Annotated in this window: 61 protein-coding genes, 1 tRNA gene and 1 pseudogene (2 of these 63 cut by a window edge); 37 read left to right on the top strand and 26 right to left on the bottom strand. The window is 65.4% G+C overall.

Going from position 1 to position 53742, the window contains the following annotated elements:
• The 5 genes from QA600_RS02620 to QA600_RS02600 form a co-directional block, all read left to right on the top strand.
• Nucleotides 1-59: the 3' portion of an AzlC family ABC transporter permease gene (locus tag QA600_RS02620; RefSeq protein WP_278290399.1), read on the top strand. It extends 748 nt beyond the left edge of the window; 59 of the gene's 807 nt are visible here — the last part of the coding sequence; the start codon falls outside the window, past its left edge; its stop codon occupies nucleotides 57-59.
• Nucleotides 56-394, top strand: a complete 339-nt coding sequence (locus QA600_RS02615; protein WP_278290398.1) for an AzlD domain-containing protein — start codon at nucleotides 56-58, stop codon at nucleotides 392-394. The genes QA600_RS02620 and QA600_RS02615 overlap by 4 nt, the downstream gene beginning before the upstream one ends.
• Before the next feature lie 59 nt (nucleotides 395-453).
• A complete protein-coding gene (locus QA600_RS02610) occupies nucleotides 454-1335 on the top strand; it encodes a 3-hydroxyacyl-CoA dehydrogenase family protein (RefSeq protein WP_278290397.1) in 882 nt (293 codons plus the stop codon).
• The gene (locus QA600_RS02605) at nucleotides 1332-2177 is read left to right on the top strand and encodes an enoyl-CoA hydratase-related protein (protein ID WP_278290396.1); all 846 of its coding nucleotides are present in this window, start codon (nucleotides 1332-1334) and stop codon (nucleotides 2175-2177) included. The genes QA600_RS02610 and QA600_RS02605 overlap by 4 nt, the downstream gene beginning before the upstream one ends.
• 138 nt (nucleotides 2178-2315) lie before the next feature.
• Nucleotides 2316-2774: a MaoC/PaaZ C-terminal domain-containing protein gene (locus QA600_RS02600; RefSeq protein ID WP_005553996.1), complete on the top strand. Its 459-nt coding sequence runs from the start codon at nucleotides 2316-2318 to the stop codon at nucleotides 2772-2774.
• Nucleotides 2775-2855: 81 nt separating this feature from the next.
• On the opposite strand, the gene QA600_RS02595 is transcribed toward QA600_RS02600, so the two are convergent.
• Nucleotides 2856-3725: an amidohydrolase family protein gene (locus tag QA600_RS02595; RefSeq protein ID WP_278290395.1), complete on the bottom strand. Its 870-nt coding sequence runs from the start codon at nucleotides 3723-3725 to the stop codon at nucleotides 2856-2858.
• 605 nt (nucleotides 3726-4330) lie between these two features.
• On the opposite strand from QA600_RS02595, the gene QA600_RS02590 reads away from it, so the two are divergent.
• The 6 genes from QA600_RS02590 (at nucleotide 4331) to QA600_RS02565 (ending at nucleotide 11452) form a co-directional block, all read left to right on the top strand.
• Nucleotides 4331-5095: an aldo/keto reductase gene (locus QA600_RS02590; protein ID WP_278290394.1), complete on the top strand. Its 765-nt coding sequence runs from the start codon at nucleotides 4331-4333 to the stop codon at nucleotides 5093-5095.
• Nucleotides 5096-5547: 452 nt separating this feature from the next.
• The gene (locus tag QA600_RS02585; RefSeq protein WP_345782004.1) at nucleotides 5548-5877 is read left to right on the top strand and encodes a hypothetical protein; all 330 of its coding nucleotides are present in this window, start codon (nucleotides 5548-5550) and stop codon (nucleotides 5875-5877) included.
• A 589-nt stretch (nucleotides 5878-6466) separates the two neighbouring features.
• On the top strand, nucleotides 6467-7702 hold the full coding sequence (gene lysA, locus QA600_RS02580; RefSeq protein ID WP_278290392.1) for a diaminopimelate decarboxylase: 1236 nt from the start codon (nucleotides 6467-6469) through the stop codon (nucleotides 7700-7702).
• An 89-nt stretch (nucleotides 7703-7791) separates the two neighbouring features.
• Entirely contained in the window at nucleotides 7792-8199 is a 408-nt protein-coding gene (locus QA600_RS02575; protein ID WP_278290391.1) for an SPW repeat protein, read from the top strand.
• 126 nt (nucleotides 8200-8325) lie between these two features.
• Nucleotides 8326-9402, top strand: coding sequence for a M20 family metallopeptidase (locus QA600_RS02570; protein WP_278290390.1), 1077 nt, complete (start codon nucleotides 8326-8328; stop codon nucleotides 9400-9402).
• Between the two features lie 145 nt (nucleotides 9403-9547).
• The gene (locus QA600_RS02565) at nucleotides 9548-11452 is read left to right on the top strand and encodes a PAS domain S-box protein (protein WP_278290389.1); all 1905 of its coding nucleotides are present in this window, start codon (nucleotides 9548-9550) and stop codon (nucleotides 11450-11452) included.
• A 301-nt stretch (nucleotides 11453-11753) separates the two neighbouring features.
• Here the strand turns inward: QA600_RS02565 and purB are convergent, their stop codons facing one another.
• A complete protein-coding gene (purB, locus tag QA600_RS02560; RefSeq protein ID WP_278290388.1) occupies nucleotides 11754-13139 on the bottom strand; it encodes an adenylosuccinate lyase in 1386 nt (461 codons plus the stop codon).
• 168 nt (nucleotides 13140-13307) lie between these two features.
• Between purB and purH the strand changes: the two genes are divergently transcribed.
• Complete coding sequence (purH, locus tag QA600_RS02555) at nucleotides 13308-14939, top strand: bifunctional phosphoribosylaminoimidazolecarboxamide formyltransferase/IMP cyclohydrolase (RefSeq protein ID WP_278290387.1); 1632 nt, start codon at nucleotides 13308-13310, stop codon at nucleotides 14937-14939.
• A gap of 379 nt (nucleotides 14940-15318) precedes the next feature.
• On the opposite strand, the gene QA600_RS02550 is transcribed toward purH, so the two are convergent.
• From QA600_RS02550 to carA, 3 genes are all read right to left on the bottom strand, one after another.
• Nucleotides 15319-16179, bottom strand: coding sequence for a universal stress protein (locus QA600_RS02550; RefSeq protein ID WP_278290386.1), 861 nt, complete (start codon nucleotides 16177-16179; stop codon nucleotides 15319-15321).
• Nucleotides 16180-16269: 90 nt separating this feature from the next.
• Nucleotides 16270-16806: a hypothetical protein gene (locus QA600_RS02545; protein WP_278290385.1), complete on the bottom strand. Its 537-nt coding sequence runs from the start codon at nucleotides 16804-16806 to the stop codon at nucleotides 16270-16272.
• Between the two features lie 88 nt (nucleotides 16807-16894).
• Nucleotides 16895-17971 carry a glutamine-hydrolyzing carbamoyl-phosphate synthase small subunit gene (gene carA / locus QA600_RS02540; protein ID WP_278290384.1) on the bottom strand — a complete coding sequence of 359 codons (1077 nt, stop codon included), beginning with the start codon at nucleotides 17969-17971 and terminating at the stop codon, nucleotides 16895-16897.
• A gap of 102 nt (nucleotides 17972-18073) precedes the next feature.
• Here carA and QA600_RS02535 point away from each other — a divergent pair, with 102 nt between their 5' ends.
• Nucleotides 18074-18487: an Lrp/AsnC family transcriptional regulator gene (locus QA600_RS02535; protein ID WP_278290383.1), complete on the top strand. Its 414-nt coding sequence runs from the start codon at nucleotides 18074-18076 to the stop codon at nucleotides 18485-18487.
• 17 nt (nucleotides 18488-18504) lie between these two features.
• On the opposite strand, the gene QA600_RS02530 is transcribed toward QA600_RS02535, so the two are convergent.
• Nucleotides 18505-19215 carry a CehA/McbA family metallohydrolase gene (locus QA600_RS02530; RefSeq protein ID WP_278290382.1) on the bottom strand — a complete coding sequence of 237 codons (711 nt, stop codon included), beginning with the start codon at nucleotides 19213-19215 and terminating at the stop codon, nucleotides 18505-18507.
• Between the two features lie 52 nt (nucleotides 19216-19267).
• On the opposite strand from QA600_RS02530, the gene QA600_RS02525 reads away from it, so the two are divergent.
• Together QA600_RS02525 and QA600_RS02520 are read left to right on the top strand one after the other, a co-directional pair.
• Nucleotides 19268-20269, top strand: a complete 1002-nt coding sequence (locus tag QA600_RS02525) for a diacylglycerol kinase family protein (protein ID WP_278290381.1) — start codon at nucleotides 19268-19270, stop codon at nucleotides 20267-20269.
• Between the two features lie 61 nt (nucleotides 20270-20330).
• A complete protein-coding gene (locus tag QA600_RS02520; RefSeq protein WP_278290380.1) occupies nucleotides 20331-20897 on the top strand; it encodes an NUDIX domain-containing protein in 567 nt (188 codons plus the stop codon).
• A 139-nt stretch (nucleotides 20898-21036) separates the two neighbouring features.
• Here the strand turns inward: QA600_RS02520 and QA600_RS02515 are convergent, their stop codons facing one another.
• The 3 genes from QA600_RS02515 to QA600_RS02505 all read right to left on the bottom strand — a co-directional run bounded on the left by QA600_RS02515 (nucleotide 21037) and on the right by QA600_RS02505 (nucleotide 23199).
• Nucleotides 21037-21561: a CAP domain-containing protein gene (locus tag QA600_RS02515; protein ID WP_278290379.1), complete on the bottom strand. Its 525-nt coding sequence runs from the start codon at nucleotides 21559-21561 to the stop codon at nucleotides 21037-21039.
• 207 nt (nucleotides 21562-21768) lie between these two features.
• Nucleotides 21769-22089 carry a hypothetical protein gene (locus QA600_RS02510; protein ID WP_278290378.1) on the bottom strand — a complete coding sequence of 107 codons (321 nt, stop codon included), beginning with the start codon at nucleotides 22087-22089 and terminating at the stop codon, nucleotides 21769-21771.
• Between the two features lie 69 nt (nucleotides 22090-22158).
• A complete protein-coding gene (locus tag QA600_RS02505; protein WP_278290377.1) occupies nucleotides 22159-23199 on the bottom strand; it encodes a zinc-binding dehydrogenase in 1041 nt (346 codons plus the stop codon).
• 93 nt (nucleotides 23200-23292) lie between these two features.
• Here QA600_RS02505 and QA600_RS02500 point away from each other — a divergent pair, with 93 nt between their 5' ends.
• Both QA600_RS02500 and QA600_RS02495 read left to right on the top strand, forming a co-directional pair.
• A complete protein-coding gene (locus tag QA600_RS02500) occupies nucleotides 23293-23847 on the top strand; it encodes a molybdopterin-binding protein (RefSeq protein WP_278290376.1) in 555 nt (184 codons plus the stop codon).
• Nucleotides 23844-24545, top strand: coding sequence for a 5-formyltetrahydrofolate cyclo-ligase (locus QA600_RS02495; RefSeq protein WP_278290375.1), 702 nt, complete (start codon nucleotides 23844-23846; stop codon nucleotides 24543-24545). The genes QA600_RS02500 and QA600_RS02495 overlap by 4 nt, the downstream gene beginning before the upstream one ends.
• A gap of 376 nt (nucleotides 24546-24921) precedes the next feature.
• Here QA600_RS02495 and QA600_RS02490 read toward each other — a convergent pair whose 3' ends face one another.
• The 4 genes from QA600_RS02490 to QA600_RS02475 all read right to left on the bottom strand — a co-directional run bounded on the left by QA600_RS02490 (nucleotide 24922) and on the right by QA600_RS02475 (nucleotide 28274).
• On the bottom strand, nucleotides 24922-25248 hold the full coding sequence (locus QA600_RS02490) for a CTP synthetase (RefSeq protein WP_278290374.1): 327 nt from the start codon (nucleotides 25246-25248) through the stop codon (nucleotides 24922-24924).
• Nucleotides 25245-26162 carry a glutamine-hydrolyzing GMP synthase gene (guaA, locus tag QA600_RS02485; RefSeq protein WP_278290373.1) on the bottom strand — a complete coding sequence of 306 codons (918 nt, stop codon included), beginning with the start codon at nucleotides 26160-26162 and terminating at the stop codon, nucleotides 25245-25247. The genes QA600_RS02490 and guaA overlap by 4 nt, the downstream gene beginning before the upstream one ends.
• A complete protein-coding gene (locus QA600_RS02480) occupies nucleotides 26162-27826 on the bottom strand; it encodes a CTP synthase (protein WP_278290372.1) in 1665 nt (554 codons plus the stop codon). The genes guaA and QA600_RS02480 overlap by 1 nt, the downstream gene beginning before the upstream one ends.
• An 88-nt stretch (nucleotides 27827-27914) precedes the next feature.
• Entirely contained in the window at nucleotides 27915-28274 is a 360-nt protein-coding gene (locus QA600_RS02475; RefSeq protein ID WP_278290371.1) for a hypothetical protein, read from the bottom strand.
• 156 nt (nucleotides 28275-28430) lie between these two features.
• Here QA600_RS02475 and QA600_RS02470 point away from each other — a divergent pair, with 156 nt between their 5' ends.
• From QA600_RS02470 to QA600_RS02450, 5 genes are all read left to right on the top strand, one after another.
• Nucleotides 28431-28820 carry a cyclophilin-like family protein gene (locus tag QA600_RS02470; protein ID WP_278290370.1) on the top strand — a complete coding sequence of 130 codons (390 nt, stop codon included), beginning with the start codon at nucleotides 28431-28433 and terminating at the stop codon, nucleotides 28818-28820.
• Between the two features lie 57 nt (nucleotides 28821-28877).
• Nucleotides 28878-29795: a hypothetical protein gene (locus QA600_RS02465; protein WP_278290369.1), complete on the top strand. Its 918-nt coding sequence runs from the start codon at nucleotides 28878-28880 to the stop codon at nucleotides 29793-29795.
• A 242-nt stretch (nucleotides 29796-30037) separates the two neighbouring features.
• Nucleotides 30038-30346 (top strand): HalOD1 output domain-containing protein, encoded by a 309-nt coding sequence (locus QA600_RS02460; protein WP_278290368.1) that lies wholly within the window; start codon nucleotides 30038-30040, stop codon nucleotides 30344-30346.
• A gap of 128 nt (nucleotides 30347-30474) precedes the next feature.
• Nucleotides 30475-31140, top strand: coding sequence for a bacterio-opsin activator domain-containing protein (locus QA600_RS02455; protein WP_278290367.1), 666 nt, complete (start codon nucleotides 30475-30477; stop codon nucleotides 31138-31140).
• Nucleotides 31141-31216: 76 nt separating this feature from the next.
• Nucleotides 31217-31591 (top strand): hypothetical protein, encoded by a 375-nt coding sequence (locus QA600_RS02450; protein WP_278290366.1) that lies wholly within the window; start codon nucleotides 31217-31219, stop codon nucleotides 31589-31591.
• Nucleotides 31592-31653: 62 nt separating this feature from the next.
• On the opposite strand, the gene infB is transcribed toward QA600_RS02450, so the two are convergent.
• A complete protein-coding gene (gene infB / locus QA600_RS02445; protein WP_278290365.1) occupies nucleotides 31654-33453 on the bottom strand; it encodes a translation initiation factor IF-2 in 1800 nt (599 codons plus the stop codon).
• 137 nt (nucleotides 33454-33590) lie between these two features.
• On the opposite strand from infB, the gene QA600_RS02440 reads away from it, so the two are divergent.
• Both QA600_RS02440 and QA600_RS02435 read left to right on the top strand, forming a co-directional pair.
• The gene (locus QA600_RS02440) at nucleotides 33591-33836 is read left to right on the top strand and encodes a PRC-barrel domain-containing protein (RefSeq protein WP_005554042.1); all 246 of its coding nucleotides are present in this window, start codon (nucleotides 33591-33593) and stop codon (nucleotides 33834-33836) included.
• 4 nt (nucleotides 33837-33840) lie between these two features.
• Entirely contained in the window at nucleotides 33841-34299 is a 459-nt protein-coding gene (locus QA600_RS02435; RefSeq protein WP_005554043.1) for an NOB1 family endonuclease, read from the top strand.
• On the opposite strand, the gene QA600_RS02430 is transcribed toward QA600_RS02435, so the two are convergent.
• Nucleotides 34296-35393 carry a type II CAAX endopeptidase family protein gene (locus QA600_RS02430; protein ID WP_278290364.1) on the bottom strand — a complete coding sequence of 366 codons (1098 nt, stop codon included), beginning with the start codon at nucleotides 35391-35393 and terminating at the stop codon, nucleotides 34296-34298. The two genes, QA600_RS02435 and QA600_RS02430, sit on opposite strands and share 4 nt — an antisense overlap.
• A gap of 244 nt (nucleotides 35394-35637) precedes the next feature.
• Between QA600_RS02430 and QA600_RS02425 the strand changes: the two genes are divergently transcribed.
• A complete protein-coding gene (locus QA600_RS02425; protein ID WP_278290363.1) occupies nucleotides 35638-36294 on the top strand; it encodes a helix-turn-helix domain-containing protein in 657 nt (218 codons plus the stop codon).
• A 19-nt stretch (nucleotides 36295-36313) separates the two neighbouring features.
• Here QA600_RS02425 and QA600_RS02420 read toward each other — a convergent pair whose 3' ends face one another.
• The 3 genes from QA600_RS02420 to QA600_RS02410 all read right to left on the bottom strand — a co-directional run bounded on the left by QA600_RS02420 (nucleotide 36314) and on the right by QA600_RS02410 (nucleotide 38293).
• On the bottom strand, nucleotides 36314-37609 hold the full coding sequence (locus tag QA600_RS02420) for a glucose-6-phosphate isomerase (RefSeq protein WP_278290362.1): 1296 nt from the start codon (nucleotides 37607-37609) through the stop codon (nucleotides 36314-36316).
• Between the two features lie 61 nt (nucleotides 37610-37670).
• On the bottom strand, nucleotides 37671-37850 hold the full coding sequence (locus tag QA600_RS02415) for a hypothetical protein (protein WP_278290361.1): 180 nt from the start codon (nucleotides 37848-37850) through the stop codon (nucleotides 37671-37673).
• Nucleotides 37851-37882: 32 nt separating this feature from the next.
• The gene (locus QA600_RS02410) at nucleotides 37883-38293 is read right to left on the bottom strand and encodes an ester cyclase (protein WP_278290360.1); all 411 of its coding nucleotides are present in this window, start codon (nucleotides 38291-38293) and stop codon (nucleotides 37883-37885) included.
• 179 nt (nucleotides 38294-38472) lie between these two features.
• Between QA600_RS02410 and QA600_RS02405 the strand changes: the two genes are divergently transcribed.
• Nucleotides 38473-38943 (top strand): DUF5812 family protein, encoded by a 471-nt coding sequence (locus QA600_RS02405; protein ID WP_278290359.1) that lies wholly within the window; start codon nucleotides 38473-38475, stop codon nucleotides 38941-38943.
• Here QA600_RS02405 and QA600_RS02400 read toward each other — a convergent pair.
• Nucleotides 38940-39281 carry a hypothetical protein gene (locus tag QA600_RS02400; RefSeq protein WP_278290415.1) on the bottom strand — a complete coding sequence of 114 codons (342 nt, stop codon included), beginning with the start codon at nucleotides 39279-39281 and terminating at the stop codon, nucleotides 38940-38942. The two genes, QA600_RS02405 and QA600_RS02400, sit on opposite strands and share 4 nt — an antisense overlap.
• Before the next feature lie 147 nt (nucleotides 39282-39428).
• Here QA600_RS02400 and secF point away from each other — a divergent pair, with 147 nt between their 5' ends.
• A complete protein-coding gene (gene secF, locus QA600_RS02395) occupies nucleotides 39429-40307 on the top strand; it encodes a protein translocase subunit SecF (protein ID WP_278290358.1) in 879 nt (292 codons plus the stop codon).
• The gene (locus QA600_RS02390; RefSeq protein ID WP_278290357.1) at nucleotides 40304-41926 is read left to right on the top strand and encodes a preprotein translocase subunit SecD; all 1623 of its coding nucleotides are present in this window, start codon (nucleotides 40304-40306) and stop codon (nucleotides 41924-41926) included. Before secF ends, QA600_RS02390 begins: the two co-directional genes overlap by 4 nt.
• 227 nt (nucleotides 41927-42153) lie before the next feature.
• Here QA600_RS02390 and QA600_RS02385 read toward each other — a convergent pair.
• Both QA600_RS02385 and rnhB read right to left on the bottom strand, forming a co-directional pair.
• Nucleotides 42154-42296: pseudogene (locus QA600_RS02385) on the bottom strand (sodium:calcium antiporter); the annotation flags it as partial.
• Nucleotides 42297-42406: 110 nt separating this feature from the next.
• Nucleotides 42407-43081 (bottom strand): ribonuclease HII, encoded by a 675-nt coding sequence (gene rnhB / locus QA600_RS02380; protein ID WP_278290356.1) that lies wholly within the window; start codon nucleotides 43079-43081, stop codon nucleotides 42407-42409.
• A 173-nt stretch (nucleotides 43082-43254) separates the two neighbouring features.
• Between rnhB and QA600_RS02375 the strand changes: the two genes are divergently transcribed.
• A complete protein-coding gene (locus QA600_RS02375) occupies nucleotides 43255-45363 on the top strand; it encodes a S9 family peptidase (RefSeq protein WP_278290355.1) in 2109 nt (702 codons plus the stop codon).
• Nucleotides 45364-45375: 12 nt separating this feature from the next.
• Here QA600_RS02375 and QA600_RS02370 read toward each other — a convergent pair whose 3' ends face one another.
• Nucleotides 45376-46731, bottom strand: a complete 1356-nt coding sequence (locus QA600_RS02370; protein ID WP_278290354.1) for a tRNA pseudouridine(54/55) synthase Pus10 — start codon at nucleotides 46729-46731, stop codon at nucleotides 45376-45378.
• Between the two features lie 112 nt (nucleotides 46732-46843).
• On the opposite strand from QA600_RS02370, the gene QA600_RS02365 reads away from it, so the two are divergent.
• From QA600_RS02365 to QA600_RS02355, 3 genes are all read left to right on the top strand, one after another.
• Entirely contained in the window at nucleotides 46844-47953 is a 1110-nt protein-coding gene (locus tag QA600_RS02365) for a trypsin-like peptidase domain-containing protein (RefSeq protein ID WP_278290353.1), read from the top strand.
• 239 nt (nucleotides 47954-48192) lie between these two features.
• The gene (locus QA600_RS02360) at nucleotides 48193-48399 is read left to right on the top strand and encodes a hypothetical protein (protein WP_278290352.1); all 207 of its coding nucleotides are present in this window, start codon (nucleotides 48193-48195) and stop codon (nucleotides 48397-48399) included.
• A 3-nt stretch (nucleotides 48400-48402) separates the two neighbouring features.
• Nucleotides 48403-48591, top strand: coding sequence for a hypothetical protein (locus tag QA600_RS02355; protein WP_278290351.1), 189 nt, complete (start codon nucleotides 48403-48405; stop codon nucleotides 48589-48591).
• Nucleotides 48592-48617: 26 nt separating this feature from the next.
• Here QA600_RS02355 and QA600_RS02350 read toward each other — a convergent pair whose 3' ends face one another.
• Nucleotides 48618-48797: an HVO_A0556 family zinc finger protein gene (locus QA600_RS02350; protein ID WP_278290350.1), complete on the bottom strand. Its 180-nt coding sequence runs from the start codon at nucleotides 48795-48797 to the stop codon at nucleotides 48618-48620.
• A 162-nt stretch (nucleotides 48798-48959) separates the two neighbouring features.
• On the opposite strand from QA600_RS02350, the gene trmY reads away from it, so the two are divergent.
• Nucleotides 48960-49556 (top strand): tRNA (pseudouridine(54)-N(1))-methyltransferase TrmY, encoded by a 597-nt coding sequence (gene trmY / locus QA600_RS02345; RefSeq protein WP_278290349.1) that lies wholly within the window; start codon nucleotides 48960-48962, stop codon nucleotides 49554-49556.
• 187 nt (nucleotides 49557-49743) lie between these two features.
• Nucleotides 49744-49816, top strand: a tRNA-Pro gene (locus QA600_RS02340).
• Nucleotides 49817-49948: 132 nt separating this feature from the next.
• Here the strand turns inward: QA600_RS02340 and QA600_RS02335 are convergent.
• Nucleotides 49949-50338 carry a PPOX class F420-dependent oxidoreductase gene (locus QA600_RS02335; protein ID WP_278290348.1) on the bottom strand — a complete coding sequence of 130 codons (390 nt, stop codon included), beginning with the start codon at nucleotides 50336-50338 and terminating at the stop codon, nucleotides 49949-49951.
• Between the two features lie 117 nt (nucleotides 50339-50455).
• Here QA600_RS02335 and QA600_RS02330 point away from each other — a divergent pair, with 117 nt between their 5' ends.
• Together QA600_RS02330 and QA600_RS02325 are read left to right on the top strand one after the other, a co-directional pair.
• Nucleotides 50456-50674 carry a hypothetical protein gene (locus QA600_RS02330; RefSeq protein ID WP_278290347.1) on the top strand — a complete coding sequence of 73 codons (219 nt, stop codon included), beginning with the start codon at nucleotides 50456-50458 and terminating at the stop codon, nucleotides 50672-50674.
• A gap of 110 nt (nucleotides 50675-50784) precedes the next feature.
• Nucleotides 50785-51516 carry a hypothetical protein gene (locus QA600_RS02325; RefSeq protein WP_278290346.1) on the top strand — a complete coding sequence of 244 codons (732 nt, stop codon included), beginning with the start codon at nucleotides 50785-50787 and terminating at the stop codon, nucleotides 51514-51516.
• 226 nt (nucleotides 51517-51742) lie between these two features.
• On the opposite strand, the gene QA600_RS02320 is transcribed toward QA600_RS02325, so the two are convergent.
• A complete protein-coding gene (locus QA600_RS02320; protein ID WP_005554076.1) occupies nucleotides 51743-52018 on the bottom strand; it encodes a PadR family transcriptional regulator in 276 nt (91 codons plus the stop codon).
• Between the two features lie 171 nt (nucleotides 52019-52189).
• On the opposite strand from QA600_RS02320, the gene QA600_RS02315 reads away from it, so the two are divergent.
• Nucleotides 52190-52744, top strand: a complete 555-nt coding sequence (locus QA600_RS02315; protein WP_278290345.1) for an NUDIX hydrolase — start codon at nucleotides 52190-52192, stop codon at nucleotides 52742-52744.
• A gap of 47 nt (nucleotides 52745-52791) precedes the next feature.
• Here the strand turns inward: QA600_RS02315 and QA600_RS02310 are convergent, their stop codons facing one another.
• Nucleotides 52792-53742 carry the 3' portion of a hypothetical protein gene (locus tag QA600_RS02310; protein ID WP_278290344.1) on the bottom strand. 399 nt of this gene lie beyond the right edge of the window, so the window shows 951 of its 1350 coding nt (coding positions 400-1350); its start codon lies off the right edge, out of view; its stop codon occupies nucleotides 52792-52794.

Raw genomic sequence — 53742 nt, 5'->3', positions numbered from 1 at the left:
TCGCCGCGGGCGTCGGAATCGGCGCTGGCGTCGCGGCCGAGGAGGTGATGGGGCGATGAACGGGTACTCGATGCTCAGCATCTGGGCCGTGATCGTCGCGATCGCCGTCGCCACCTACCTCATCCGGTTGTCGTTCATCCACCTGTTCGGTCGGGTCAACCAGGTTCCCACGAGGGTCAAGCGCTTCCTGAAGTTCGTCCCTGCCGCGGTGCTGGCGGCGCTCGTCGCACCCCAGCTCGTTACGCCGAGTGCGGCGGTCACCGAGATGGTCCTCGACGAACGCCTACTGGCGGGTGCCGTCGCCGCCGGCGTCGCGTGGTGGCGAGGCGACATCCTGCTAACGATCATCTCCGGGATGGTCGCCCTCTGGACGTTCCAGTTCCTTCTCTTCTGAATGGTGTCGGGTTTCGGGAACGGAAACGGCTTTGACCCGCCTCGTTCTATGCGTCGCGTATGCGAGTCGCAGTACTTGGAGCTGGCACGATGGGCCACGGCATCGCACAGGTAACCGCAATGGCGGGTCACGACGTCGTCGTCCGGGATATCGAGACGGAGTACGTCGAGGACGGGCTCGAGTCGATCGAGTCGAACCTCGAGGGCGGCATCGAACGCGAGAAGGTCACCCGCGAGGAGGCCGACGCGGCGCTCGAGCGCCTCTCGGGAACGACGGATCTCGCCGAGGCGGTCGAGGGGGTCGACCTCGTCGTCGAGGCCGTTCCCGAAGACGTCGACCTGAAGAAAGGAACGATGGAAGACGTCGAAGAGCTGGTCGACGACGAGACGGTGATCGCGACGAACACCTCGTCGCTGTCGGTCACGGAGATCGCAAGCGCCGCAGAGCGCGACGGTCGCGTCATCGGCCTCCACTTTTTTAATCCCGTCCACATCATGCAGCTCGTCGAGATCGTCGTCGCCGAACAGACCAGCGAGGAGACCCTCGAGTTCGCTCACGAGTTCGTCGAGGACATCGGGAAGACGCCGGTTGAGGTCACCGACTCGCCCGGCTTTGCCTCTTCGCGACTCGGCGTCGCGCTCGGTGTCGAGGCGGTCCGGATGGTCGAGGAGGGCGTCGCCGACCCGCGGGACATCGACGCCGCGATGGAACTCGGCTACAACCACCCGATGGGACCGATCGAACTCGGCGACGTCGTTGGGCTCGACGTTCGCCTCGACATCCTCGAGTACCTCCGCGAGGAACTCGGCGAGCGGTTCCGACCGCCCCAGGCGCTCAAGCGGAAGGTCCGCGCGGGCAAGCTGGGCAAGAAGACCGGCGAAGGGTTCTACGTCTGGGAGGACGGGGAGATCGTCGGCGTCAGCGGGGAGGTGGACGAATGAGCCTTCCCGGGAGCCCCGTCGAGGGGACCGAGGCGATCGACGAAGCCGCCGCGGACTGCGAAACGGTCCACGCCAGCGTCGGCGACCGCGTTCCCGGCGTCGCGACGGTCACTCTCGATCGACCAGATGCGCGAAACGCGCTGAACGCACAGGTCCGGGCTGAACTGAAGGACGTTCTCGCGGCGGTCGCCGACAGCGACGTCCGGGTCGTCGTCCTCACCGGCGCGGACGAGGCCAAGGCGTTCGTCGCCGGCGCCGACGTCGGCGAGTTCCGCGACCGGAGCGCTCTGGACCAGCGCGAGGCCTCGAGCCGACCGCGGGTGTACGAGGTCGTCGACGACCTGCCCCAGCCCGTTATCGGTCGACTCAACGGGCACGCGCTAGGCGGTGGTTGCGAACTTGCCCAGGCCTGTGACGTCCGCATCGCCCACGAGCGCGCGAAGATCGGCCAGCCCGAGATCAATCTCGGGATTATGCCCGGCGGCGGCGGCACGCAGCGCCTCCCCCGCCTCGTCGGCGAAGGACAGGCGATGCGGCTGATCCTCTCGGGCGAACTGATCGACGCCGAGGAGGCCCACGAGATCGGTCTCGTCGACGGGGTCTGTGCGGATTCGGAGGCGCTCGACGGAGAGGTCTACGACCTTGCCGAGTCGATGGCCTCGAAGAGCCCCGTCGCCCTCGAGTTCGCGAAGCAGTCGGTGAAGGCGGCCTCGCGGATGGATCTCGAGCAGGGAATCGAGTACGAGGCGGAGCTGTTCGCCCAGCTGTTCGCTACCGAGGACAAAGACGAGGGGATCGACGCCTTCTTCGAGGATCGCGATCCCGAGTGGAACGGTCGATAACGTCTTGATTCTGGCCGATTCAGCCCGACTCGGCCGAGACTGTTCGGCGGCGGAACGGACGGTAAGCTGGCGATACCTCGCGGACGAACTGGCGCTCGAAGGAAAACGTATATATTACACTTTCATGAACAACAGACCATGGCATACAGTTACGAGCCACACCACTTCGAGGAGTTCGAAGAGGGCCAGGAGTTCGAAAGCGTCGGTCGAACCGTGACGGAATCCGATTTCATGATGCACTCGGCGCTCGCCGGCGACTGGACGGAACTGCACACCAACAAGGAGTACGCGGAGGAGGGACCGTTCGACGGCCGGATCGCTCACGGCCCGATGACGTTCGTTCAGGCGACGGGCTTCGTCTACCGCACCGGTATCGTCGAGCGCACGGCGTACGCGTTCCTCGGGATGAACTACATGGACCTCCCGAACCCGGTCTACATCGGCGACACGCTCTCGCTCGACATCGAGGTCACCGAGAAGAAAGACGTCGACCACGACGACGCCGGCATCGTCGTCCTCGATACGGTGATGACCAACCAGGACGACACCGTCGTCCTCGAGGGCGACATGAAGTTCCTGATCAAGCGCAAGGAGTAACGGCGAGGACGTCCAGCCGCCCTCTCGGTCGCGTGTAACCGGTTTCGAGACGGGGACTCAAGAGACGCCACCGAAGGTGGATTACAGTTCGAGGAACTCTTCGGCGTTCTCCCAGAGGATTCGTCGCTGTAGCTCCTCGTCGAACCCCAACTCTGCGAACTGCTCGAGCCAGCGTCCCGGCTCGAGCATGGGATAATCAGTCCCGAACATCACTTTCTCGGAGAGGAGGGTTTTGGCGTAGTGGAGCACCTGGTCGTCGATGTACTTCGGCATCCACCCGGAGAGATCCATGTAGACGTTACCCTTCTGCTGGCAAATCGCGAGCTGTTCTTTTTCCCAGGGGTAGGCAGGGTGGGCGATGAGGATCTGGAGGTCGGGGTAGTTCGCGGCGACGTCGTCGATCAGCATCGGGTTGCCGTACTTGATCTTCAGTCCGCGACCACCCGGCGAGCACGCGCCGAGCGTGGAGTTTCCGCCGTGGAAGACGACAGGAACGTCCAGATCCTCGATCGTCGCCCACAGCTCTTCGTGTTCGGGAGCGGAGGGATCGAACCCCTGTGCGATCTGCTGGAACTTGAACCCGCTCAGGTCGAGGTCCTCGACGCAGCGGATCGCCTCCTCGACACAGTCGTCTTTGAGCGGATCGACCGAACCAAACCCGATGAAGAAGTCCGAGTACTCGTCGCGAACCTCGGCGACGTAGTCGTTGGGAACGGGTGGATTCCCCGTGTTCGTCTCCGCGTCCCAGCCGAGCAACACGGCCCGACCCACGCCGGCCTCGTGGTATTGCTCGATCATGTTCTCGTAGGTATCTGTCTCGAGATCGGCACCGAACCGATCGGCGGCATCTTTCATCATCTGCCCGCCGGCGTCGTGAAGGAACTCGCTGGTCGGCTGGTGAGCGTGCGTGTCGATTGCGCGCGGCTCGTCGGCAGGGATAGTCGGGCCCATACGGTAGCCGTTCGTGCCGACGGTACATATGTGTGATTGATGATTGAATTGAGAACGGGAGGAGAACGGACTGAATCTCGAGTGAGGGAGACACTTACACTGCTCGTATCGATACCCGTCGGGAGAAGGTCTCCCCCCTCCGCGGATCCGCAAAAGGAACCAGACATCCACCCTTTAATAACAACAATATTATGATAGTGCTAAGCTACCAGTTTCAAATAGTACCGGGGCGAGCTCGGTCTGGACGAGCAAATATGAGTGTGAAACCAGCATTTCGGGTTTTAATACCGTTCTAATGCGATTTTCGATAGATACGGGCTACCCGAACGTACGGAACGGAACTCAGACGGGGAAACCGACTTTGGATAGCGATAACCCCACTTGTGGTCTTTTCAGGCGTTCAATGGCCTGTTTAAAGAGCAGGTTGATTAATGGGACCGACGAGTCTCGTTCACCTTCCGGAGAGAAATATCATATTCTAGTGTAAATATTATATTTGTTAGACCGGTGGCTGAGGATCGAGACGAGAGTGCTATCGACGCGTGGAATCGAGCCAACGTACCTCGATACGAGGGCTCTTAGGCTCCACTCGAGAACCCCCTCCTATGCAGCTACCACCGATCGGACTCGGTACGATGGGGATCGAGGATCCCGACACGGTCGCGACCGCCCTCGAGTGTGGCTACAGACACCTCGACACGGCCCAGATCTACGGGAACGAGGCCGTCGTCGGCGAGGGCCTGGCTCGTAGTTCGGTCCCCCGAGAGGACGTCGTCGTCGCGACGAAGGTGTGGGCCGACAGTCTCGCGCCCGACACCATTCGCCGGACGACCGAGGAGAGCCTCGAGCGACTCGGCCTCGAGGACGTCGACCTGCTGTACGTCCACCGTCCGATCGAAGCCTACGAGCCCGAGCGGACGCTATCGGCGTTCGACGAACTGTACGAGGAGGGAACGATCGGCGGCGTCGGTCTGAGCAACTTTTCGATAGCGGAACTCGAGGCCGCCGCCGACGTCCTGGAGGCGCCGATCGCGGCCCACCAGGTCGAGTACCACCCGCTGTTCCAGCCCGGGGACCTGCTCGAGCACGCCCGAAAGCACGGCTATCCGCTCGTCGCCTACTCGCCGCTGGCGAACGGCCGCGCGGGCGAGATCGAGGCGATCGTCGACGTCGCCGAGGCCCACGAGACCACCCCCGAGGCAGTCTGTCTCGCGTGGTTAGCCGCAAAGGCGGGCGTCGTCCCGATCCCGAAAGCGAGCAGCCGCGAACACCTCGAGGCGAACCTCGAGGCACTGGAGCTCGAGCACGATCCCGACGATCTCGAGCGAATCGACGCCGTCGAGCGAACCGAGGAGCTGTTCCCGGAGTAGGAATCCGAAGACCGGTCAACTGTGTGGTGGCACACGCTGGGCGGCGACAAGCGAACATCGAGTCGGCGTTCGGCGTTGTGCGAAGTCTTCGCAAGTAGCGCGGGACCGATAGTCCCGCGTACCGTGCGAGCGGGCACTCCGTGCCCGTGGGCAGATAACACGAGCGACCGGCCTGGCAGAGCGTGCGCTGCCAGTGGATGAGTGAGCGAAGCTCACGAACCAACCGGCCGGGGGACGCGGAGACCCCTTGTGTCCACGACTCGCCGTACGCTTCCTTCGATTGTGCTCCCGGATCTCGTTAAACGAGGTCATCACTGTCGTGGTTCGTTGATTGTACCATAAGCCATTATAATGGGTTGCACAATATTGTGAATATGGGGACAAACCGTTCACCCAATCCCGAGTCGATTTTGAACCGTCCATCAAACCCTATCGGATATCTCGCCATTGTAATGGCACTCATAACAGGTGTACTACATCTAGTGGCATCGACGAACGCGATCGAAATGAGCCTGCTACTCGCTGTTCTCTTTATTCTCAACGGTCTCGGTTTTCTCGGTGGAGCTATTCTTTATGTGACCCGATTCTGGCGACGGTGGTTGTTCATTGTCGCGGCTCTATACGCGATCGTAACGATTCTGGCACTGTTCCCGGTCCAAGGATGGGGTGTGGAAGCCTTCTATATGGAAGGAAATGTAAATCCACTCGCGGTGATCACAAAAGCTGCTGAAGCGGTGCTTGCAGTCTGTGCGATCTATCTGTATTTCGCCAGTGGTGAATAATCAGCGATCCGTGCAGGTATCGTGTAACTCGCTGCTGCATTCATCCGCTCCATTCAGCAGTCGGCTTTTGACAGCTCTCGGAGAGATTGATCGTCTCTCCGTACCTGCTTGACCTATATTTAGCAGGACGTTCTTGACAGCTAGCAGAGGAACCGATTGCTGTGCCGTTACCTACTTGCCCTATACGTAGCGGCTGTGGCTCTCGAGTACGGTTGTGCTGGAACTAGATAGGCGTTACGTAGAGAGTTCGAATGGAACACTGCGGGAAATGCCGAGCATCCGTGAGCGAAGCGAACGGTTCACTGCCGGAGCGGGAAGAAACCCCGTGATAGCGGCCTTTTGGCATCATCAGAACCGCGAAGCGGTTCTGATTAGCAGTCAGAACGTGTTGCGCTCTGACGACATCGACGGGTTCTGCCGGGGGTTGAGGCTGGCGTCGTAGACGCCAGCCGACGCCCCCGATAAAAGAGGTTGCTGTACGTAGCGGTAGGTCACTCGCCATCTCGAGCACCGAAATCCTTCTTCCACCCGCAGAGACCAGAACGGCAAACCCAAACCCTTGTTTCGTCGCGGTCACTCGAGACGAACGATGACCGACCTCGCCGACTCGCCGGCGGTTCGCCGGCTCGCCGACTGGGACCACGAGCGACTCGAGGGTCTCGCCGACGAGTACGAGACGCCGCTGTACGTGATGGATCTCGACCGCGTCAAGGAGAACTACACCCGTTTCTCGGAAGCCTTCCCGGACGCCGAGGTCATGTACGCCGCGAAGGCCCACACGGGGAAGGCGGTCCTCGAGGCCGTCCTCGAGGCCGGCGCCGACATCGAGTGTGCGGCCTGGGGGGAGCTCCAGCGCTCGATCGACGCCGGCGCGGATCCCAACACCTTGCAGTATACCGCCGTCAACCCGCCGGATCACGATCTGGACTACGCCACGGATCTCGCCGAGGAGGCGCCCGGCCTGACGATCACGATCGGCGCGACCGACACGCTCGACCGACTCGCCGAGCGGGGCTACGACGGCCGAGTCGCCATTCGGATCAACCCCGGAATCGGGACGGGTCACCACGAGAAGGTCGCCACCGGCGCCGACGCGAAGTTCGGGATTTCCTACGAGCAGGTGCCCGAAGTCGCCGACCGCGTCCGCGAGGAGTTCAAGCTCGTCGGGCTCCATGCCCACGCCGGCAGCGGCGTCCTGACCGAGGGGCTCGAGGAACACTGCCAGGCCATCGAACGGGTCGGCGAGATGGCTCGCCGGGTCGGTGACGAGGACCTCGAGTTCGTCGACGTCGGCGGCGGCTACGGCGTTCCCTACCGCGAGGACGAGGAGCCCCTGGACCTCGAGAAGACCTCGAATATGGTCCGCGACGCAGTGGGCGAACTGGAGGCGACGCTAAAACTCGAGCCCGGGCGCTACGTCGTCGCCGATGCGGGACTGATCCTGACCGAGGTGAACACGATCAAGGACGCTCCGGACACGACCGTCGTCGGCATCGACGCCAGCCTGGCGACGCTGATCCGCCCGGCGATGTTCGGTTCCTACCACCCGATGTACAACGTCAGCGCGCCCGAACGCGATCCCCACCCCGTCACGGTCGGCGGGCCGGTCTGTACCAGCGCGGACGTCTTCGCCCACGACCGCCCGGTCGCCCGGCCCGAACGCGGGGATGTCCTCGCGATCGGCAACGCGGGCTCGTACGGCTACGAACTCGCGAGCCAGTTCCACTCCCAGCCCCGGCCCGCCGAAGTGGGACTCGAGGACGGCGAGGCCCGCGTCGTCCGCCGTCGGGAGCGCCTCGAGGACGTGACGCGAGTGGAGCAGTAGCCCAGCCCGCAACTCCATCGAAGCCGGACTGTCAGGCCCGTACGACGGTGTGTGGTGGTTTTAGACACCTCGAGCCCATCGGTAGCTGTATGAGTACTGTGAGCGAACGACGGTCGACACGAACGGGGCGGTTGCCGCCCGTTCCGCGCCTCGCCGGGCTGGCAGCGGTGCTTGGCACCTGGATCTTCTGGTCGGGCGTGTTTGTGACGGGATTCGGCTGGATCGTCACGAACAACGTCCTCGTCGGCGCCGTCGCGGCCGCGTTCGCGGCCTACACCGCGGCCCGTCCGTCGGGCGGTCGGCTCCCGGCACCAGTCGCCCCGCTGATCGTTCTCGTCGCGGGAGCGTGGACCGTCGCGGCGCCGTTCGTCTTCGGCGTCGAGATGGGAATCCTGTTCTGGAGCAACGTCGTCGCGGGCGCGCTCGTCGCCGTGCTGGCGGCGGCTTGCCTCTACGGAGGCCGGAAGCTCGAGGCGGAACCCTCGACGTCGGCGTAGCGCCCCCTCTCGAGGACGGAATTCCGGATTCGAACGCCAGCGGATCTCGACGAAAGCGGGGGCTTATGACTCGCCGCCGGAAACTGACGGTATCGACGCGCCGTCGCCCGATGACGGCCGATACTCATGAGTTTCGACATCACCACCTTCCACGCCGAGGCCGTCCGAACTCCGTCCCACGAGGACGTCTCGGCAATGCGCGAACTGCTGCTCGAGACGCTACGCGAGGCCGGCCGCGAGCCCGAGGTCGACGCCCGCGGGAACGTGCTGGCGAGTCGCGGGAGCGACGACGGTCCCCACCTCGTCCTGAACACGCACTTCGACACCGTCGCGCCCCACGTCCCCTACGAACGGGACGGCAACACGGTGCGCGGCCGCGGTGCCTGCGACGCGAAGGGGCCCCTCGCCGCGTTGCTCGCAGCCTTCCTCCGCGTGAAGCCGACCACCGGACGGGTCACGCTCGCCCTGACGCCCGACGAGGAGACGCTGATGACCGGCGCCGAACACCTCGGACGGACGCTGTCGGCCGACGGCTATATCGTCGGCGAGCCGACCGAACTCGACGTCTGTGTCGCCGCCCGCGGCCAGTGTGAGGGGACGATCACCCTCGACGGCGAGGCCGGCCACGCGGCGAGCGTTCCGGCCGAACGAAATCCGGTGTTCGGACTCGCCGACGTCCTCGAGGCGCTGGGGCGCTACGACGAGAAGCGGGGGCCGGAGGCGGACCCGATACTCGGCGAACCGAAGCTGACCCCCTCGGCGCTGTCGGGCGGCGAGGCGCCCAACCGCGTACCCGACTCCTGTCGGCTGACGTTCGACCGCCGGAACGTCCCGCCCGAAACGAGCGACTCGTTTCGCGAGGAGCTGCAGGCGTTCCTCGAGGCGCGCGTCCCCGACGAGTTCTCGGTATCGGTCGAGTTGATCCGACCCGACACGCCGTTTCCGGATCCGTTCGTCACCGACGAGGACGAGCCGCTGGTGCGTGCGCTTGAGGCCGCAAGCGAGGGCGAGATCCGCCCGTTCGGCGCGGCGACCGAGGCCTCCTTCTTCGCGACCGATGCGCCGACCGTCGTCTTCGGACCGGGTGTGCTGGCCGACGACGACGGTCCCGTCGCCCACGCCGAACGCGAGTACGTCCGACTCACCGAGGTCGAAACCGCGGCCGAGACCGTCACGGAGACGCTCGAGTCGCTGCTCTCGTGATCGTCCCGCTCGATCGGTCGGTCGGCAAAATCGTGCGCGATCGATCACGATAGGTTTAGAGAGCTACCCATAACTTCGACTGGCAGTCGGCTCGAATCCGAGCGATAACACTATTCACGGTTGACGTGATAGATCACATCGACTAATGACTGCGGAGAAGGCAGATGAGGGCGCCGCCGGTGGATCCGACGACGAGGCGGTCCACGAGGCGCTGTTGCTGCGCGAGCAGGCGATAGACGAGGCGCCCGTCGGGGTCGTCATCACCGATCCCGGCCGGGAGGACAATCCGATCACGTACGCGAGCGAGGGGTTCGTTCGGCTCACCGGCTACGCCCGGAGCGAGATCCTCGGCCGGAACTGTCGGTTCCTCCAGGGAGAGCGAACCGATCCGGAACCGGTCGAGCGAATGCGAGTGGCGATCGACGCGGGCGAATCGGTCACCGTCGAACTGCTGAACTACCGGAGGGACGGCGATCCGTTCTGGAACCGCGTGACGATCGCGCCGCTGTTCGACGGTGACGAGGTGACGAACTTCGTCGGGATCCAGCAGGACGTGACGGACCGCAAGCGATACGAGCGCGAACTCGAGCGCGAGCGCGAGTTCATCGAGCAGGGACTCGACGTGCTCGACGACATCTTCTACGTGCTCGGAACGGACGGACGACTTCGTCGCTGGAACGAACGGCTTCCGGAAGTGACCGGTTACACCGACGACGAGATCACCGAGATGAACGCCCTCGAGTTCGTTCCGACCGACGAGCGGGAGCCGATATCGAGATCGATCGAGAACGTCCTGAGCGGCGAACCTGAAACCGTCGAATCGGCGCTGCTTACGGCCGACGAAGAGCGAATCCCCTACGAGTTCACCGGCTCCCGGCTGACAGATCCCGACGGAGAACTGATCGGACTCGTCGGCATCGGCCGGGAGGTCGCCGAGCGAACGCGCCATCGGACCGTCCTCGAGTCGCTTCACGAGATCGCGACGACGATCCAGACCGCGGAGTCGGTCGACGCCGTCTGTGAACGGACCGTCGATGCAGCGGCCGATGTCCTCGAGTTCGACCTCTGTTCGTTGTTGCTGTGCGAGGGTGAGTGGCTGGTTCCGCGGGCGACCTCGGCCGACGCCCCGACGGAGGGAAGCCGACCGATGCGCCTCGATCAGGGGCTCGCCGGCAAGACGTTTCAGTCCGACGAGTCCTACCTCGTCGACGAAATTACCCCCGACGGTGACGCCGACCCCGCGAAGGACTGCTACCGATCGGGCTTCAGCGTCCCGGTCGGCGACTCCGGCGTGTTCCAGGCGACCAGCACCGAGACGTCGGCGTTCGACGCCCAGGACGTCGAGTTCGCGGAGCTGCTCGTCAGTCACACTGCGAACGCGATCGAGCGACTCGAACGCGAGGCCGCCCTCGAGCGCCAGAACGATCGCCTCGAGGAGTTCGCCAGCATCGTCTCACACGACCTCCGGAACCCGCTGAACGTGGCCGCGGGCCGGCTCGAACTCGCTCGCGAGGCGTGTGACGACGACAACCTCGAGGACGTCGCGCGGGCCCACGATCGGATGGAGGCGCTGATCGACGACCTCCTGACGCTGGCGCGGGAGGGACGGTCCGTGCTCGAGACCGAACCCGTCGACGTCGGGGCGGCCGTCGCCGACTGCTGGTGTCACGTCGAGACCGCCGAGGCGTCCCTCGAGGTCGAGACGGAGCGATCGATCGAGGCGGACCCGAGCCGGCTCCAGCGGCTCCTCGAGAACCTCGTTCGCAACGCGGTCGAACACGGCGGGCCCGAGGTAACCGTTACGGTCGGGGAGCTAGACGGCGGGATCTACGTCGAGGACGACGGGCCCGGGATCTCGGCGGAGAAACGCGAGGCGGTCTTCGAGACGGGCTACTCGGAGCGTCGGGGCGGTACCGGGTTCGGACTCGGGATCGTCGAGCGGATCTGTGACGCACACGGCTGGGACGTAGCCGTAACCGGCGGCACCGACGGCGGGGCGAGATTCGAACTCACCGGCCTCGAGTTCGCCGACGGCGAGCGCGAGCGGTGACGCCTGTCGCGTCTCACCACTGTGTCGAGATGTACAGCAGGATGATCATGCTGACGATCCCGATGAGAAAGAGCACGGCGGTAGCGATCTCGGGAAAGAGTGCTTCGAACATGGGTGTCCCTTAGCGGCCGTCAGTTCAAATCAGTACTGGTCGACCGGTCTTGAGGCGGGTGAAACTCGGCCCGACCCGTTCGTCGCCGAATCGGAGCAAGCTGCGAGGGGCCGACGACTCGCGACGGCACCGATCGGTAACTACGGCTGGAGGCTCGAACGTCTCCGTCGAGCCGGTCTGAGCCGGAGATCAGTCGAGGTCGTCGACGAGCTCGCCCGCGACACCCGTGTACGCGGCGGGGGTCAGCTCGCGCAGCTCCCGGCGAACGTCGTCGTCGACCTCGAGGTCGTCGAACAGTTCGTGGAAGTCCGCGAGCGTCACCTCCCGCCCGCGAGTGAGCTCCTTGACCCGCTCGTAGGCACCCTCCTGGCCCTCCCGGCGGAGGATCGTCTGGACGGCCTCGCCGATGATCTCGGGGGTCGACTCGAGGTCGTCTCGCATGACGTGTTCGTTCGGGACGACCTTCTCGAGGCCCGCCATGGTCTTGTCGTAACCGATCAGGCAGTGGGCGAGCGCCGCACCCATATTGCGTTTGACCGTCGAATCCGAGAGGTCTCGCTGGAGCCGCGAGGTCGTGACGTAGTCGGCGAGGAAGGCGAGATCGGCGTTGGCCTTCGAGAGGTTCCCCTCGCTGTTCTCGAAGTCGATCGGGTTGACCTTGTGGGGCATCGTCGACGACCCCGTCTCGCCCGCGACGGCCTCCTGGCCGAGGTAGCGATCGGAGACGTAGAGCCACATATCCAGGTCGAGATCCAGCAGAACGTCGTTGGCACCCCGAAAGGCGTCGAACAGCGCTGCGAGGTCGTCACAGGGGTTGACCTGGGTCGTCAGCGGGACGAACTCGAGGCCGAGGTCCTCGACGAACGCCTCGGCGAACGCCGGCCAGTCAACGTCGGAATAGGCGGCGACGTGGGCCGCGTAGGTGCCCGACGCGCCGCCGAGTTTGCCCGAGAGATCGTCCGCCGCGTTCCGGATCCGGCCCGTCGCCCGACCCAGTCGGGCCGCGTAGACGGCCAGTTCCTTGCCGAATGTCGTCGGCGTCGCGGGCTGGCCGTGGGTTCGGGCGAGCATCGGCAGGGCACGGTGTTCGCGAGCCATCTCCGCGAGGGTCTCCCGGAGGTCGTAGAGGGTCGGCAACAGCACCTCGGCGACGGCCTCGGCGAGGAGCAGGCGGTGAGCGAGGTTGTTCACGTCCTCGCTGGTCAGTCCGAAGTGGATCCAGGGGCCGGCGTCGCTGCCCTCGGGCAGGCGGTGGCGGACGAAATACTCGACGGCCTTCACGTCGTGGTTGGTCGCCTCGAACTCGCCGTAGCCGTCGGTCTCGAGGGTCTTGATCAGCCGGGCATCCTCCTCTGCGAAGTGTTCGTACAGCCCGCGCAGATGCTCGCGCTCCTCGAGGGAAAGCTCCAGCGGCGTCACTTCCAGGTCGGCCAGCGCGATCAGGTACTCGACCTCGACGCGGACGCGAGCCCGCATCAGCGCGGCCTCGCTGGCGTACGGCGAGAGCCGTTCGGTCCGACCCGCGTAGCGGCCGTCGATCGGCGAGACGGCGTACAGGGCGTGGGTGTCGGTCATCGTTCCGATCCTTTCCAGCGCGGTGCAAAAGCGTATCGAAACGAGGAGCCATAACCGTGCATACTTCGAGAATATGAAGACGAAATACTGCCATAGCAATGCTCGATTGTGCATACCTCGGCGGTCGAGACCGCAACGGCTTTGCCGATCGCGGGCGCGGATTCGACCATGACCCGAATCGCCGGACTGGCCGGCAACCGAGGCCGCAACCTGATGAACGTCGCCGACCGTCGACCGGGCGGGGCCGACCTCGCCGTCGTGCTGTCCGACGATCCGGAGGCGCCGGTTCTCGAGGCCGCAGCCGAACGCGGGATCGCCACCGAGGTCGTCCCGCTCAAGGGCGAGATGGACCGCCGCGAGCACGAACGGGCGGTCAACGAGGCCCTCGACGACTACGAGTTCGACCTGGTCTGTCTGGACGGCTACATGCGGATCCTCTCCGATACCTTCCTCGAGGCCCAGCCGACGACGCTGAACGTTCACCCCTCGCTGCTGCCGGCGTTTCCCGGCGACGACGCCTGGGGCGACGCCCTCGAGGCCGACGTCTCGGTGACCGGCTGTACGGTCCACGTCGTCACCGACGCGACCGACGCGGACGGCGAGATCATCGAGGAAGAGATCGACGCCGGTCCGATCGTCACCCAGGAGCCGGTTCCGGTCTACGAGGGCGACAACGCCGACTCGCTGAAAGAGCGCGTCCTCCACGAGGGCGAGTTCCGGGCGTACCCGCGGGCGGTGAAGTGGTTCGCCGAGGGTGCGGTGGACGTCGATCTCGAGGCGGGCGAGGTCTCGGTCGACGCGGACGTCTCGAGCGCCCCCGACGCCGAGGGACTCCCCGCACGGCGCCTCGCCTCGAGCGACCGCGTCGACACGCTTCGCTACGGCGAGAACCCCCACCAGGACGCCGCGGTGTACGCCGACTACACCTGCGGCGAGGCCAGCGTCGTTCACGCCGACCAGCTGAACGAGGGTGCGAAGGCGCTGTCGTACAACAACTACAACGACGCCGACGGCGCCCTGAACCTCATCAAGGAGTTCGACGACCCCGCCGCGGCGGTGATCAAACACACCAACCCCGCGGGCTGTGCAACGGCTGATTCGCTCGCGACGGCCTACGAGCGGGCCCTCTCGACCGACCCCATGAGCGCCTTCGGCGGCATCGTCGCCCTCAACCGAGAGTGCGACGCCGACACCGCCGAGCTGGTGATCGACTCGTTCAAGGAGGTCGTCGTCGCGCCCGGCTACACCGAGGATGCCCTCGAGATCCTCTGCGAGAAGGAGAACCTTCGGGTGCTCGAGGTTGGGGAACTAGGCGAGCGAACGGATCGGTTCACCGAGAAACCCCTCGTCGGGGGGCGGCTCGTCCAGGAGCGGGACCTGCAGTCGATTACCGTCGAGGACCTCGAGGTCGTCACCGAGCGCGAGCCGAGTGCGGAAGAGCTCGAGTCGATGGTATTCGCCTGGCAGACGCTGAAACACGTCAAGTCCAACGGAATCCTCCTCGCGCAGGGTACCGAGACCGTCGGCGTCGGGATGGGACAGGTCTCCCGGGTCGACGCGGTTCGGCTGGCGGCGATGAAGGCCGACGAACACGCCGAGGGGAAAGACGCCGAGGGCGCCGTGATGGCCTCGGACGCCTTCTTCCCGTTCCCCGACGGGATCGAGGAGGCCGCCGAGGCGGGGATCGGGGCCGTGGTCCAGCCCGGCGGCTCGGTCAACGACGACGACGTGATCGCCGCCGCGGACGAACACGGGATCGCGATGGCGTTTACGGGCCAGCGGTCGTTCAGACACGACTAACCAGGTAGGAGGCCAGCGGCTCGTTGAGGTCGTGGTTCAGGAGTAGGTAGTAATGGATTCCTCAAGGACACCCGATCCGTTCGGCTTGAAAGGTCAGATAACGACGGCGTGAGTGCATCTCGTCGTTCGGTTTCGATGTCACTGATCGTCTCGAAAACATCCGATCCGTGCGACTCGAGAACTACGGCGACGGTAGCGGTCGCTCACGAGTAGTAGAAAGACGGGGTAGGCCAGCCAGCGGAGACCGCACGTGGAAACCACGCGGGCCGAAAGGTAGCCGGCTGGCCGTGCCGTCCACCCAACTCTCTTCGCTGTCGCTACAAAACACCTCCGGAACGGGAACGAGACCACCGTCGATATCGAACCCCCGCGTCCACGGTCACCGAAACCGATCCCGTAGCCGACGCCACAGCGCCTCCGGAACGTCCTGTTTTCGCTTGGCCATGATGACGGCGCTCTCGGCCTCCCGACCGATCGCCTCGGGGACGTCCCCGACCAGCGCCCGCCGAAGAAAGGCGCCCTCGGCTGCGCCGACGACGGTCACGTCGTGCTCGCTCGAGCGCTCGACGATCGTCTCGACGACCGATCCCTCGAGGACGGTCTGCTCGACGGACTCGACGGCCCCCAGCGCGGGCGCCGTGCGGTTGAGCAGCTTTCGGGCCTCAGCAACGGTCTCCTCCTCGCGGTCGGGGACGACGGTGACGAGTTCGATCCGGGCGTCGTGGGCGCGGGCCAGCGCGCCCGCGGTCTCGGCGGCGAACTCGGTGTTGGGGCCGCCGGCGACGGGGACGAGCACCGACGAGACGGCGCGTCGATCCCGGTCGATGCGCTTGACGAGGACGTCACACGGTGGGTCGGCGAGGACGTCGTCGATGTAGCTCCCGAGGACGACATCGCGGCGACGGGGTCGGCCGCGCCAGCCCAGCAGGATCACGTCGACGGACTCGTCGGTCGCGACGTCGCGGATCCCGTCGGCGACGCTTCGGCCGAACCGAACCCGACCCGCCGCGGCGACGCCGTACCCCGTCGCTCGCTCGACCGCGTCGGCGACCAGCGCCCCTCGGTCGTCGACGTCGAACTGGCGGCGAGCCTCGCCGAGGGGAACCTGCATCGGGACAATGACGACCGAAAGCACGAGGATCTCGAGGTCGCGATCGGTCGCGAGGTCGATCGCCGTATCGAGCAGCTGGTCCGCAGTTTCGGGGTTCGCGACTGGGACGAGGAGACGATCACCTGACATGTGTCGGGTAGCCGTACTGTCTCCGTGCAGCGATAAGTAGGCTTTCCCGGCACGGCGAGAGGCGACTCGGGAAGTCGATGACGGCGGCCGTCACTCCCGATCCTGCGCGACGAACGCCTCGTAGAACGCCGCCGAGAGGTGACGGTCCTCCCAGGCCCGGCGCTCGTCGTCGTCGATCGACGCTCCCCAGATCGCGAGCAGGGTGACGAACGCGCCGATTCCGGGAACGACCGCGATCGCGAGCGTCACCAGCGGCTCGAGCACGAACACGCCGACGAACCGCGAGACGACCGCCCCGGTATCGAGACCGAACAGCGCCCAGCGACCGACGAACGGCGCGAGCGCGACGATCACGAGCGGGTAGACGACGGCGTTCAGCAACGGCCCTCCGGAGCCGCGAACGAACGCGAGTCCGAAGTACGTCCAGACGAGGATCGAGCCGGCCATCCCACCGACGCGCTGTGGGGCGACGTTCGTCTCGCTGGCGAGCACCGAGAGGTCGCCGTAGCTGACGGCGACCGCGCCGAAGTACCCGACCCAGAAGACGACGACCGCGACGGCGACCGTCGCCGCGTGCTCGAGCGGGCGCTGGTCGGCGAAGCCGTCGAGTGCGGGCGGACGGTCCATTACTCGAGCGAGGCGTCGCCTCGGGGTTCAGCGTTGCGGATCCGGTTCGAAAACGGCGCGTCGAAACTGCCGGGAGACCGAGCGGGGCTCAGTCGTCGGCGGGGACGGCTCGCTGGCTTCGGTCGCCGGCCATCGCGAGGACGTCGTCGAAGAAGTCGAGGGTGTCCTCGGGACCGGGGTTGGCCTCGGGGTGGTACTGGCGGGTGAGAACGTCGTACTCGACGCCGTCGAGCCCTTCGGGGGTGTCGTCGTTGACGTTGATCTGGGAGACCTCGAGGGCGTCGCCGGGTTCGGCGACGGTGTAGCCGTGGTTCTGGGTCGTCATGACGACGCGACCGGAGTCGAGGTCGAGGACGGGCTGGTTGACCCCGCGGTGGCCGAACGTCATCTTCTCGGTGGTGCCACCCAGCGCGCGGGCGACGATCTGCTGGCCGAGACAGATGCCGGCGACGGGCGTGTCCTCGACGAACGCCTCGACGAGCGACACCGCCTGCTCGTAGTTCGCGGGGTCGCCGGGACCGTTCGAGATGAACAGCACGTCGGGGTCGACCGACTCGACGTCCTCGACGCTCGCGTCGTAGGGTAGAACGTGGACCTCGGCGTCGCGTTCGACGAGCGAACTGGTGATCGACCCCTTCGCACCGCAGTCGATCAGCGCGACGGTCTCGCCGTCGTTGCCTGCGCCGTGGACCTCGGGCTCGTCGACGCTGACCTGGGCGCCGATCTCGGTGTGGTCGCTCATCTCCTTGCAGGCCTCGAGTTCGGCCAGGGCGTCCTCCTCGGTGACGTCCTCGCCGACGGCGATGCCACACTTCATCGCGCCCTCGTCGCGGATGTCGGTGACGACTTCCCGGGTGTCGAGGTGGTCCATCGCGGGAACGCCCTCGCTGTCGAGCCAGTCGGCGACATCGTCGGTGAGCTCCCGGGAGAGCACGGCCCGCGGGTGGACGCGGTCGTCCTCGAAGCGTTCCTCGCGGACGCCGTAGTTCCCGATCAGCGGGTACGAGAAGGTCAGAATCTGTTCCTCGTAGGATGGATCGGTCAGACTCTCCTCGTAGCCAGTGTACGCCGTCGTGAATACCAGTTCGCCACGAGCCGTCCCCGGAGCGCGGCCACGTCCCTCGATCACGTGACCACCTTCCAGCGCAACGTAGGCAGCTGTCATTACGAACTACGTATTTGATGCCGGGGCATAAGTGTTGCCTTCGAAGCTGAGTTACGAAATTCGTAATGGGTAAGTGAGGGTCGGTCGTAGTCCCGCATCTCTATGGACGAGCTGGATCGACGGATCCTCGATACGCTTCGGCGAGACGCCCGCACGCCGTACACGGAGATCGCCGACGAGGTGGGAACGAGCGAGGGAACGGTTCGGAACCGAGTCGAACGGATGATGGACGACGGGGTGATCGAGCGCTTTACCATCTCGACGCACACGGGCAACGTCAAGGCGATGATCGAAGTCAGCGTCGCCGTCGATGTCGACACGAAGGGCGTCTCCGAACGGATGGCCGAGTGGGAGGAGGTCGACTTCGTCTGGATGGTCTCCGGGGAACAAGACATCGTCCTGGTCGTCGACGCGGCCGACACCCGCGGCGTCAACGACCTCATCACCCAGGCTCGCGACCAGGAGGAAGTCGTGAGCACGCAGACGCGGCTGATTCTGGACGAGCAGCTCGGGTGAATCCGGTCGAGAGCCGGCTACGAGTCGGTTGCGTCCGGTGGCTCTCCGAGTCCCGGCGACGGCTCCGCGAGCAGCCCATCAGGATGCTTCCGGCTGTGGATCTCTCGGTAGAGCCGACGCAGCCCGCGATCGAATCGTCCGGTCGCGACTCGAGGTTCGACCCGGCCGTCCCGGATCGCCTCGACGACCGCCTCGGGCGTGAGTTCGGTGGCGTTGATCCGCGTGTACGCCCGTCCTGCCTCGAAGGGATAGTGAGCGTCGCTGCCCCCGACCAGGGGCAGGTCGTGGCGCTCGGCCAGCCGCTGGACCAGTCGCTCCGTTCGGGGGTGCTTGCCGTTGATCTCGATCGCATCGAACGGCAGCTCCTCGAGCTCCCGGATCGTGCTATCCCGGTAGGGATGGGCGACGATCGCCACACAGCCTCGGTCGTGGGCCAGCTCGACGACCTCCGCGGGCGTGTACTCACCCGGGGCCGTCTCGGTCGGTGGATCGGGGCCGATCACGAGGACGTGTCCGTGTGTCGTCGAGACCTCGATCCCGGGAATCGTCGCCACCCGCGACGAGAAAAACGGCGTGTAGTAATCGTGGTTCGTCGTCGCGACGCCGTCGAGCCCGCGGGCGTCGAGTGCGCGCGCGAGCAGCCGAAACCCGTGGGGATCGAATCGATCGCCCAGCGCCCGGTGACCGTGGAAGAACCGCGTGTGTGCGTGCAGATCGACGGCGAACATATCTAGCCGAACGTGAACTGGCCGTTTTGTTTTTCCGACTCGTACCGCCGGTATGGAGCGAGACGTCGATCGAGTCGGGCAGCCGAGCGGAGACGTCGAGCGGAAGGACAGAACCGACGCCGACCACGTCGTTATCTGCAACCCGGTAAGCGGTACGGAGGATCACCTCGGGCAGGTGCGGACGCTCGCACGCGAGCGTGGGTTCTCGGTTCGGATCACCAAGAGTGAGGGCGACGGCGTCCGGTTCGCCCGTGAGGCCGGGGCTGCCGGTGCCGACCTCGTCGTCGCCTCGGGCGGCGACGGGACGATCAACGAGGTCGTCAACGGCCTCGCCGAGGCCGAGGTCCTCGAGCGAACGACCCTCGCGGTCGTCCCGACGGGAACGGGAAACAACTTCGCGTCGAACCTCGGAATCGACGGTATCGAGGGCGCCTTCGACGCGATCGACACGGGTCGCCGTCGCCGGATCGATCTGGGCACCGCGAACGGCCGGGCGTTCGTCAACTCCTGTGTCGGCGGGCTCACCGCCGAGGCGAGCGGTGCGACGACGCCCGACGAGAAGCGGCGCCTCGGGGTCCTCGCGTACGTCTCCCGCGCCCTCGAGACGATCTCCTCGTTCGACTCTCTTCCGATTCGCGCGACCCTCGAGAACGGACCCGACGGCGACGCGAGCACGCGGAGGACGTGGACGGGCGAGGCGATGCTCGTCCTCGTCGGGAACTGCCGGCGGTTCGGCGGCACCAGGCGGGCCCAGGCGAACGTCGAGGACAGCCTGTTGGAGGTGACGATCGTCGAGGACGCCCCGACGACCGATCTGGTCGGCGAGGCCGCGCTCGCGGGGCTGTTCGAACGCGGCGAGCGACACATCGTTCGCCACCGCGTGCCCTCGCTCACCCTCGAGAGCCTGCGGTCGGAGCCGATCGAGTACAGCCTCGACGGCGAGATGCTCGACGCGGAGACGCTCGAACTCGAGACGGCAGCGAACGCGCTCGAGGTCGTCGTCGGGGATCGGTATCGCCCGGATCCGGACGCGGCCGGTGGTCGGTCCGGCTGAGGGCTGGAGTCGGGAGTAGCGAGACGATACTGGTTTCAAGACCCGCTGAGATTGTGCGGGTATGAGTACGCCACAGGACGAGGAACCCCACAAAAACGCACGGCAAGACGTCATCGCCGTCGACGAAGCCGACACCGAACTCGAGCTCGTCAACCGACTCGAGGCCCACACCGGTGACGGAATCCGCCACCGGGCGTTCACCTCGATCGTCTTCGACGAGGACGACAACGTCCTCCTCGCCCAGCGCGCACCCGGCAAGCGTCTCTGGGGAACCTACTGGGACGGGACCGTCGCCTCCCACCCCGTGCAGGGACAGAGCCAAGAGGAGGCGACTCGCCAGCGACTCGAAGAGGAACTCGGCGTCACCCCCGACCAGTACGACGACCTGCGGGTGACCGACCGCTTCGAGTACAAGCGGTACTTCGAGAACGCGGGCGTCGAACACGAGGTCTGTGCCGTGTTGAAGCTGACGCTATCGGATCGAACGCTCGAGCCCGACGAGGAGGAGGTCGGCGGCTTCATGTGGGTTCCCTACGAGCGCCTTCACGAAAACCCCGAGTGGTACCGCCAGCTTCGACTCTGTCCGTGGTTCGAGATCGCGATGCGCCGGGACGTTCGCTCCGATTGAGGACGGTTTCGTTCATCGAAACGGCTTACGGACGGACAAAACGGATTCCGGCGACCGAGCTCGGACTAGGAACGGGATAGTCGCCGAAAACGGTCGGGCGGACGTTCCACCGACGCTTCGAAAAACGAAAGTCGGCCGATCAGCGACAGTTCGTGCCGAAGTTCTGAGTCACGTACAGTCGGCCGTCCGAGGCGACTGCGGCACCGATCCCCTCGGCGGTCCAGGACTGGGAGAGGATGTTCTGGCGGTGGCCGTCGCTTCCCATCCACTGGTCGACGCTCTGGCGGGCGGCCGCGGTCGGCGACTCGTCGGCCGCGTAGTTGAACAGGACGTTCTCGGCCCAGCCCCGGCAGTCGATCCCGAACCGTTCGTAGCGGTCGCTCATCGTCTCTCCCTCCGGAGACGTGTGCGAGAGATAGTTCCGGTCGGCCATATCCTGGCTGTGGGACGACGCGACCGCCGCGAGGTCGTCGCGGTAAGCGAGGGCGTCCAGTCCGCGATCCGTTCGGATCTCGTTGACGCGGTCGTGGATCGCCGACTCGACAGCTGTCTCGAAGTCGACGTCCTGCGCTGCCACCTGGTTCGTTCCGGCAGCGAGCGCGGAGCTACCAAGGACGGTCACTGCTGCGTTACGCACGAACGATCGCCGCGAGTTGCGTGCCATCGTTTCTGCCTGCTTCCTACTGAACCTTTACTATAGTCAGGCTAACCTCAACTAGCCAATTCGACTGTTCGATTCTGTCACTGTGCCGAAGAAAACGGGACGGGATCGAGGGTGTCGACGACAAGGTGGTCCGACTCGAGCGGACGGGCGGACTATCGGGAGGAAACGCTGCGGTCGAAAACGTGCGGGTGCTCGAGGCTCGAACGATCAGGGCCGGGTCGTCGCCCACACCGCCGTCACCGCCAACAGGACGGCGGGGACGAGCGGCAGGACGATCAGGGCGAACAGGTAGTCGGTCGCCGGGGGCCACAGCAGGATGATCCCCGGCGCGATGATGAACGCGAAGACGATGACGGCCACGAGCGACCAGCCGCGCCAGTCGAACTCGCGGTCGGCCGCCTCCGGATGAACGGGTTCGTCGACCCAGTCTGCGGTCTCGTCACCGTCGTCGGTCGTCTCGCGGGGTTGGCCCTCCTCGTCGAACGTCGAGGGGTCGTGGACGTAGCCGCCGTCGTCGCTCGAGGTCACGTTCGGAGGTTGCGAGGCGACGGTCAAAGCACTCACGGTTCCGCCGTCCGAGCGACGGGTGCTCGAGGCCTACAGCTCGCTGTCAGGGCGGACGACGACCTTCCCGAAGCCCTCGCGGGACTCGATAATCTCGTGGGCGCGGGCGGTCTCGCTCATCGGGAGCACCTCGCGGATCGCGGGCTCGAAGGTGCCGTCCCAGACGAGTTCCATCACGTCGTCGACCTGTCCGGGGGTTCCCATCGTCGACCCGATGATCTGGAGCTGGTTCCAGAAGATTCGCGGGATGTCCGTCTCGGGATTTCCGCCCGCCGTGCCGCCGCAGGTGACCAGTCGGCCGTTCTTCGCGAGGCTCTTGATCGAATCCCGCCAGGTGCCGGCGCCGATGTAGTCGACGACGACGTCGACGCCCCGGTTGCCGGTCTCGCCCCGAACCCACTCCGCGAAGTTCTGCTGCTCGTAGTTGACGACGTGGTCCGCGCCGAGTTCGCGCGCGTGCTCGAGTTTCTCCTCCGTGCTGCCGGTGGCGTACACCTCCGCGCCCGCGTAGTCGGCGATCTGGACCGCGGCGTGGCCGACGCCGCCGCTGGCCCCCAGCACGAGCACCTTCTCGCCGGCCTCGATGTCGGCGCGGTCGATCAACAGCCGCCAGGCGGTCTGAAACACGAGCGAGGTCGACCCCGCAGTGACCCAGTCGACGCCCTCGGGGACGGGAATGAGGTTGTCCTCGGGAACGGCGGCGTACTCGGAGTGAACCCCGGTGACGTGTTCGCCGATCAGATGAAAGTTGACACACAGCGTCGGATCACCGCTGCGACAGAACTCACAGTCGCCGCAGTGGACCCCCGCGGTGACCGCGACGCGGTCCCCCGGCGCGAATCGGGTGACGTCCTCGCCGACGTCCTCGACGACGCCCGCCGCGTCGCTACCCGGCACGTGGGGCATCTCGAGGTCGAGCGTCGGCAGCCCGCGGCGGACCCAGACGTCGAGGTGGTTCAGCGCGCCCGCCTTCACGTCGACCAGTACTTCGTCGCGGCCGACCTCCGGGTCGGCGTAGTCGCCGTACTCGATGACGTCCGTTTCGCCGTGTTCGGTGACTTTGACCGCTTGCATACACGCTTCCCGACGGAAACGACCGGCATAACAGTTGGGCCGGCCCTCGGTGTGGTCCGCGATTCCTTTACCGCTCGCCCGCACAACTGCAGTATGGAGACGACGGAGCCCGACGACGACCCTGAGGAGGAACTGCCCGGGGTCGGCGTCGTCACGATCGCGACGAACCGCTCGCTTACGACCGACGCGGCCGGCGAGACCATCGAGGGGATCCTCGAGGAGCGCGGGTTCGAGGTCCCGATGCGTGAACACGTCGGCGCCGACCACGACAAGGTCCAGTCGATCGTCTCGCGAATGGTCGACCGCAACGACGTCGAACTGGTCCTTACGAGCGGCGCGACCAGCATCGAACCCGACGACGTCACGCTCCAGGCGGTTCGGCCGCTGCTCGACAAGGAACTGCCGACGTTCAACGACCTGTTCTCGACGCTCGCCTACGACGCCTTCGGCTCCCGCGTCATCGCGGCGCGGACGCTCGCGGGCGTCTCCGGTGACGTCCCCGTGTTCTGTCTCCCCGGCAACCGCGACGCCGTCCGGCTCGGCCTCGAGAAGCTCGTCCTGCCGGAGGCGACCCACCTCGTCACCCTCGCGAGCGAGGGGGAGACGGTCGCCGATCCCGAGATTGAGAAGGAGATCGAGGACGAATGAAAGAACAGATCCGCGAGCGGGTCTGGGACGACCTGGAGGAAAGCGGCGTCGCCCGATTCCCGTTTCCGCCCCACGGCCGAATTCCCAACTTCGCGGGCGCCGACGACGCCGCCGACCGCCTCGCCGACCAGCCCGAGTGGGCGGCCGCGACGGCGATCAAGGCCAACCCCGACGCACCCCAGCTTCCGGTCCGTCGCCGCGCGCTCCGGAACGGAAAGACCGTTTACATGGCCGTTCCGCGCCTGCACGACGAGCGGTGTTTCCTGAAGCTCGACCCCGACACCCTCGAGGACTACGACGCGGCGACGACGATCTCGGGGTCGTCCGAACACGGTGAGCAGGTCGGGCCGGAGGCCGTCGAAGAGATCGATCTGATCGTCTCCGGGAGCGTCGCGGTCACTGCAGACGGGGATCGAATCGGTAAGGGAGAGGGATACAGCGACCTCGAGTACGCCGTTCTCCGGGAGTTCGGTCTCGTCGACGAGTCGACGACCGTCGCGACGACGGTCCACAGCCGACAGCTGGTCGACGACGAGGTCGACACCGGCGAACACGACGTCTCGATGGATCTGATAGTGACGCCCGAAGAAGTACGTCGACCCGACGGTGGCGGGCAGCCAGACGGTATCGACTGGGAACTGCTCTCTGAAGAGCGTCTCGAGGAGATTCCGGTACTGAAACGTCTCCGTGAGCGATAGCTCGGGAGCGTACTGAAAGCCATACTGGGACACGACCCCGTGTCCCGAGACAGCGATGGTGACGCGGGTCGGTGCAGGGAACCCGCGTCACCCATCAAGCGGATAACGGTATGGCAATGTGGGGGAAGGGTGCTGTGGTGGGGTTGCTGGAAGTCACGGGTTGGCAGATCGGTGCCACTTGGTGGGGTCTGCCCGTCGACCTCCATCGACACCTATGAGTGGATACCACTTGAACTGGGGAGTCGGTATAGCTGTCTTACGCCGAATTCCCGCAGGCTTAACTCGAGTTTATCCGTTCGAAATAGCTCAATAGAACGTTCACGGCGGCCACAGACGAGTAAGTTCCCGTTGCCAGGCCGACCGTCGGAACAAACCGTCAGCCGACCAGCTCTTCGGCGACCAGGGTCGCGTCCATCAGCTGCGGGTCGAGCGCGAGATCGAGCTGGCCCCGAACGAACTCCGGGACCGTGCGCTCGCCGTAGGCGACCGTCCGAACGTCGTCGTTGAGATCACAGACGATCGGAATCGTCGTCGCCTGATCGACGTCGGTCAGCACGTACAGATCCGCCTCGAGGACGCCCGCCTCCTCGAGGGTCGGTCGGGAGAGGACGCCGTTGACTCGAGCGACGTCGACTCCCTCGGCCTCGAGGGCGTCGCCGATGCCGTCCTCGTCGGGGCCGGCGACGATGGCTTGCAGACTCATTCGTACTCGATGGTCGCGGGCGGTTTGTGGGTGACGTCGTAGACGACCCGTGCGACGTTCTCGTTCTCGCCGGTGATTCGGGACTGGATGCGCTGGAGGGTCTCCCAGTCAAGCTCCTGGGCGCGGGCGGTCATCCCGTCGCGGGACTCGACCGACCGAACCGAGACGACCCAGCCGTGGACTCGGTTGTCACCTTTCACGCCCGTCGCCTTGCCGATCACGGCAGCGAGAGCCTGCCAGGGGTCGTACTCCTCGAGTTCGTCCTCGACGACGTGACAGGCGTCGCGGGCGACCTCGAGTTTCTCCTCGGTGACCTCGCCGATCACGCGGACGGCGAGTCCGGGGCCGGGGAACGGCATCCGCTCGGCGACGAGTTCGTCGAGTCCGAGGTGACGGGCGACCTCCCGAACCTCGTCTTTGTACAGATCGCGAACGGGTTCGACGATGCCGTCGAAGTCGACGACATCGGGCAGGCCGCCGACGTTGTGGTGGGACTTGATTCCACCCTCGCTCTCGATACGGTCGGGGTAGATCGTCCCCTGAACGAGGTAGTCCGCGTCGGCGTCTGTGGCCTCTCGCTCGAACTCGCGAATGAACTGCTCGCCGATAACGGCCCGCTTCTCCTCGGGGTCGGTGACGCCCTCGAGGGCCTCGAGGAATCGGTCCTTCGCGTCGACGATCCGCAGCGACTCCATGTAGTCGAACGTCTCGCGGATCTGGGCGGTCTCGCCCTTTCGCATCAGCCCGGTGTCGACGTAGACCGGGGTGAGCTGGTCGCCGATCGACTCGTAGGCCAGCGCCGCCGCGACGGAGGAGTCGACGCCGCCCGAGAGGGCGATGACCGCGTTCGCGTCGCCGACTTCGTTCTCGATCTCTTCGACTGCTTCTGGGACAAACGTCTGTGTGTCGACCATCAGTGGGTTACCTCGGTTTCGCCGTCTGTCGTCGCGTCGTCTGTGGTACGCTCGAGTGCGGCCTCGACCAGGCCGAGAAACGGCGGGCTCGGCTGTCCCGGTCGGGACGTGTACTCGGGGTGGAACTGCGTGCCCAGGAAGTAGGGGTGATCCTCGAGCTCGAGGATCTCCATGCGGTTGCCCGCGGTGCCCGAGAACACGAGCGGTTCCTCCTCGAACCGGTCGAAGTACTCGGGGTTGACCTCGTAGCGGTGGCGGTGGCGCTCTGAACAGGAGGTGTCGCCGTACAGCTCGTAGGCGAGCGTCTCGGGCTCGATCACCGTCGTGTGCTCGCCAAGTCGCATCGTCCCGCCCATGTCCTCGACCTCGTACTGCTCCGGGAGGATGTCGATAACGGGGTGGGGCGTCTCCTCGTTCATCTCGGCGGAGTGGGCGTCCTCGAGGCCCAGCACGTTCCGGGCGTACTCGACGACGGCCATCTGGAAGCCGAGACAGAGCCCGAGGAACGGAACGTCGTTCTCGCGGGCGTAGCGGACCGCCTCGATCTTCCCCTCGGAGCCGCGCATACCGAAGCCGCCGGGAACAATGACGCCGTCCATCCCCTCGAGCTGGTCGTCGTGGTCGTCCGCCAGCTCGTCGGCGGCCACCCAGTGGACGTCGACGTCGACATTACGGTCGAAGCCGGCGTGTTTCAGCGACTCGTGGATGGACATGTAGGCGTCCTCGAGGTCGTACTTGCCGACCAGCGCGACGTCGACCGAGCCGTCTTTCTCCGTCGTGACGATCTTTCGCCACTCGTTGGCTCGCTGTCCCTCCGGTAAGGCCTCGCTCGCGAGCCCGAAGTGCTCGAGGACGTACTGGTCGAGCCCCTCCTCTTCGACCATCAGCGGAACGTGGTAGACGTCCTCGACGTCGGGGTTCGAGAACACAGCCTCCGTCTCGATGTCACAGAACAGCGCGATCTTTTCTTTCGTCTTGGGCTCGAGGCGGTCCTCGCAGCGTCCGACGATCACGTCGGGCTGGAGCCCGATCGAACGAACTTCCTTGACCGAGTGCTGGGTCGGCTTCGTCTTCTGCTCGCCGTTTTTCGAGTATGGGACGAGGGTGACGTGGGTGAAGAGGATGTCCTCCTCGTCTTCCTCGTGGGCGAACTGGCGCAGGGCCTCGAGGTAGGGCATCCCTTCGATGTCGCCGACGGTGCCGCCGACCTCGACGATGCAGACGTCGGTCCCCGCCGCCGCTTCGCGGATGCGCCGTTTGATGTCGTCGGTGATGTGGGGGATGATCTGGACCGTCTTCCCCAGGTAGTCGCCAGCCCGTTCCTTCTCGATGACGTGCTGGTAGGTCTTCCCAGTGGTGACGTTGTGGTCGGAGGTCATGTCGACGTCGAGGAACCGCTCGTAGTTCCCCAGGTCGAGGTCGACCTCGCCGCCGTCCTCCAGGACGTACACCTCGCCGTGCTGGTAGGGGTTCATCGTCCCCGCGTCGACGTTCAGGTAGGGGTCGACCTTGACCGCCGTCACGTCGAACCCGGCGTTTTTCAGGAGGCGACCGGTGCTCGCGGCCGTGATCCCCTTCCCGAGCCCCGACATAACCCCGCCGGTGACGAAAATGAACTTGTTCCCCAGCGAGGGATCATAATGAGTGTCCGATTCCGTCGGCATACCGAGTGTCCGCGCGAACGGTTGAAAACGATTTCGGGAGCGGGGCGCGCCCGGTAACGGCTGTCAGTGTCGACAGCAACGGGTGTCGCTACGACCCGCCGGGATCCTCGTCCTGTACCTCCACGATCCGGGACTGGTCGACGTACTCGATCTCCCCGCCCAGACGAAGCTGGATCGTTCGTCCGGGCAGGTCAGGGTCGTCGTCGTCGGTCGGCTCCTCCGGAACCGAGACGGCGGTTACGCCACCGACCGAGACGTCCCGGCGCTGGATCGGGTCGTCCTCGTATTCGATCGTCTCCCAGGTCTCGAGATCGAAGTCGTCGATCTCCTCGCCGAAGTACTCCTCGGGCTCCTTGTCGACCGTGTCCTCGGTCTGGGACTCGCCGGTCGTCCGGTTGTCGTCGAACTGAACCTCCTCGTGTTTGTACTGTTTGAGATGAATCAGCATACCTCGACACACCACAAACACGTAGTTAACGGTTGGAGTGGAAGGAGCAACCCGTTAATCAGTGACGTCGCTCCGCCGACGGGTCGGTTCGGGCCGACGACGGTCGCTCCTGCGGCGATCGGTAGCTCGAAAGGGCCCTCGAGCGTCTTCCCGAGTATGGACGTCCAGCCAGACCTCCACGTCACGGTCGGCGACCGCGAACTGACCGCAACCTGGGTCGACGGCGCGCCCGAAACACGGATCGCACTCCAGGACGCCCTCCCCGTCTCCGGCGACGCGACCCGCTGGGGTGACGAACTGTACATTTCGGCGTCGCTCGACGCTCCGCTCGAGGGCGGCCAGGAGGTCGTCCCCGAGGGGGCAATCGCCTACTGGCCTGCGGGCGAGAAACTGTGTCTGTTCTGGGGGCCGACACCGGCGAGCGTCGACGACGAGCCCCGCGCTGCCGCAGCCGTCACCGTCGTCGCCCGACTCGAGGAGACGGCACCACTCGCGGATCTCGACGGCGGTGCCGAGTTGCGCCTCGAGCGTGCCGACGAACCGTAACTCGAGCGAACACGTCAGACGCGTATCTTTTTGCGGATCGACCGCGTAGCGAACCGTATGTCCCTCGAACACCGCCGGCCGGTCGCGAACGCCGACCAGCCGGATCTCGGCTTCCAGGCCGCGTTCGGCTTCTATCTCGGCCTCGTCGCCGGCGGCCTCGTCGCCCTCGCCGGGCTGGCAGCCGACGTGACGACCGCGACGATGCTCGGCACGATTCCGACCGTCGTCACCGCCGTCACGCTTATCGGTCACGTCCTCGCGAAGCGCTCCCACGGCCTTCCCGAGCGGATCGGCCGTCGCCGTCGTCTGCGACTTGCCTGCTATCTGCCGGCCGTCGCCTTCGCCGCGGCGGCTGTCGCGCCGAGCGTGACCCCGCTCGGCTCCGACGCGCGGTATCTCGCGGTGACGGTTCTCCTGACGCTGGTAGTCGGCGCCACCGCCTTCGGACTCGCGAGCCTGTGCCGAAACCGGTTCGTCCGGGCCGTTACCCCCGACGAGCCGGCGGCAACGTGGGCCTATCGACCGGCGGGGCTGCTCCACGCGGGAGGCGTTCTGATCGCACTGTCACTGGCGTTCGTCTTCGTGGCCGGTGTCGCGAGTATCGCCACCGGAAGCCTACGCGGGCTGTTCTGGATCGCGTTCGGCGCCACCATGTTCATCTGGACGTGGGTCGTCGGCAAGGGTGACGACAACGGCAAGAAGTACTACGGCAACCGATTCTCGCTCGACGTGGATTCAGAGTTCCAGCAGGGAGAACTGCGCGCACACGAACGCGGTGTTCGACACGACCAGGGCCGCTCGAGAAGGCTGATTCCCTGGGAGAAGATCTCCGACGTTCGGCTCACGGAGGATGAACTCGTCCTCGAGCGGCGGTTCCGGAACCTCCGCTGTGATCGCGACGCAATCGACGACCCCGAGTCGGTGTACGAAGCGCTCGAAGCGATCCGTCCCGCCGACGAGCCGCGGCGGCACTGATCGAGACGTCAGACGGATTGCTGTACCGACGTCCCGGCGCACCCGCCGCACGAGTCGCGGTTACGCCGGTACTGACGTACAGTGAACCGTATCAGTGCTCCCGGGCTGTCGCTCCGAGGATACTTCGGCACTGGTGGCCGGCCGAGGAGTATTAAAAGCCGTTACGTGATCAAAGCGTACCCTCATTGAAGTACGGTGAGTCCGTTCGAACGATGAAGTCGAATGACAATGAGTCCCATACGTTGAGCTCTTCTCCGCCGAAGTCGGACGCTTCCATCGACTCGCAATCCGGTCTCCGCTACAGAGCCTGGTACCAGCGTGGCACCGAGACGCCAGTCACCGCCGTAGTCAAGGCCGTCGCGTGTGCGAGTCAGGTCGATGCGACCGAACTCGAACCGTTGTACACCGCTATCGACCCGAGCGCGCTAAACGCGTTGTTCGAGCGATCCGGGTCGCGGTCGACGAGGGACTGGGAGCTCACGTTCCGGTACGCCGAACACACCGTCACGATCGCCTCGACGGGTGAGATTACGGTTTATCAAGCAGTGTAAGTACCTCGGGGCTTGCTCCCGAGGCGATTTGACACGTAGTATACCAAGGTTAGATCTGTGAACCTTGATATTCGGTAGCAAAATGCACAACAATTGATAAGGACTCCCGCTGTAGGTCCGCATACCCAATGACTCTCTTTGGAGAGTTTTACGTTCCAGCCAAGTCGTTCGCCCTGTACGAAACGTTACAGGCACTTCCGGATCTCGTGATCGAGGTCGAGCGGGCCGCGGCGACCGACGAGATCATCACGCCGTACTTTTCGATCGCCGGCTGCCGGCCCGAGGAGTTCGAGCGGGCGGCCGAGAGGGACAGCTCGGTCGCCGAGCTACAGAAGATCGACAGTCTCAAAGGTCAAGCGCTGTACCGCGCGGACTGGGTCGTCAACGTGGAGTCGATCATCTACGCCTACACGGCGATCGGATCGACGATTCTCGAGGCGTCGGCCCAGTACGATAGCTGGGAGCTCCGGATGCGGTTCAGCGACGAGGAGAGCCTCGATCGGTTCAGCGAGTACTGTTTCGAGCGCGGGATCCCGTTCGAACTCACCAAGCTCTATCATCAGGCGAACCCTCGATCGGAGGGAAGGTACGGACTCACACCGAAACAGCACAAGGCACTGGTCATGGCCTGGGAGATGGACTACTTCACATCATCGAAAGTGACTCTTGTCGACGTCGCCGAGCAACTGGATATCTCCGCGCAGGCGCTCTCGAAGCGGCTGAGCCGGGCGCACGATAGCCTGATCGAACATACGCTTATGGTTACACCACCAGGGGGCAGTGACGACGGGTAGCCGGCCCATATGTATTTAACGATCCGAACAACGAAACCACGACAGCTATACACATTCGAATCGATATCATTGTTCGATGGAGTCGACCTCGTGGCTCGACGACGTACTTTCGATTCTCGCCAGCAGTCGCCGCCGGACGATACTCGCCGTCGTCGACGATGCGGAGGGATGGATGTCGCTCTCGACGCTAGCAGCAGCCGTCTTCACTCACGAACGGAGCGGTCGGGCGGGCGCCCTATCGCCGTTTGCCATCAGAACCGTCGAGACGTCGATCCGTCACACGCACCTCCCGGTGTTGGTCGAGAACGGTATCGTCGAGTACGATCGGAATCGGAGCGCGGTCAGAGCCGCCGACATCGATCGGCTTAGTCCGCTTTTCGGGTTTATCCGTCGAATCGAAGCGGACGGTAAGCGGCCGTCGAACGTCGGCGAGAACCGGTTCCGATCGTAGCAGCCTCGGCCGCCGGCCGGCGAGTGGTCGAACCGGCTCGAGACCCGACTGGAATCGCCATCTCACTTGCCCCAGAACGGGTCCCGGCTGCGCTGTTTGTCGAGGTACATGTTCAGCGCCTCGAGCTCGTCGCCGGGGATCTCGCTCGAGAGCTCCTGTTCTAAGATCTTCGCGTGTTTCTCGGGGATCTCGATCCAGAGCTCGTCGTCCTCTTCGATCTGGCGGCCGACGGTGGGGCCGTCGATGGCGACCGAGACGCGGTTGCCCGCGCGGGCCTCGTCGACGTCCTCGCCCTGCTCCTGAATCCCCTTGACCTGGCCGACGCGTTCGGGCTCGTTGCCCTCGAACTTCACGACGTTCGCGTTGTTCTGGACCGTTCCGGAGTTGACCTCGACGCCGACGACCGCGGGATTGTTCTGACGGAAGGTGTGATCGGGCAGGATCCGGAAGCGCGCGGGACGGACGATGTTCTCGAGGATGGTGTCCTGCTGGGCGCGCTCGAGTTCGTCGACGAACTCCTCGTACTCCTCGATCAGCTGGTAGATGACCTCGTCGGTAAACACGCGGACGTCCTCGATCTCGGCGCGCTGTTCGGCGTCGCCGAGCACGTCGACGTTGAACCCGAGGATAACCTGCTCTTTCCCCTCCTCGGCCGTCGAGGCGACCGAGACGTCCCGCGGGGCGACGTCGCCGACCTCCGCGCGGACGATCGGCACCTCCGCCTCCTCTAAGGCGTCGGCCATCGCCTCGAGGCTACCGAGCGTGTCGGCCTTGACGACGACGCCGGTTTCCTCGGTGTCGACGGCGATACTCGCGAGTTCGTCCTCGACCTCCGCGACGACGTCCGCGCGGTCGCGGTCGCGGATGACGCGAACCGGAGCGCCCGCGATCGCGTCACCCAGGTCGGGCGCGGCGACCTTGATCCCGGTCGCGGCCGACACCTCGTCGACCTTCTCGAACCGGCTCTCGGTCCGGATCTCCTCGAGCGGTCGGGGCTGGAGCAGCGCGCGGACGTCGGTGACGATCGGCTCGTTCGTTCCGCCGACGACGATCGTATCGCTCGCCCGGAGCGTCCCGTCGTAGAGGACGAGATCGATCGTCTTCCCGAAGCCCTTCTCCTCTTTGACCTCGAGGACGGTGCCGACGCCGGGGCCGGTGACGTCGATCTCCATCTCCTCTTTCATGTAGCGCTGGGAGAGCCCCATCATCACCGCGAGCAGGTCCGGGACGCCCTCGCCGGTCATCGCCGAAACGGGGACGACGCCGACGTTGCGCTGGAAGTTCTGGACCCGCCAGTAGAGATCCGCGGAGAACCCCTCGTCCGAGAGGTTGCCGATGATCTCGTAGAGGCTCTCGTCGAGGCGCGAGCGCACGCGGTCCGATTGGGCCTCGTAGGTTGCGTTGATCGGCGAGTCCTCGTTTGCGTTCCAGCCCGGGACGGTGTCGATCTTGTTCGCGGCGACGATAAACGGCGTCTGGGAGCGCTGGAGGATGTCCAGCGCCTCGAGCGTCTGGGGCTGGAACCCGTCGTTGACGTCTACCACCAGGATCGCGATATCGGCCAGCGCCCCGCCGCGCGAGCGCAGCGTCGTAAAGGAGTGATGGCCCGGCGTGTCGATGAACAGCAGGCCGGGCAGGTCGAAGTCGTCGGGGTCGACGAGTTCGCCCGCAATCGAGGAGATAACGTCGAGCGGAACCGCGGTCGCCCCGATGTGTTGGGTAATCGCGCCCGCTTCACCCTCGATGACCGCGGAGCCGCGGATCTTGTCGAGGAGACTGGTCTTGCCGTGATCGACGTGTCCGAGGACCGCGACGATCGGCGTTCGCAGAGATGTGGGGTCGTGTGTATCCGAATCAGACATGGTGACCACCCGAGAAGGTCTTGGGTAAACCGTCCGTAGGACGGTAGTTAAACCCATCGTCACGGCGCTCGGGTTTGTGGAACTCAGTGCTCGATCGGCCCGTGGAGTTTAATAGCAACTAGTAAGTACGGGGTAGCATGAGCGAAGTGCTCGCCGAGAACCTCTCGGGGAAGTCCGTCATGGGGTCTGACGGGACGGAACTGGGAATGCTCTACAACATCACGACCGAGATCAAATCGGGGACCCTCCACGACCTCGTTATCGAACCGAACGACGAACTACCGAACCAGACGATCGACTTCGATACCGACGACGACGGCCGGTTCCGCGTGCCCATCAACCGCGTCCGCGCCGTGAAAGACTACATCGTCATTCAGCGCTAACCGTATGTACGTTCTCGACTCCTCGGCTTTTATCCACGACTATCACACGACCGAACAGATCGCGACGATTCCGCTCGTCCGCGAGGAGCTCAAAGACGAGAGCGCCTATCGCTACGACGCGATGGAGGGCTCGGGGATGCACATCCACATCCCCAACGAGGATACGACCGAGAAGGTCAGCCGCGCGGCGAGCGAATCGGGCGACCTCGAGGTCCTCTCGGACACCGACGTCAGACTCGTCGCGGCCAGCTTCGAGCTCGACGCGACCCTCGTCACCGACGACTACGCGATGCAAAACGTCGCCGAAAAGCTGAACGTCGACGTCGAGGTGATCGCCCGGGACGGGATCGAAGAACAGCGTAGCTGGCGGTTCCAGTGTCAGGGCTGCGGACGGGAGTTCGACGAGGAGAAAGAGCGCTGCCCGATCTGCGGGTCGGGACTGGCGCGCAAGAACCCGAACTAGAGGACCAGGATAATCATCTGGATCGCGTTGTACGCGCCGTGGACCAGCGCCGGTACCACCAGGTTTTCGGTCCGTTCGTAGATGAACCCGAGCACGAGCGAGAGTCCGAACAGCACGACCAGACTCGCGAGAACCTGACCGGGCCCCGCGGTCGCGTACGCGACGACGTGAACCCCCGCGAAGATGACGCTCGAGACGGCGATGGCACCGTACCGCGAGAACGTCTCGTACAGCGACTTCTGGATGACGTTTCGGTAGAGCAGCTCCTCGAAGGGACCGACCACTAGCAACATCCCGGGGACGATCACCATCAGCAGCTCGGGATTCTGTTCGACCTGCTGGGTCGTCCCGTGGTCGGCGGTGTCGACGCCGACGACGGTCATCGCGACCGAGATCGCGACCAGCGCGCCGAACAGCAGGATTAGCCCGCCGACCGTCCAGCCTACCGCTCGCAGGTTCGGCACCTCGAGGTCGAGAAACGACAGGTCGTACCCGCGAAGCGCCATAGTGAGCGCCGCGACGGAGCCGAGTCCAAGGGCCGTCGAGAGGTACTGGAGGAGCTGGCCCTGCATGCCTTCGGCCCCGAACAGGGGGGCGAGGAAGACGCTGACCAGCGCCATCGCGATCAGTCCGGCGAAGCCGACGACAGTCATCGTCGAGAACCGATACGTCCGCTCGATCAGTCCGCGCGCCGAGACGCCACGGTAGTCGGCGGCCGCAACGCCGATCGAGCCGCCGGCCGAGGCGAACGCCAGAAAGAGCAGCGAAACGGTTCCGTCGAGACCCGGAACGGCCGTCGATCCGGTGATCCCCTGGTTGAGCGCGTACCCGGTCAACAGCACGACACCCAAACTGGAGCCCGCGGCGAGGGCGGCGCCGGGTACCACGCCCAGCGCGCCGTGACGGCGAGCGAGGAAGGCGACGACGGAGACGACCGCGAGCGCCCCCGCCAGCTGGACGAACGGATCCCCGATCCCGTCGCGGACGGGAGCGAGGACGGCGACCATGGCGACGACTGCGGGAACGACCCCGAGCGACGGGACGAGCGAGTCGTCGGTCCCGCTCCCGTCGCTGGAGCGTGCTGTCTCGTTCATATCCGTGCATTCGATCGCGTACTCATAGGGGCTCCGCAATCGATCATCGGAACCGCTGCGCGATCGCACCGATCGAACGAAGAGTTAACAACCAGGATACAGAACGCACGCCCATGAAGCGTGAGAGCATACCGCGACCGAAACGCCGCGTCGATCGACGACCGGTAGCGGTTACCTGCCGACCCGCCTCCGCCGGGGATGCTCGCGAGTCTCGAGGCGGGAGCGAACTCGTGCGGTGAGCGAGATGAGCTTCATCGCCGAGTACTCGCTGTCGAACCACCCGATCATGCGAATCGCACGCCGCCGGGTGCCCGAGGTGACGATCGAGGTCGAAGACGAGCAGTCGGATCGTCACGACGGCTCCCACCTCATCTTTCGAGCGAGCGGCGCGACGGAAGCACTCGAGCGGTTCTTCGAGGCGCTGGCGGACGATCGATCGGTCGACGAGTTCGAACGGCTCTCGACGGTCTCCGAGCGGTGTCTCTTTCGCGTTCGGCTCGCCCCCGAAGGGGAGCGAGGGATGACCTACGCCGACGCCTTCGAACTCGGCATTACGTTTCTCGACATCGAACTGCGAGCGGAGTCAGTTCGATATCGGGCGCACTTTCCGAGCCGCGAGGCGCTGGCGGCCTACCGGGAGCGCTGCGACGAGCGGGAGTTGGCGTTTTCGCTGCGCCGGCTCTACCGGAGCGAGGACGATGCGGCCGAGCGATACGACCTCACGCCTCGCCAGGCCGATGTCCTGCGTCGCGCGCTGGAACGGGGGTACTTCGACGTCCCCCGGAAGGTTTCTGCCGAGGAGCTGGCCGAGGAGTTCGAGATCTCGAGCCAGGCGCTCTCGGCACTGCTCCGGCGCGGCCAGCGGACGATCCTGCGGGACGCGTTCGACGACGAGGAGTAGGAACGACTGTCGGTCAGGGTTACCGCTCCACGCGGAGCTCGGTCTTCTCCGCGACGGCGTCGGCCTCCTCGAACTCGCCACCGCCGAGCAGGCCGCGGGTCGCGTTCTTCGCCCACTCCACGGCGGGCTGTTCGAACGTGTTGACGCCGTAGAGTTCGCCCGCGAGCACGCAGGCCGCCTCCATCCCGTACAGCAAGCCGCCGAGTTCGTACTCGTCGACCCGCTCGAGTTCGATCCGGACGTTCGGCCGGCCCGCAGCGGCGAGGCTGGCCTCCGTCGCCTCGAACTCCGCGTCGAGTAGTTCGCCGAGCGTCGCGTCGCCGAGGTAGGCCAGATCGTCGACCTCGGTTCCGGGGATCGATCGATCCTCGCCCTCTCGAGGGGTGACGAACGTGACGACCTTGTCCCGCGGTCCCGCGCGGTAGAGCTGAAGCTGGGAGTGTTGGTCCGTGACGCCCAGCGCCCGCAGGGGCGTCTGCCCGAGGTCGTCCTTCCCGAGACTCTCGGCCCACAGCTGGGCGAACCACTCGGAGTAGGTCTCGAGCGATTCGGCGTAGGGGACCATCGCGTTCATCCCCGCGCCGCGGGCGTCCAGCGCGTAGCTGGTCGCCCCGTAGGCGTAGGCCGGGCAGTCGAACAGCGAGCCCGACAGGGTGTCGGCCTCGGCGGCGGCGCCCTCGAGGAGGGCCTCGAGGTCGTGGCCACAGACCGCGGCGGCGACCATCCCGACGGCGGAGAGGGCCGAGAAGCGGCCCGGAACCCCGTCGGGAACTTTCAGCGACGGCAGGTCGTGGCGCTCCGAGAGATCGCGGAGGGGGCCCGAGTCGCCCGTCGTCACGATCGTTCGCTCGGTCCAGTCGACGCCCGCGTCCTCGAACGCCTCCCGGACGACGAGGAAGTTCGCCAGCGTCTCAGCCGTGGTCCCGGACCGGGAGACGACGTTGATCGCGGTGTTCTCGAGGGAGAGGGCCTCGAGACGGGCAGAGACCCACGCGGGATCGACGTTGTCGAGGTAGACGGTCTCGGTGTCGGAGTCGAGCGCCCCGGTGATCGTCGCCGCGCCCAGCGCGCTGCCACCGATGCCGACCGTGATCAGCGCCTCGGCGTCGGCGACGGGCTCGACGGCTCGTCGGATCTCGTCGGGATCGGTTCGCTCGTTGAGGTTCAGCGCCTCGTAGCCGTGTTCCCCGTTTGCCATCCCGACCTCGATGCGTTCGTGTGCGTCGGCGACCTGCTCGTCCAGGCGCTCGAGCGAGTCTCGAGAGACGCCCGGCGAAGCGACCGACGCGAGCGCGTTGCCGATATCGACGTCCATGCTCGTGAGGGCACCCGCCTGCGGTAAAGTCGTTCCGTCACGCGGTAGCGGTCGACGAGCCTCAGGCGAACAGCAGGAGAGCGGAGACCGCGATCGGCGCCAGTGCCAGCAGGACGAACGCGTATCGCCAGGTTCCGTACGGTGGCTCATCGGTCACCCCGTCCCGCCGGTTCCGTTCGTACGCCACCCACGCCTCGTCGACGGCGAACGCGGTCGCGCCGTCCCGCTCTCGCTCCGCCACGGCGGACGCGACGCGGCCCCGACGATGGCCGTCTACTCGGTAGCGCCGAGTTGGGCGAGTAGCGCTTCCGAATCGAAGTAGGTACGATCCTCGACGATCCGTCCGCCGTCGATCGTCAGTGTTGCCATCCCGGCAACTTCGACCGTCCGACCCGTCGGTTCGATGCCGTCGAACGCCGCTTCGTGCGTTCCGGTCCACGTAAACTCGTGCATGATCATCTCGTCGCCGACGAGCGCCGCGTCCGTCTCCACCGTTCCGTCGGGAAAGGCGGACTCCTGTTCGCGGAGGAACTCCTCGAGGGCGTCCCGTCCGTGAACCTCGTCGAGCGGGGAGTGGAACGAGATTGACTCGGCGACGACGTCCAGTTTCGAGTGGTCACCGCTCCACAGTTTATCGTACTGCTCGAGGAGCCGTTCCGCGTCTTGGATCGTGGCTTCTGACATGGTTCGTTTACCCGTGTTCGCCACGAAACTCGGAATCATAGCGTCACCTCGTGACCAAGTGCCACGACGTGGGCGAGAGCAGACGGTGAGCGCGTCACGTCAGGGTGTGTTCTCCCCGACGAGCGACGGATTCGCTCCGATCCGAAACCCCAAAACCCGCCACGCACCTACGAGCCCCCATGACCGAACAGACGGGCACGTACGTCGTCACGCACGCCGAAGCGGAGTCGGCCGTCGTCCGCGACGTCGAGACCGCACAGGTACACACGCTGTCGTCGAACCCCGGCGTCGAGGTCCACGACGTCCTCGAGGCCACCGTCGCGCCCGAACCGCCACTGGAGGTCGCCTGGGAGGTCGTCGACGTCGCCGATCGGCGGACGATCGAGCTGGTCGACAGCGACCTCGAGCCGACCCGCCACGAGAAGGAGCTCGCGGCCGACGCCGAGATCGGCGAGCTGATCCAGGAGGAGCGGGCGGGAACCGGCGAGATCCACGTCTTCAACCTCGAGGGCGAGATCGAAGCTGCAGCGCAGGACGTCCTCGAGGACGAGGAGACGGTCGCTCGAGCGGCCCGGCTCGAGGCGGTCCGCGTCGAGGTGCGTCGGTCGGCCGAGGACGGTGTGTTGAGCGTTCGGTACCTCCCGGACTAGCTGCTCGGGCCGCCCTTGCTCTGGACCCGCCAGCTCCCCTGGACGCCACAGGCCTCGCGGACGTCGTACTCGATCTCGGTGTCGTCGACGATCCGCGAGCCGCCCTCGACGTCTTCGACCCGTAGCGGGACGTCGAGCGTGTTACCACAGCAGCCGACGCCGACGAACTCCTCCCAGACGTCGCCCGGCTCTGCGGTGTCACGGGTCTTCCGGAGGAACGCCCGGAACGAGGGTTTCTCGACCTGAAACCGCCCCCACTCGGAGAGATCCGCGGGGTAGGAGACGATCACTCGCTCGGCGAAGGCGTCCCGGGCGGCGTCGGCCGGCTCGTCTATCATCGTCGACGCTTCGGGTTTCTCTGCGGTCATACCCCGATCTACGGGCTCGAGCGGTTTTAGCTCGTCGTCGAAGTGCGGTTATTCTCACTGGCAGTTGGCACAGAAATTAGGAAGGCTTACACGGCCCGACTGCCAGGTGGATGGTATATGGGGTATTTCGACGTACCGGAGATCGATTACACCCGGTACAGCGACCGCCAGCTGGCGGCGGTACCGCTTGCGGTTCTTGGGGTCGCACTGCTCGTTCTCGTCGGGTCGTTTCTGCTGTTCGGAACGCCAGTCCAGCTCGGGATGGACTTCGCCGGCGGAACGGAGCTGACGGTCCAGACGACCGCATCGGAGGGTGAGATTCCGGAGGCGTTCGACGAGGAGCCCGAATCCGTCCAGTCGGTCGCCTCGGAGGAGAACCAGTACATCGTCCAGTTCGCCTCGACGAATCAGGAGGCGTTGAGCGAGCAGGCCGAGGCGAACTTACAGCCCGACGGCGACGCCGCGGTCATCCAGCAGGTGTCGTCGACGTCGGCGAGCTTCGGCGAGCAGACCCAGCAGACCGCGCTGCTGGGGATCGCCGTCGCCTTCCTCGGGATGAGCGTGCTCGCGTTCATCCTGTTTCGAACGTTCGTTCCATCGATCGCGATCGTCGTCTCGGCGTTTTCGGACATCGTGATTCCGCTGGCGTTCATGTCGATCGTCGGCATCCCGCTCTCGCTGGGGACGGTCGCCGCGCTGTTGATGCTGATCGGGTACTCCGTGGACTCGGACATCCTGTTGAACAACCACGTCCTGCGTCGGGGCGGTGACTTCTACGAGAGCACCCACCGGGCGATGCGAACCGGGGTGACGATGACCGTTACGTCGATGATGGCGATGCTCGTGATGGGGATCGCCGCGTGGCTGTTCGGCGTCGAGTTGCTGTCGTCGATCGGCATCATCCTCTTCGTCGGCCTCGCCGCGGACCTGATGAACACGTACATGCTGAACCTGAGCCTGCTTCGATGGTACATGTTCCACGGGGTGGCGCGATGAACCCGATCGCGTTCGTCAAAGAGTACTGGCGGATCCTCCTGCTGGTGCTGTTCGTCAGCGTCGCGCTCGTCGCGCTGTTCGTCCCTGGCGGCGTGATGGACGACGACACCCTCGTCGAGGAGGAAGACGAGGAGTTCGACGAGGGGCCGACAAACCTCGAGTACGGCCTCGGCTTAGACGGCGGGACCCGAATTAGCGCGCCGCCGGTCGGCATGAGCGCCACCATTGACATCGATCCAGAACAGGAACGCGAGGTCGAGTCGACGCTTCAGGACGAACTCGAGATCGACGCCGCCGATGCGATCGTCCGCTACCACGAGGACGACAACCGCTTCACCGCCGAGGTGTTCGCCGAGGAGGTGACCGCCGCGGAGTTCGCCGCCGCCTTACAGGAGGCCGGCGTCGAAGTCGACGAGGGTGACGTCAGCGACGAGGTCACCCAGCAGACCCGCGACGAGATCATCCAGACGATCGAACTACGGATCAACGAGGCCGGGCTCTCGGGCGGCACCGCCTACCAGGAGGCGACCGTCGGCGACGGCTACTTCATCGTCACCGAGGTCCCCGGGATGAGCCCCGCCGAGCTTCGCGAGATGCTCACCGAGCGCGGCGACGTCCAGATCGTCGCCTACCACCCCGACGAAGATGGCAACCAGACCAACGAGACGGTCCTCCAGGGTGAGGAGTTCGCCAGCGTCGGCTCGGCGTCGTACAACGACCAGGAAGGGTACCACTACGTTCCCGTCACCGTCGACGACGCAGAGGACGGAGACGGCTCCAGTCCCGCAGCCGACTACCAGGAGGCGATGAACGAGTACGGCTTCACCGGGGAAGGGGTCGGCCAGTGTGCCATCCACGACCGCGAGACCGGCGAGTTCGACTTCGATCCCGACGCCCCGCAGTGGTGTCTGCTCACCGAGGTCGACGGCGAGGTCGTCGACGCCCACAGCATGAGTCCCGACCTGGGCGAGAGCATGGCTTCGGGTAACTGGGTGAACGATCCCGTCTTCCAGATGATCGTTCCGACCCAGCAGGACGCCCACAACCTCGCGGTCAACCTCCAGTCGGGCGCCCTGACCGCGCCGCTTGACTTCGAGCAAGAACAGACGTTCTCGCTCGAGCCCGCACTCGCCGATCAGTTCAAGACCTACTCGCTGCTGATCGGCGTCCTCTCCATACTGACGGTCAGCGGGATGGTCTACCTGCGCTACAACGACCGCCGCGTCGCCGCACCGATGATCCTCACGGCGCTCGCGGAGGTGATCATCCTGCTGGGCTTTGCGGCGCTGATACGTATGCCGCTGGACCTCTCTCACGTCGCCGGATTCATCGCCGTCGTCGGGACCGGGGTGGACGACCTCATCATCATCGCCGACGAGGTGATGGACGAGGGCGACGTCAGCTCCCAGCGTGTGTTCGAGTCACGCTTCCGCAAGGCGTTCTGGATCATCGGCGCCGCCGCCGCGACGACGATCATCGCGCTGTCGCCGCTGGCCGTGTTGAGTCTCGGCGACCTGCGCGGCTTTGCCATCATCACCATCCTCGGGGTGCTGATCGGCGTGCTCATCACCCGGCCCGCCTACGGGGACATCCTCCAGCGGCTGCTGACTGACAAGTAACTCGAGTCGACCGCTCGCCGCCTCGTTTTGCTCACTCGTCGCGACAGCGCGGACACCAGTCGACGCGTTCGCCGTCGCCGTGGGCGCGCACGAAGTCGAACGACACGGGATCGTCACACTGTGTGCAGATCGGCATCGGTGTACTCGCAACTGGAGCGCCTCTACAGGTAAGAGGCGGCTCCCTGCCACCGCAACCCGGATTCGCTCGAGACCATGTCACACCGAGTCTACGTCGGAACGACGTTCAGAACCCCGACGCTCTCGAGGACGAGCCAGACGACGAACACCCCGTACGAGCCGAGCAACAGCAGGCCTCCCGCTCCGAGAGCAGCATGTCGGTCCGGGCGATCGCGAAGAAGACGACCGTCGCGCCGGCCGCGAGGACGAGCAACCAAACGATCTCGAGCACGACGTATCAGCTACGACGCAGGTCGGGACCGCGCATAAAACGGCGACATGAAGCCGACAGGGATCGTTCCATCAGAACTGCTCGAGGCCCGTCTGCTTGGCGTCGGCGAGGACGTCCGCACAGGTCGACCACGACTCGCGGGCAAAGGGCGGCAGCTGGTCGTGGTCGGCGACGTAGGACTCAAGGAACTCCCGCGTGGTCGGATCGCTCGGGTAGCCGCTGCCGACCGGGCCGTACTCGTCGGCCAGCGCGGCCATCGAGGCATCGCGTTCCACCTTGGCGACGACGCTGGCCGCGCCGACGATCGGGTCCTCGTCGTCGGCGCCGTGTGCGGCCGTCAGTTCGAGCTCGAGGTCGCGCTCGGGCTCGCAGGCGTCGGCGACTCGCCGAGCGAACCGATCAGCGTCGGTGTCACAGGCGTCACAGCGCCCGGACGCCGATGAATCGGTGGAGAGGTCGGCGGCCTCGAGAACCCCGTCGATCGCCTCGGCGTGGGCCCTGACTGCCAGCGAGTTCATGTCGGTTTCGGGATCGTCGATCAGGGGAGGCGTGATCTCGCTGACGCCGACGGCGATTCGGTCGTCCTCGCGCAGGGTCGCGGCCAGCTCCTCGCGGCGCTCGGGTGCGAGGCGCTTCGAGTCCGCGATCCCATCCGGGAGTGCGTCGGGTTCCGGAACGTGGACGGCCGCGGCGAACATCGATCCCAGTGCGGGCCCCTTCCCCGCCTCGTCGACGCCGAATGGCATGGCTCGACGATCCGTCCCGACCCGCTAAACCGTTTCGTTGTTCGAACACCGGATTCTTCCTCCCGGATGCCATCTCGCCCGCGGTCGTCCCCCCGAGAAGGTCGAACAACTCCTGCGAGACGGTTTCGGGTGGGCCCGCAACACATATTATAGATCGATGAAACGTAGTTGGCGTGACCGAACGAACCGAGCTTCCGCTAGAAGCGTTTTACGACCTCACGGAGATCACCGACGTCGCAGTCTCGCCCGACGGCGATCGGGTCGCGTTCGCCGCGACCGAGTACGACCAGGACGCCGACGAGGCCGTCACCTCGTTGTTCGTCGCCCCGACGGACGGCTCGAGAGAACCACACCGGTTGACGACCGTCGCCGGTGCCTCGAGCCCCGCCTGGAGCCCGTCCGGAGACGAACTCGCGTTTCTCGCCGCGCGGGAGGCGGACGTCGGGCGACGGGTCGGGTGGCGGGACCGGGACGAAGAGGGTGACGACTCGAGTGCAGCGGACGGAGACGAAGACACCGACGCGACGAACGACGAGGGCGGATCCGAAGCCGACGACGACCCGAAGCCGCAGGTGTGGCTGTTCGACCTCGCTCGAGGCGGCGACGCCAGACAGGTGACCGATCGTGAGGAGGGTGTTGCGGAGTTCGACTGGAGCCCGGGCGGCGACCGACTCGTGATCGCCTCGCGGGACCCGACGGACGCCGAGCGCGAGTACCTCAAGCGGGTTCGCGGGGGCGGCCCGATCGAGACGACGCGTCTCCAGCACAAGGTCGACGGGTCCGGCTGGACGGACGACGTAACGACCTACCTGTTCGTCGTCGACCTCGAGTCGGGCGAGACCGAGCGGCTCGACGACGCCTACGGCGGCGGTGCGTTCCAGGACCTCACGGGGATGGAGCCCCGCTGGGGGCCGACCGATCGCATCGTGTTCACGTCGTGTCGACTCGGGCGACTCGACGACACACTGGTTCGGGACGTGTACACGATCGCGCCCGACGGCTCGGAGCTGCGGCGGCTGACCGATGGCGAGTGGCAGTGTACGCGCCCCTCCTGGCGCGACGACGGGACGCTCGGTTTCGTCGTGCGCGACCCGGAGGACTGGACGAAGCCCGACGAACTCTACTTTCATGACGGCGAGGAGCCGCGGTCGCTGACGGCCGACCTCGACAGGGGTGTTGGCCGCGGGGCGACGGTCAACTGGGTCGACGACACGGCGTACGTTCTCGTCGGCGACGAGGCCCGGACGCGACTCGCTCGCGCCGGCGTCGACGGGTCGACCGAACGGGTCTTCGAGGCCCAGGGCGACGATCGAGCGATCCTCGCGTTCGATGTCGCCGAGGACGGCTCGAGGGCCGCGCTCGTGTTCTCCCACCCTCGGGAGGGGACGGACGTCTACGCAGTCGCGGTCGACGACCTCGAGGCGAGCGAGCCGCCAGAATCGCTTCGACGGCTTTCGGCCGTCAACGACGAACTCCTCAGCGAATTCTCGATGCCAGAGGTCCGTCGCCTCGAGTGGGAGTCCGACGACTGGACGATCGACGGGGTCGTCTACCACGATCCGGGGCTCGATCTCGAGGACGGCCCGCACCCGCTCGTGGTGGCGATCCACGGCGGTCCCCTGTCCTACGACGAGCCGGTGTTCAGCTTCGCCCACGCGGCGCTGACGAGCCGGGGCTACGTCGTTCTCCGGCCGAACTACCGCGGCGGTACCTCCCGCGGGCGGGAGTTCGCCGACGTGCTGCGCGGCCGGTGGGGAACCGCGGAGGTCGCGGACATCGTCGCGGGGGTCGAAGCGCTCGTCGATCGAAGTTGGGTCGACCCCGATCGTGTCTTCGGCTACGGCTTCTCCTACGGCGGCGTCGCACAGGGCTACCTCGTCACGCAGACGGACCTGCTGACCGCGGCCGCGCCGGAGCACGGCATCTACGACCTGCGCGCGGATTTCGGGACCGGCGACACGCACAACTGGATGGAGGCCGACTTCGGCCTCCCCTGGGAGAGCCCGGAGAGCTACGACGCGGCCTCGGCCATCCTCGACGCCGACGAGATCGATACGCCGCTGCTCGTGACGGCGGGCGGCGAGGACTGGCGCTGTCCGCCGTCGCAGTCCGAACAGCTCTACACTGCCGCGCGCAAGCAGGGGGTCGACGCGAAACTAATCGTCTACCCCGACGAGCACCACAACATCGGCGACCCCGACCGGGCGATCCATCGCCTCGAGCAGATCCTCGGGTGGTACGAAACCCACGATCCGGAGGTCAAAAATCGGACGGATGGCTGATCGACGGGCGCATTATTCGGTGCCGACTCGCGGCTCGTCCCGGAAGAATTCCTCGAGTTCGAACGGCTCGTCCTCGCCCTTGACCCCGGTGACGTCCAGGGCCGTTACCTCGGCGTCGGTCTCGAGCAGCCCCGCGAGACTCGGCTCCGTGCGGCCCTCGTCGCTGCTGATGAGCTCCTTCACATAGAGCCCGCCCGCGCCGTGGAGGCGAACCTCCGCGTTCGTGGGCGACTCGAGGTCGCCCTCGATCTCGTAAACAGTGCGCTCGCGGGTCAGTCCCGCGCGACGGTGATCGACGCGCTGAGGGGTGTACTGCTCAACGGTGGTTCCCGAGAGCTCCGCGAGTACGGTCTCGAACGCGTCCTCGTCGACGGGGTCGGCGAACTCGACGTCCGCGCGGTAGCGCTTGCTCGCGTCGTGTTCTTTCACCCGTTCGACCATCTCGTAGGTCGCGAGTCGCAGCCCCTCGACTGCCACTGCGCCCTCGGCCGCGGCGTTGATCTCGCGCTCGAGGTCGGCGGGGTCCGGCTCCCGAAAGCGGGGTCGCTTGACCTCGAGGACGAACGGCCGACCTTCCTCGAGCATCCGGGCGTCGACGTCCTCGCGGCCCGCGCCGTGGAAGGTTCCCCCCTCGCCGTCCATCGCTTCGACGATGTGGGGACGGACGACCTGTTCGACGCTGGTGTCGTACATGTAGCCCGAGCCGCCACAGTAGTCACAGGGCTCCTCGCCGTCGTCGCCGAGCTGGATCCCGCTGCCGCCACACTCCCGGCAGGGCCACTCCGTCTGGGGGATGTCTCGCTCGAGCTTGCGATAGCGGCCGTAGACGAACGCGGGGTTGATCTGGACGTCGACTGCGTGGCTCGTGACGGCGTCGTCCGCGTCGAACTCGAGGGGGTCGAACGCCTCGAGGTCGACGACCGCGAGCACGTCGGGGCGATCGAAGTCGACCTCGGCGCCCGTCTTCGAGCCGACGCGCCGACCGACTTCGCGGTTCATCTCGCGTTTCATCGACTCGCCGACGTCGGGCTCGAGACTCCCGTCCTCGCGAAACAGCCGTTCGTTCTCCTCGACCAGCGGCGGAACCCGGGTGCCGACCTGGTAGGTAGCAAAGTCGACGCCCTCGAGTTCGTCGACGATCGTCTCCGCGATCGCGTCGAACGTGGCGCAGTACCCCTCACAGACCCAGCACGAATCGGGCTCGACGGGCTCGAAGTCGTCGTCGTCCTCGATCGCGATCGTCGTCCGCAGCGCCCGGCCCCGCTCGGCGTTGGTCAGCCCGAAGCTCCGCTCGGCGAACGGACGGCCGAGACAGGAATCACAGACCGATCCCGTCGCGAGCAGCGCGCGGGCGTCCTCGGTACTCATATGCGCCCACTCGGGTAGCCGCGGGTAACACGTTTTCCTTTCGACGCCTACAGCGGGTCACCGTGTCGGACTGTCCCACGAGGTTCAAATACGTCCGGTACAACCCGTCGGTATGGATCAGTATCGACCGAGCCGCCGCGGCGTTCTCGTGGGTGCGGGCGTCGGACTCGCCGGCCTGATCGCCGGCTGTGCCGAGCCGCGGACCGAGAGCTCGATCGAGGGGGATTCCTCGAGCGGGATCGATCGGGAGAACCGCGCGGACGGGTCGACCTACACCGACGTCTACGAGATGATCATCGACTCGGTGACCCAGATCCGCGTGTTCGGCATCGAGGACCCGTACACCGAGGAGGAGGGTCGGGGCCAGGGGTCGGGGTTCGTCGTCGACGGCGAGTACATCGTTACGAACGAACACGTGGTCGCCGGCGCGGAGGAGGTCGACCTCCAGTACATCAACGGCGACTGGTCGGGTACCCGATTGTTGGGCAGCGACCGCCAGAGCGACCTCGCGGTCCTCGAAGCCGACCACGTTCCCGACGGCGCGACCGCGCTGGGGCTGGCCGAGGAGCGACCCGTCGTCGGCCAGGAGGTGCTCGCGATCGGCAACCCCTACGGTCTCGAGGGCTCGATGTCGTCGGGGATCGTCAGCGGAGTCGATCGAACCGTTCCGGCACCCCACGGCGAGTTCACGTTCCCGAACGTCGTCCAGACCGACGCGGCGGTCAACCCCGGTAACAGCGGCGGGCCGCTGGTCGACCTCGACGGGAACGTCGTCGGCGTCGTCAACGCCGGCGGCGGCGACAACATCGGCTTCGCGATCTCGGCCGCGCTCTCCCGACGGGTCGTCCCCGCGCTTATCGAAGAGGGCGAGTACGACCACCCGTTCCTCGGAATCGCGCTCGCGACCGTCGACCGACTGATCGCCGAGGAGAACGACCTCGAGGAGGCGACGGGTGTCATCGTCACCGAAACGACCCACGAGCCCGCGACCAGCGCCCTCCAGGGGGCCGATCGAACCGTCGAGCGCGGCGGAGAGCCGGTCCCGGTCGGGGGGGACGTCATCCTCTCGATCGACGGGGAACCGATCCCGGACCGCCACGCGCTCTCGACGGTCCTCGCACTCGAGACCAGCCCTGGCGATACCGTCGCGGTCGAACTGCGCCGTGACGGCGAGGTCAGCACCGTCGACCTGACGCTCGGGGTGCGACCGACCGACGAATGAAGGGAACGAGTATGGGACCGAACGGCGTCCGTAGGGTCGACGATACCGGTTGTCGACAGCGAAAGTAACCGGTATCGATACAGTACATTCTCGATTTCAATACAGTCTTTTGCAACTGATTAAGGAGCATGAAAGGCGTCCGAGAGGAACGCTACCGCGACAGCTCGATCAATTAAATCCTCGATAACAATAGTGGGCTTCGGCGTAGTCGTCGATGGCGCAATGGCCGCCTGTTCCCTATGACCAACACCAACACAACCGACCCCGACGCCGGGCAGACTCCCTCCATAGACGTACATCTCGAACTCGACAGCGTCACGATCCAGAACAACGACGGTCCCAACGAGTGTGCGATGTTTCCGCGGGACGCGACCGAGATGGAGCTGATGACCAACTGGATCGCGGCCTACGACGACGCGTTCGTCAGGCTCGAGTCGATGCGCTGAGCCATGTACGCCTGGAGCACCGTCACCGCAATCGGGTTCTGGATCGGGACCCTCCTCCCGGTCGTCTACCTGCCGGTGTTTATCGCCGGCATCGATTCGGTGCAGGCGCTGACGCTGCTGTTCGGCCTGCTCGCCGTTCATGCGCTCGCCCTGATCGTCGGACACGGCTACGACGGGTCACGAACCCGGTGACCGGTCGATCCCCGCTGACGCCCTTTTCAGTTCGCGGGCTGCCAGACCTGTGCCTGCGGCGTACCGCAGTCGTCACAGACCGCGGCCGCGTTGTCCTTGTACTCCTCGCGTTCGAGTTCGCCGTCCTCACAGACCGGACAGGTCCGTCCCTCGAGGATGGCGAGTAGGTTCCGTTGCTGCCCAGCAGTGGACTGCGGTTTCGACATACCACTCCCACTGCCGCCTGACTGAGGTGAAACCGTTTGCCCTGTGTATGCAATGTACGGGTTGGTGAAATTACTGTGTGAGAGAGGGTCGCGAAGAAGTCGTTTCGACCGAGTGCGATCCGAAACCGTCGCCCCTATCCCCGCTGCTGACGTCCCACCGGTATGCGCCAGTTCGTACTCATCGGTCACGAGGTCCCGACCGAGCCGTCGTTCTCGCTGGACGACCTCGCGGGCGGAGCCGGTCGGCTCGATGCGCTCTGTCGATCGATCACGTCGGCGTTCGTCACCTCCCACGGGATCCGCGAGGACGTCCGAGTCCATCTCGTCGTGGGCGACGAGTTCACGATCACCTTCGACGGAAGCGAGCTTCGGCGGCTGAACCCCGACGAGCGAAGCACCGCCGCGCTGGTCCGGAAGGCACTCGAACACCGCGAGGAAGCCATCGGTGCGATGCCGGCCGAACCCAGTCCCGGGGTCGAACTCTATCGCCGCGGATTCGAGGATACCCTCGAGACCGTCGCCGACGAGGGCACCGTCGTCCAGCTCCACGAGGACGGCGAGCCCGTTACCGAAGCGGGAACGCTCGAGGATCCGATCTTCGTGCTCTCGGACCACCGGGACTTCACCTCCGAGGAGGCTGGGTTCCTCGAGACCGCGGCCGAGCGACGACTGCGGCTCGGCCCCGAACTCCTCCACGCCGACCAGGCGATCACGGTGGCCCACCACTTCCTCGACACCGACGGCTACGAGCGCGTTTAGGTAGTTGTTAGAGATTGGTTGCTAACAAGCCCCATGGTTTCGGCGGTGTATAACGGGAGTCGTTTCGCTCGAGCAGTTAGACGGCGCCGAGGCTCGAGGCAGGCACCGACGGTCGAGACCTGCCGTCAGCCGGCTCGAGAGCCGTTTTCGGAAGGGTTAAACGAGCGGCTGTCCACACTTTACCTGCGGGCCGGTGGGGTAGCTTGGTATCCTTCGGCCTTCGGGTGGCCGTAACCGCGATTCGAATTCGCGCCGGCCCACTTTCTCCCGCACTACAACAACGAGAAGCGGAGCGACGAGTCTGCAAGAGGGAGCCAGCCCGAAACAGAGTCAACCGAACGGGAGACGCACGGTAACGCGGATCCGTCACAGCGCGACCGTCTCTCGAACTATCAGAGGACTCGGTCGGGCCGAATCCGAACTATCACCCGCTCGGTTTCGACCGGGTTCGGATACTCCTCGACGTCCAGATACCGCTGCGAAAGCTCGTCGATGTGGGCTCGAGCGCCGTCCGTCCGCAGTCCTTCGACCTCACCGACGACCGACAGGTACCGGTACGGATCGTCCGGGTCGGTCATGCTGACCCCGACGGCGGGGTTCGCCCGCACGTTGCGCTCCTTCTGGCGGCCGCGCTCGGTGTTGACCAGCAGTCGCTCCGCCTCGGGATCGTAGTCGATCCAGACCGGCGTAATATGGGGCGCGCCATCGGCGGTTAGGGTTCCGACGTGAGCGAACGTCGGTTTCTCGAACAGGTCGTGGTACTCCTCGGGGATCGGGATCATGGTTTGGGACACGCTCGCCGACTTCTTGGTGCTGTCTCTCACTGGCGTGCTCGCTTGAGCGCCCGGCCACGCGAATGCCGGGGAGCGGCGTATAGTGGTCGAACGAGACCTACGGGTATGGATCAAACCCGACGACGACTGCTGCAGGTCGGCGGCGCGACGATGGCGACCGCACTGATCGCCGGCTGTGGCGACGACGAAGACGATGAAGAGGCTCCGGAGGACCCCACCGAAGAAGACGAGGACGGCGGACTCGACGGCGGCGAGGACGATCAGGCCGAAGCCGAGGAGGGAACCGGGAACGGCCAAGAGACCGACGAGGACGACGAGGAGTAACCTCGCGACACCACGTCGAGGCGATTTCTGTCGACTCTCAAATCGACTCGACCGACGGCACACGGATTCGAACCCAAACCGTTACCGGATTCGAGCGCCTCGAACTGACGATGACCGACGGACTCGACAGTGACGTCGCCTCCGCGGACGACGTCGCGAAGCGACGCGACGATGTTGCAGCCCGCGTACGAACTCACGCCGGCGAGATGGCCCGTGAGTTGGCGGTTCTACAGGGCGGAGACTACGGCCAGCGGACCTTCGAAACCGACGACGGAGACTGGACGCTGAAGTACGAGGCCGGCGACGTCCAGTACCTGCGATACGAGCCGAGTTCGGGCGCCGAGATCTACGTCGTCTCGAGCAAACAGCCGCCCGAACCGGGCCCGCTCGAGCGGGCGCTCGAGGACTACGACGCGTTCGTCGAGGTCTTCAACGACCACATCGAGTCGTTCGAGGGGCTGTTCGACGACGCGGCGACGGAGCTCCCCGCGGTCGCCAGCGCGGCGGAGCTGGCCGCCGAGCGTGACCGCATCCTCGAGCGAATCCGGGAGGTCGCAACCACGATGGCCCAGCAGCTCCACCGCTACGACGGGGAGTACGGCACCTATCGGACGACGGTGTCGGGCACCCGCTGGGAGCTGAAGTGGGACGGCGACGCGGTTTCGTACCTGCGAGTCGGCGGATCGGACGGTACCTACCTGCTCTCACAGTACGGTCCCGCGCCGGCCCCCGAGGTTCGTCGGCTCGTCGGCGACGTCGGCGCGTTCGTCTCCTCGTTCAACGAGGACGTCGCCGACCTCGAGGCGGACCTCGCCCGCGTCTCTTTCGAGACGACGACGTAGGCGCTGCCTACGGGTACAGACACCGACTGTAGGGACTCCGTTCTCCGCGCCTACTCGAGGACGCATCCTACGGATTCTGCCCGGCACTGGCTGGGAACGGTACCTGTGTCCGTGCCCGGACGACCGATCCCAGACCGTTCGTCCCGGCCTCGAGAGGGAAAGCAGGCACGGACGAACCGCTCGAGGCCGTCGCTCTCCGGCGGGTGACGGAACAAACGGAACGCCCTCAGACGTCGACGTATCGACTGACCCACTCCTGGCGCTGCTGGAGTTCGCGTCGACCTTTCGGCGTCAGCGCGTAGTAGTTCGTCCGCCGGTCGAGCTGGCCCTTCTCGATGAGTTCCTTCTCGACGAGCGCGTCGAGATTCGGGTACAGCCGGCCGTGTGTAACCGGCTGGTCGATGTACTGGTTGATGTCGTCGAGGATTTCCTGTCCCGACGGTCGGTCCTTGCCCGCGATGACGTACAGCAAGTCGCGCTGGAATCCGGTTAGTTCGTCCATGGAGTGTCCTCTGAGTGACGACCTTCAGCGATCTGTGGCTTTGTTATAGAGCGGGTACGTTCGCTCGTCCCACCGGAACGCACTACATAGGCGGCTTTCGGCTCACGCTACTCGGTCACAGTCCGAAATCGTGACGGGGCGTTTTTTACGTCGACTGCCGTATCGGGAGTTATGCCAACCGATCCGCTCGCCTGGGAAACCCTCGAGGAACGGACGTCGTACTCCTGTCCGGGGTTCGACGTGATCACCGAAACCGTCCGGCTCCCGGACGAGAGCGAAACCGAGTTCGACTACGTCTCGGAGCCGGCGAGCGTCTGCGTCCTACCGTTTACGCCCGACGGCGACGTCGTCTGCATCGAGGAGTGGCGCCAGGCGGTCTCGCGGGTCAATCTCGGACTTCCCGTCGGCGGCACCGAACCCGACGACGACGACCTCGAGGCCGCGGCCAGGCGCGAACTGGCCGAGGAAACCGGCCACGAGGCCGAGCGACTCGAGGCGCTCGTAACGGTCGAGCCCGCCAACGGAATCGCCGACTCCGTCATGCACTTTTTTGTCGCCTACGACTGTCGGCCCACGACCGAGCAACGGCTCGACCACAACGAGAGCATTCGGGTCACCGCGACGAGCCTCGAGGAGCTCACGGAGGCGGTCCGTACCGGGGAGATCCGCGACGGTAGGACGGTGCTTGCGCTGTCGTACTACCGCTTGTTCGAGGACGGCCAGTAGCCGTACCGACCGTCGGCAAAGAAAGATCGACCGGGCTCTCGCGCCGATCAGGCGATGATCGAGAGCTGCTCGTCGTCGTTCTCGTCGTCCACGTCGTTATCCTCCTCGGGTTCGTCGTCAACCTCTTCATCGAGGGTGTCCTCGAGCTCGTCCGTATCGAGGATGATCGTTTCGGCAGTCGCGTCACTGATCGTAATCACCGACGCGGAAGCCTGGGTAACGACTTCTTCCTCGACCTCGTCGTTCTCGTTGTCTTCCTCATCGTTAGCGATTTCGTCGTTCTCGTCGTTAGCGACCTCGTCGTTCTCCTCTTCGTCGTTAGCAACTTCGTCGTCTTCCTCCTCGACGTCCTCGAGCGATTCGACGGTCATCGAGTCGAAGGTGATCTCGTCGACGTCGAACTGCTCGATGGTCAGCTGCTCGATCTCCTGTGTTTCGGCCTCGTCGTCGGCGACCTCGTCATCTTCGTCGTCAGCGACGTCGTTCTCCTCATCGTCCATCATCTCATCATCGTCGTTCATCTCATCGTCAGCGACGTCGTTCTCCTCATCGTCCATCATCTCATCATCGTCGTTCATCTCGTCGTCAGCGACGTCGTTCTCCTCATCGTCCATCATCTCATCATCGTCGTTCATCTCGTCGTCAGCGACGTCGTTCTCCTCGTCATCATCGAAGATACCCTCGAACCAGTCACCGATCTGGTCGAGGATACCATCGTCCTCGATGGTCAGCTCATCGATGCTCATCTCCTCGACATCCATCGTCTCGATGGTGAGATCCTCGACGACGAGTTCGTCAGCTTCCTCGTCGATCAGGTCGATTTCCTCGTCGTCAGCGACATCGTTCTCCTCATCATTAGCAACATCATCGTCCTCGTCCGCAACGTCGTTCTCCTCGTCATCGGCGACATCGTTCATTTCGTCCTCCTCGAATTCGAGGTCTTCCATCGTCACGTCCTCGAGTTCGAGCGACTCGATCTCGACGTCAGTAAGCATGAG

Origin of the sequence: Natronococcus sp. A-GB1 (assembly GCF_029688845.1) — an archaeon.
Classification (GTDB): domain Archaea; phylum Halobacteriota; class Halobacteria; order Halobacteriales; family Natrialbaceae; genus Natronococcus.
The sequence above is the reverse complement of the archived record's forward strand: the minus strand, read 5'-3'. Positions and strand labels throughout refer to the sequence as shown.

Excerpts from the sequence above, each read along its gene's own strand:
- QA600_RS02530 (WP_278290382.1), bottom strand. The coding sequence starts at position 19,215 with ATGTTCGCCGTCGATCTGCACGCACACACGCGGTTCTTCCACGGTCAC.
- QA600_RS02480 (WP_278290372.1), bottom strand. The coding sequence starts at position 27,826 with ATGCCGACGGAATCGGACACTCATTATGATCCCTCGCTGGGGAACAAG.
- QA600_RS02350 (WP_278290350.1), bottom strand. The coding sequence starts at position 48,797 with ATGTCGAAACCGCAGTCCACTGCTGGGCAGCAACGGAACCTACTCGCC.
- QA600_RS02405 (WP_278290359.1), top strand. The coding sequence starts at position 38,473 with ATGACCGAACAGACGGGCACGTACGTCGTCACGCACGCCGAAGCGGAG.
- secF (WP_278290358.1), top strand. The coding sequence starts at position 39,429 with ATGGGGTATTTCGACGTACCGGAGATCGATTACACCCGGTACAGCGAC.
- QA600_RS02330 (WP_278290347.1), top strand. The coding sequence starts at position 50,456 with ATGGATCAAACCCGACGACGACTGCTGCAGGTCGGCGGCGCGACGATG.
- QA600_RS02595 (WP_278290395.1), bottom strand. The coding sequence starts at position 3,725 with ATGGGCCCGACTATCCCTGCCGACGAGCCGCGCGCAATCGACACGCAC.
- QA600_RS02605 (WP_278290396.1), top strand. The coding sequence starts at position 1,332 with ATGAGCCTTCCCGGGAGCCCCGTCGAGGGGACCGAGGCGATCGACGAA.
- QA600_RS02590 (WP_278290394.1), top strand. The coding sequence starts at position 4,331 with ATGCAGCTACCACCGATCGGACTCGGTACGATGGGGATCGAGGATCCC.
- QA600_RS02525 (WP_278290381.1), top strand. The coding sequence starts at position 19,268 with ATGGAGCGAGACGTCGATCGAGTCGGGCAGCCGAGCGGAGACGTCGAG.
- QA600_RS02430 (WP_278290364.1), bottom strand. The coding sequence starts at position 35,393 with ATGAACGAGACAGCACGCTCCAGCGACGGGAGCGGGACCGACGACTCG.
- QA600_RS02400 (WP_278290415.1), bottom strand. The coding sequence starts at position 39,281 with ATGATAGACGAGCCGGCCGACGCCGCCCGGGACGCCTTCGCCGAGCGA.
- QA600_RS02320 (WP_005554076.1), bottom strand. The coding sequence starts at position 52,018 with ATGGACGAACTAACCGGATTCCAGCGCGACTTGCTGTACGTCATCGCG.
- purB (WP_278290388.1), bottom strand. The coding sequence starts at position 13,139 with ATGACCGACACCCACGCCCTGTACGCCGTCTCGCCGATCGACGGCCGC.
- QA600_RS02520 (WP_278290380.1), top strand. The coding sequence starts at position 20,331 with ATGAGTACGCCACAGGACGAGGAACCCCACAAAAACGCACGGCAAGAC.
- QA600_RS02315 (WP_278290345.1), top strand. The coding sequence starts at position 52,190 with ATGCCAACCGATCCGCTCGCCTGGGAAACCCTCGAGGAACGGACGTCG.
- guaA (WP_278290373.1), bottom strand. The coding sequence starts at position 26,162 with ATGGTCGACACACAGACGTTTGTCCCAGAAGCAGTCGAAGAGATCGAG.
- QA600_RS02390 (WP_278290357.1), top strand. The coding sequence starts at position 40,304 with ATGAACCCGATCGCGTTCGTCAAAGAGTACTGGCGGATCCTCCTGCTG.
- QA600_RS02535 (WP_278290383.1), top strand. The coding sequence starts at position 18,074 with ATGGACGAGCTGGATCGACGGATCCTCGATACGCTTCGGCGAGACGCC.
- QA600_RS02500 (WP_278290376.1), top strand. The coding sequence starts at position 23,293 with ATGGAGACGACGGAGCCCGACGACGACCCTGAGGAGGAACTGCCCGGG.
- QA600_RS02335 (WP_278290348.1), bottom strand. The coding sequence starts at position 50,338 with ATGATCCCGATCCCCGAGGAGTACCACGACCTGTTCGAGAAACCGACG.
- QA600_RS02325 (WP_278290346.1), top strand. The coding sequence starts at position 50,785 with ATGACCGACGGACTCGACAGTGACGTCGCCTCCGCGGACGACGTCGCG.
- QA600_RS02410 (WP_278290360.1), bottom strand. The coding sequence starts at position 38,293 with ATGTCAGAAGCCACGATCCAAGACGCGGAACGGCTCCTCGAGCAGTAC.
- infB (WP_278290365.1), bottom strand. The coding sequence starts at position 33,453 with ATGTCTGATTCGGATACACACGACCCCACATCTCTGCGAACGCCGATC.
- QA600_RS02545 (WP_278290385.1), bottom strand. The coding sequence starts at position 16,806 with ATGGACCGTCCGCCCGCACTCGACGGCTTCGCCGACCAGCGCCCGCTC.
- QA600_RS02470 (WP_278290370.1), top strand. The coding sequence starts at position 28,431 with ATGGACGTCCAGCCAGACCTCCACGTCACGGTCGGCGACCGCGAACTG.
- QA600_RS02440 (WP_005554042.1), top strand. The coding sequence starts at position 33,591 with ATGAGCGAAGTGCTCGCCGAGAACCTCTCGGGGAAGTCCGTCATGGGG.
- QA600_RS02495 (WP_278290375.1), top strand. The coding sequence starts at position 23,844 with ATGAAAGAACAGATCCGCGAGCGGGTCTGGGACGACCTGGAGGAAAGC.
- QA600_RS02355 (WP_278290351.1), top strand. The coding sequence starts at position 48,403 with ATGTACGCCTGGAGCACCGTCACCGCAATCGGGTTCTGGATCGGGACC.
- QA600_RS02615 (WP_278290398.1), top strand. The coding sequence starts at position 56 with ATGAACGGGTACTCGATGCTCAGCATCTGGGCCGTGATCGTCGCGATC.
- QA600_RS02565 (WP_278290389.1), top strand. The coding sequence starts at position 9,548 with ATGACTGCGGAGAAGGCAGATGAGGGCGCCGCCGGTGGATCCGACGAC.
- trmY (WP_278290349.1), top strand. The coding sequence starts at position 48,960 with ATGCGCCAGTTCGTACTCATCGGTCACGAGGTCCCGACCGAGCCGTCG.
- QA600_RS02465 (WP_278290369.1), top strand. The coding sequence starts at position 28,878 with ATGTCCCTCGAACACCGCCGGCCGGTCGCGAACGCCGACCAGCCGGAT.
- QA600_RS02450 (WP_278290366.1), top strand. The coding sequence starts at position 31,217 with ATGGAGTCGACCTCGTGGCTCGACGACGTACTTTCGATTCTCGCCAGC.
- QA600_RS02360 (WP_278290352.1), top strand. The coding sequence starts at position 48,193 with ATGACCAACACCAACACAACCGACCCCGACGCCGGGCAGACTCCCTCC.
- QA600_RS02550 (WP_278290386.1), bottom strand. The coding sequence starts at position 16,179 with ATGTCAGGTGATCGTCTCCTCGTCCCAGTCGCGAACCCCGAAACTGCG.
- rnhB (WP_278290356.1), bottom strand. The coding sequence starts at position 43,081 with ATGCCATTCGGCGTCGACGAGGCGGGGAAGGGGCCCGCACTGGGATCG.
- QA600_RS02570 (WP_278290390.1), top strand. The coding sequence starts at position 8,326 with ATGAGTTTCGACATCACCACCTTCCACGCCGAGGCCGTCCGAACTCCG.
- QA600_RS02420 (WP_278290362.1), bottom strand. The coding sequence starts at position 37,609 with ATGGACGTCGATATCGGCAACGCGCTCGCGTCGGTCGCTTCGCCGGGC.
- lysA (WP_278290392.1), top strand. The coding sequence starts at position 6,467 with ATGACCGACCTCGCCGACTCGCCGGCGGTTCGCCGGCTCGCCGACTGG.
- QA600_RS02435 (WP_005554043.1), top strand. The coding sequence starts at position 33,841 with ATGTACGTTCTCGACTCCTCGGCTTTTATCCACGACTATCACACGACC.
- QA600_RS02370 (WP_278290354.1), bottom strand. The coding sequence starts at position 46,731 with ATGAGTACCGAGGACGCCCGCGCGCTGCTCGCGACGGGATCGGTCTGT.
- QA600_RS02610 (WP_278290397.1), top strand. The coding sequence starts at position 454 with ATGCGAGTCGCAGTACTTGGAGCTGGCACGATGGGCCACGGCATCGCA.
- carA (WP_278290384.1), bottom strand. The coding sequence starts at position 17,971 with ATGACAGCTGCCTACGTTGCGCTGGAAGGTGGTCACGTGATCGAGGGA.
- QA600_RS02490 (WP_278290374.1), bottom strand. The coding sequence starts at position 25,248 with ATGAGTCTGCAAGCCATCGTCGCCGGCCCCGACGAGGACGGCATCGGC.
- QA600_RS02365 (WP_278290353.1), top strand. The coding sequence starts at position 46,844 with ATGGATCAGTATCGACCGAGCCGCCGCGGCGTTCTCGTGGGTGCGGGC.
- QA600_RS02505 (WP_278290377.1), bottom strand. The coding sequence starts at position 23,199 with ATGCAAGCGGTCAAAGTCACCGAACACGGCGAAACGGACGTCATCGAG.
- QA600_RS02475 (WP_278290371.1), bottom strand. The coding sequence starts at position 28,274 with ATGCTGATTCATCTCAAACAGTACAAACACGAGGAGGTTCAGTTCGAC.
- purH (WP_278290387.1), top strand. The coding sequence starts at position 13,308 with ATGACCCGAATCGCCGGACTGGCCGGCAACCGAGGCCGCAACCTGATG.
- QA600_RS02515 (WP_278290379.1), bottom strand. The coding sequence starts at position 21,561 with ATGGCACGCAACTCGCGGCGATCGTTCGTGCGTAACGCAGCAGTGACC.
- QA600_RS02455 (WP_278290367.1), top strand. The coding sequence starts at position 30,475 with ATGACTCTCTTTGGAGAGTTTTACGTTCCAGCCAAGTCGTTCGCCCTG.
- QA600_RS02585 (WP_345782004.1), top strand. The coding sequence starts at position 5,548 with ATGGCACTCATAACAGGTGTACTACATCTAGTGGCATCGACGAACGCG.
- QA600_RS02575 (WP_278290391.1), top strand. The coding sequence starts at position 7,792 with ATGAGTACTGTGAGCGAACGACGGTCGACACGAACGGGGCGGTTGCCG.
- QA600_RS02600 (WP_005553996.1), top strand. The coding sequence starts at position 2,316 with ATGGCATACAGTTACGAGCCACACCACTTCGAGGAGTTCGAAGAGGGC.
- QA600_RS02425 (WP_278290363.1), top strand. The coding sequence starts at position 35,638 with ATGAGCTTCATCGCCGAGTACTCGCTGTCGAACCACCCGATCATGCGA.